This window comes from Nocardia sp. NPDC047038 (assembly GCF_040644075.1).
GTDB lineage: Bacteria > Actinomycetota > Actinomycetes > Mycobacteriales > Mycobacteriaceae > Nocardia > Nocardia sichangensis.
The window spans coordinates 1-57,671 of sequence record NZ_JBEYVQ010000027.1; the positions used below are offsets into that span (position 1 = coordinate 1).

The window sequence follows — 57,671 nt, forward strand, 5'->3', positions numbered from 1 at the left end:
AAAGCCGCCACCGCGATCGAGGTACTCCAGCACGCAGCGGCGTGGTTCGCCGACCACGGCGTCACCATCGAACGAGTGCTCTCCGACAACGGGTCGGCCTACCGGTCCCACGCCTGGCGCGAGGCATGCGACGAACTGCGCATCACCCACAAGCGGACCCGCCCCTACCGGCCCCAGACCAACGGCAAGATCGAACGCTTCCACCGCACCCTCGCCGACGGCTGGGCATACGCCCGCTTCTACCAATCAACCGAACACCGCAACCAAGCCCTGCCCGGCTGGCTCCACTTCTACAATCACCACCGATCCCACTCCGCCATCGGCGGCCGCTCACCGGTCACCCGACTGACCAACCTCCCCGGACATCACAGCTAGCCGATATCTCAGACCTCGGGGCATCGCCCTGATGACTGATCTGATGCTGCTGGAGGATGAGACTCAGCACGCAAATTGAATCACGCACGCCCACACGATGTCTCGCGATAGGAGATGTTGTGCACTGACCTCCCTGCCCGAACCGAAGCCCGAATGGTCCAGCGGTTGCCACGTCTGGAAAGGCAGGGGAAGTCAACCCACGCGGATCCGGTGCTGCCTCCTCCGGGGGCAGGAGGCAGCACCGGCAGGAACTCGTCGGTGGGGGTATCGGCCGGGAAGGCCCGGCGCAAGTGAGTTCCCGTCTTCTTCTGCGCAGCAGAATTGTTTCTGCCGAATTCCACGATACTCGCTTCCGATCGCGATTTGTCAATGCCGTTAACACACCCACTGTGGGTGACTTTTCATGCTGCGCTATAAGCAGATAGCGAAATGTGCCCAGCCTGGGCGCATTGCCTGGAAGCGGCACGCGGGTAGGCCGCCGAACGTCTGGAGATGCTGCCCAAAGCTATGGTTAGCAGCGTAACCCGTCGTTCAGCGGTTCAGTGGTTGATGCTGTTGGTGCGCACGTCGCCCCACTGGTTGTGTTCCAGAATCTTTTGTCGTTGCGGTTATCGCCTCGGCGACTTACAGTACGAATGCGCCCCTTGGATGGGGGTTTCCCGGTATCTCGCTGGTGGCGGAACCGGATGTGGCGTCGTTTTCCGTGTGTCGGCAGTGGCCGGCGCGTGAGCGGCTTTCGGAATCGCGTGTATTGCAGCGTGCATGTATTGGTCGTATTCGATCATCGGCTGTGTCTTCGTTGCGGGTGATCTTGCCCGCCCATCCGGGGCAGCACGCTCGCTGTGGTGCTCGCCCGCACTCATCGAACGAGGGGTATCGAAGAATGGACACACCCACGCGACGGCATCTCGCCCGAGCGGTGGCGCTGAGCGCACTGCCGGTGGCCATGGCGGTCGCAGTCGCCGGAGTTGGCGCTGCTGATCCGGGGCAGGGCCGGGCGCCGGTGAATCAGCAGAGTCAGCTCACTGTCGACGCGGGCGTCACTGCGCCGCCTGCGGAGGCAAGGTTTTCCACCGGAGTCGAGGCAGTGCCTATCCCGGCGCCGATGCCTGATCCGGTGCCCGACATCACCCACCAGTTCCTCGACGTGATCACCTCGCTGACGGAGGAACTGGTGGGCGCCCTCGCCGAGGCGCTGCCGCGGCCTCTGTGGCTGGGATCCGGACGATGAGGCTTCCCGTCCGGGCAGCAAACGGGCGATGCCCTCTGGCATCAGCGAGAAAGTCGCGGCGAGAGATCGCTGCGGACGTGACGTTCACCCCCTTCTCGCCGCAGACAGCGGGATCCGATCACGGGTTCATGCCAGCGCGTTCGGTGCCTTTCGAGTCGGGTTTGAGGATCTGAGGACGATATGACTGTTCGACGTCAGCCGATGCTGGCTTTCGCGGCGACAGCAGTGGCCGCCGCGCTGGCTGCGGGGCCTGCGTATGCCGCGCAGCCTGGGCTGGAATCACCGGGCCAAGGACAGCCCGGGTTGAGCACGACACCTCCGGCACCTGCGCCTGCGCCGCCGGAGGACACACCCACTGTGGTGGATCTCCTGCCCAAGCCTGCGCGACCGCGCCCGAGCCAGCAGACGCAACCGGTGGTCACGACCCGTCCGTCGGCGGCAGCACCGGCACCCGAGCCCGAAGCGGATTCTGGTGAGGCAGAAGCTCAGGAGGCGCAGCAAGCACCCGAGCCTGAGCCGGTCGCGCCTGGTGTGCAGCCGCGCACGCTGCGGTTCGGCACGGAGATGGTGGCGGTGCCGGAGTGGGTGCCGCCGGAAGCTCAAGCGGTCGCACAGGATCTTGCTGATACCGCCGAGTGGTGGATCGCGGCGGGTTTCGACGCGGCGGGGCTGCCGGTCGATCAGTCCGATCGGCGTGCGGCCGCGACCATGGTCGGTGGTGTCGCTGGTTGGAGTGTCGGGGCCAACGCGGGCGGGTTCGTCGGCGGTTTGGCTGGCTGTGCCGCGGGCATGGCGGTCGGTGGCGTCGCTGGTGGTGTGATCGGTGGTGCTGTATCCGGCGGTGCCTTGGCTCCGTTCGGAGCGTTCGCTGGCGGCTTGGCCGGGTGCATGGCCGGCGCGGCGATCGTGGGCATCCCCGCCACGGTCGCCGGAGGAGTCGTCGGCGCCAGCGTCGGCGCAGCAGCAGCCGCGGCCCTCGGGTCCGACACCCACCTCGACCCCGCCGAGCCGCGCTCGGACGAGACCACCGACACTCCTGCCGCACAGCAAAATCCGGACACGACGACCGTCGACGAGGACGTCGATGCTTCCGCCGGGACTGACGAGGACTGCTCGTGATCACGCCGCTGCGGCGGCTGCTGGCGGCAGCCGCGATCACCGCGACAACGACGGCGGCCGCCGTGGCGGCAGCCGCGCCGGGCACGTGGGCACAACCAGCCACCGGCCGAAACTGCCCAGCGCTGTTGGTGATCGGGATTCAGGGGGAGGGCCAGGCCGCAGCCGACGCCGCCCCCGACACCGACTCCGGAGTGCTGGGTCAGGTGTTTCGTCCGATGCTGTCGGCTGCCGCGCCGGGGTCGGTGCAGCGAGTCTACGTGCCCTGGCACGACCCCACCGCCCCCGCAGCCGCGGGCACTACAGGCGGTGGCGGGTTCGCAGCCAGTGTGGACGCCGGGGTCGCGGCGGTGTCGCAGGCTGCCTCTGAGTTCGCGTCGCGATGCCCGAGCGGGCAGGTTGCGGTGGCGGGCGCGGCGCAGGGCGCGCAAGTCGCCTCGCAGTTCGCGCAATCCGTAGCGCGCGGAGCGGGCGCTGTCGCCGCCGAGCGTGTGGCCGGGGTGGCGCTGTTCGGTGATCCGAGCCGCAACCCCTCGGCGGCGTTGTTTCCCGGTCAGCCGGGCAAAACGGTGCCCGATCCGGCGCCGGGCACCAGCGGCGGCGCGGTGGCCCGGCTTCAGGCGTTGCCGCAGCAGCCGTTGACCGGCGGCGGTATCGGGCCGCAACGCGGCGCGGTGGCCGACTTCGGGCCTTTGGCCGGGCGGGTGGCAAGTTTCTGCGTCGCAGGCGATTTGGCGTGTGACACCCCGGCGCAGGCCCCGATCTTGCGAGTGGTGTCCAACATCGTCGCCGCCGCCGATCAGTCCGGCGGTGACCCGCTGCGCGCGCTGGCGTCGGTCACGCAAGCGTTGGCGTTCACCGCCATCAAGACCGTGACCAGCGTGGTGAACAACGACGTGCAGGGCACGTCGTTGGCGTCGCTGTCACTGTCCTCGCGCACGTCGCTGTCGGCGCGCATGGCCGAGGCGTCGGATCCGCGCACCCCCTTGGAGATCAACGACGTGTTCAAGGCGCTGCTGAAAGTGGGCACGATCGCGTTGAATTCGGTGATCACGGTGGCCAAGGCGGTCATCACGCCGGGCAACATCGCCGAGATCGCGGCTGCGGGGCTGGCGAACCCTGTGGCAGGGTTGGCTGTTCTGGGGCAGAAACTGTTGGGTGCTCTGCCGCAGCTGGTGCCGCCGACGACGGTGTCTCGGCTGGTCAACCAGGCGTTCGAGGCGGTGGTCGCCAACGTCACCGACAACACCGGCCTGGTGGACACCACCACCGGGGTGAAATACAGCGACGCGATCAGCAGCCGCGGCGCCTACACCGCCCACCCCGTCGCCGCCGACGGCGCGGCACCCGTGCAGTTCACCGCCGACTGGTTTGGCGCCCTCGCCAGGGATCTCACCGCCCGCCCGACACCTACCACTATGCCCTCGACAACTACCGCACCGCCGAGCAGCGGCTGGTCGATCGGTGGCGCACCTTCGACGACCGCGCCGACGACCAGCAGCCGGCCGGGTGGGGGCGGGCTGTTCGACTCCTGGCCATCCTCGACCAGACCCACACCGTGATGACTGATCAGGCCGGTGGCGTACGGGCGCACAGGAGAGGAGGACCGTTGTCCGATCCGCGCGGTGAATTCGCCGTCCCTGGCTTGTCCTCACCGCTGCCACCGAGCTGGCCGGAGTCCGACGAGCTTGACATGCTCCCACCCGAGGCGCTCTTGTCACCGGACGTCACCGAGGTGGACTACACCACCTGGCTGCCCCACCCCGCACCCACCACCTCGACCGCGGAGGCCTCCAAGCCGCCTGAGCCGATTACGCGGACGACTACTGACCGCACCCGGCCGCAGTCGCGGCGCCGGTTGGTGGTCGCGCTGCTGTCGATCTGCGGTCCGGGCGTGATCATCGGTCTCGGGATCTGGGGGTGGCCCGCCGACACCGCACCGCAATCCCACTCACCGCTCACCGGTGCGGCGTCCCCGCCCACGGCTGCGCCACCGGCTTCCCCAGTCGCGCCGGGGGCGTGGTGCGTGCAGCGTGCCGACGCTGATCGGGTCAGCGGCAATGGTGCGGGATCGACCGCGTCGGGGCCGGAAGTGATTCTGGCGCTGGAGTACTCGTACTACGCCCGCCGTGACGCCACGGTCGTGCGGACACTGCTGGCGCCTGAGGGCCGGTTCGGCAGCGACGCGGAGATCCAAGCCGGCATCGACGCCGTGCCGACCGGAACCACCCACTGCGTGGACATCACCCCGGCCGGGCCGGACCGGTGGTCGGTCACCGTGACCGAACGCTGGCCCAACGACTCCCGCACCGTGCACCGGCAAACGATCTCGACCACCACCCGCGATACCCGCACGCTGGTGGTGGCGGTGGAACCGGCATGAGGTCGGCCGCCAAGGACATCACCACCCCCACCAGCGACCGCGCCCGCACCCCCCTCGACCGGGCGCGTGCGAAAGCGTCTGCCCGCGCGGTGGTGGCGCCGCCGCCCGCCCAGCGGGCTCCGGTGTGGGATCGCCCGGTGCCGGTGGGCCGCGGTGCGATACCTGGCGGCAGACCGCCGCTGGTGTGGCTGCTGGGCGCCCACGGCGGCGCCGGAGTCACCACGCTGGAGCGGTTGTTGGCTCCCGCGGCGGACTGTCACCGCCGCTGGCCCGCCCCTATCGGCCGGGAGTCGCCGTATGTGCTGGTCGTGGCCCGCGCCACCGTCATCGGGTTGGCGGCCGCGGACGCGCTGCTGCGCCAGCATCACGCCGGGCTGGCAGGAGACAGCACCGTGGTAGGGCTGGTCACCGTCGCCGCGCGACCCGGCCGCCTTCCCGCGGCGATCCGCCGCGACCGCGACCTCTACAGCGGGCTGGTCGAGCACCTCTGGCATGTCGACTGGCACGAAACCTGGACGCTGACAGGACACGACGCACTCCCGGTCTGGACCCCCGGACAACCGACCCCGCAGCACAGCCGCGACGACGACTTGTCCACCCCGCCAGCGGATGTGCGCGCGCTCGGGGCCGCGGTCACCGAGACCGTTGCCGCATTGCATCACGCGACCATCACCGACATCGGAGAGTCACCATGAGCTGGATCCTGTCCACCGCCGAACACACCACCGTGCTCGCCCAACTCAACAACTTCACCCCCGACGCGCCGCCGGGCACGGAACGACTGACGACGCTGGTGCGGTGGCTGATGTGGTTCGTGCTGCTGTCGGGGGTGAGCGCGATCATCTTCGCCGGTGGCCGCTTCGCGTGGGAGAAGTGGCATGGCGGCATGCTCGAGTCCCCGAAAATGGTCGTCGGCGCATTGATCGGCGGCGTCGTCGCCACCAGCGCCGGTTCAATCATGAGCGCCATCATCGGCATATAGGGGTCGGGACGCTTGATGATCGAAACCTTCATGGCCTACAAGCAGTTGCCGCCGGAGATCACCGACCAACTACGGCAGATATTCCAGTGGCTGCTGTGGGGTGTGGAAGTCGGACTGATCATGCGGCTGGCCTGGGTCGGCGGCCGCGCCGGCTGGGAGTACTTCCGCCCACCTCCCGGGCCTCCCGCGGCACCGGCGGATGTGATGCGGGTGCTGCTGTCGTGGGTGTTCGCCACCGTCGCCTGGCCCATCGCCGGATCCCTACTCATGGACTACGCCTTCTAACCGGCAGTTCCCGCGAAAGAGACTGCATATGAACCAATTTCGACGACAACCCGCCGCTTTCGCCGTCGTGACAGCAGTCCTGGCCACGGCGCTTGCCGCAGTGGCTGGTTGCGGCAATGTTGATCCTCCAACGCCGTCCCCGGCGCCTGCCGCCGCGGATCTGACCGCTGTCCCAGCGGACGTGCGATGGGTGGACTATCAGGGTGTGCGGCTGCCGGTCGGCGCCGACGGGCCCCGGCAGGTGAGCGCGGAGGCCGCGACGGGATTCGCACCCAGTCCACAGGGCGCGGCGCTAGCAGCGATCGTCCACACTGTGCGGATGTCGCTGGCCCCCGATGCGCACTGGGCCAGTATCGCTGCCCACGAGATCGCCGCAGGCGCAGGCAAAGACGCCTGGGCCAGCTCGAGGGTGCTGCTGTCGATCCAGGGCCGCGCCGATCCCGCCACCGCGCCCCGCGTGCGCGGCCACACCATCACCGACTACAACCGCGCGATCGCCCACGTACAGATCTACACGTCGTTCCCGGACAATTCGGTCGCGGTGAACACCGCGACGGTGGTGTGGGTGGCCGAGGACTGGCGACTACAGCTGCCCGACCCCTCGGCCACCGACGCGGTGGTGCGCGAGGCCGCCACGGTGGACGCCCAGGTGAGACTGGAAGCCCCGCAATGACCACCGAGCGACGACACACCACACCAGAGGTACGGCAGGTCAGCGGGTGGACTGTGGCGTCGGTGGCGCTGCTGGCGCTGATTCTGATCGCCGCCGCGATCGCCTTCGCCGCCCACCGCACCCATACCTCCACCACGGGCCGGGGTCCCGTGGCCGCTACGACCAGTGCGCCGCCGGCGACGGGGGAGGGCTTCGATGTGCCGACGGTCGATGCGTTCGGCCGTCGCGTGGACATCCCCCGCAACCCGGCCGGGCAGCTGCGCGCGCAGACCGGGCCCGCCCGCCAGCCCAGCGACCCGGACTGGCTGACCGCGCCGCCATCTGGTTTGGCCGAGCCCGGCGGGTGGCAACGTGTGCACGGCGCGGTCGTGCCGTTCTCCACCTCCGACGGCCCCACCCACGTGCGGGATGGGATCGCCGCCGGCTACGCCCACACACCCCAAGGCGCGGCCGTGGCCGCGGCTGCGAGCATCAACCAGGTCGCCGCCCGCCCCGGAGACCGGACCCTGGTCGCCGCCCGCATGGTGCTGACCGCCGCCGACCAGGCAGCGTTCGACGCCGGGATTCGCCGCCGGGAAACTACCTGTGCAGCAACCGGAGTCGGTGACCCGCGCGTTGGTGGCGCCTGACGCGTACCGCATCGACAGCTACGCCGCCACCGATCTGGCGGTACTGCGACTGGCCGCCCGCACCCCGACGGAGCCCACCGGCACACGTTCGTGGGTGACGGTGACAGTGGGCATGGTCTGGCACGACGGGGACTGGCGCCTGCGCGGCAACGGCCAACAGCTACCCACCACCACAACCACCGACCTGACGGGGTGGACACGATGGTCCTGACCGCCCGCCGCCGCCTCGCCCTCACCGTCGCCGCGGTGATCGCCGTGCTGATCAGCACCGCGGCCGCGGCCGCGGCGCAGCCGGTCACGCCGTCACCGACGCCCGCACCGGTCCCGGCCGAATCCGGCACCTCGACCACCTACGGGTTCGACCACACCTGCAACGAGATACACGACGCGCTGTCGTCGATCCCCGGGCTGGGCGCGTGGACCGGGGATGTGGCCTCGGCAGTGTGTAAGGCGGGCAACGCCGCCTCTCACCCGGGCAGCGCGATCGAGGCGACGAAATCCAAGTTGTGGGATTCCACGTTCGGTCAGGTGACCGAGATCCTGCTCGACGGGCTGGGTGACGCGCTCACCTTGAGCACGGCGTGGGCACGGTTGCCCAACGACCGCATCCTCGACGACCCCGCCGCGGGCGGGGAGACACTGTGGCAGCGGGTGGATTCCTATACCCGGCAGGTGCAGACGTGGCTGCTGGCGTTCTCGATTCTCATCTCGGCGTTGCGGATCGGGATCGCCCGCCAGCACATGGCCGCCGAGCACGCCGAGGAAGCCTTCCGCACCTTGGTGCGTTCGACCGCGACGACCTGGATCGCCGGTTTCGCGATCTTGGCCGGTGCACGGATGAGTGATGCGTTCTCGATGTGGATCATCAACGACTCCACCGGCGGCAACGCCCGCGGCGCGGCGGAGCTGCTGGTGCGCACCGACCGCTTCGGCGTGTACGGGCCGGGACTGGTGTTCATCGTCGCCCTGGTCGGGATCCTCGGCGCGGTGGCGATGGTCGCGTTGACCATCATCCGCCAAGCCCTGCTCGTGGTCGCCGTCGGCATCTACCCGCTGACCGCGGCGGCGTCGGGGATGAGCGGCGGGCGCGCGTCCTTCCAGCGCCTGGGTGCGTGGATCGTGGCGTTCCTGCTGTTCAAACCGGTCGCGTCGCTGGTGTACATGATCGCCTACCTCACCGCGGACACCACCAACACCAGCCTCGACCAGCGGCCGCCCGCGGGTTCGGCGGATTCGGCGCACCGCGCGCTGGTCGGCATGGTGTTGCTGTGCAGCGTGGCGTTCGTTCTCCCCGCGCTGGTCCGGTTGGTCGCCCCCGCTATGAGCGTGATCGGCTCCGGCGGCAGCGGCGCGGCAGCCACCGGCGCCGCAGTCGGCGCGGGCATCATCGCCGCCACCGGCGGCAAAGCGCTGCTGGCCCGCGGCGCGGCGTCCGGAGGTGCGGGCTCCGCCGGATTCGTCTCCAACACCGGCGGTGGCGGGCCGAGCGCCAGTGGGCATTCCGGCCCCGCCCGCCCGACCGGCGGTAGTGGCGGTGGAGGTGGTGGGTCGCCGAAGCCGCTGCCGGGCCCGGGCGGTTCTCGAGGACCTGCGAAACCGTCTGCGGTGCAGGCTAATCCCTCAGGTTCAGGGGGCCTGGTGCGGCGTGCGGTGCACCCGTCGACGGTCGCGACTGGCGCGGGCCAGGCAGTCGACCGCGTCAGCGACGACGTCACCGGCGGGGCGGCCCCGTCCGCGTCCGGGGTGGCGCGCTATCGCGGGCCGGATCTGGGGCCTCATGACATTCCCCGCTGAACCCGGTAGGCCGCAGCGGGTTTTGTTCAGGAAGGAGTCGCGGTGAGCGTGGAGTATGTCGAGCGTACCTACAGTGCGGGCTCACGTCCGCGCACCGAGGGCTTGTTCGGGCTGTCGTGGGTGGCGATGATCACCGCCGGTGCGGTGATCATCGCGGTCGTGCTCACCCAAGCGGTCTTCGGGCTGCTGGCCGCGGGGATCGTCGCTGCCACGGGGACGGTGGTGACCGCGCCGCTGGTGATCCAGATCGGCGGCCGCACCGGGTACGCGCGGGCGCTGCTGCTGTGGCAGTGGTGGCGCGGGGCCCGCCGTGGCGAGCACGTCTACCGGTCCGGGTCGTTCTCGGCGATGCCCGGCGGCGCGACTCGGCTACCCGGCCTGCTGGCGCCCTCACGCATGTATGAGGGCCAGGCCGTCGACGGCCACCGCTTCGGCATGATCCACCTGCCACGCTTCGACGAATACACCGTGGTCTTGCGGGCGTGGCCGCAAGGCGGCGAAGCCGTCGACCAGGACCTGGTGGATCAATGGGTCGCCGCCTGGGGAGCGTTCCTGGCGTCAGTCGGTTCGGCGCCGGATGTGAAAGCGATCGTGCCGGTGATCGACACCATCCCCGAAACCGGCAACCGGCTGATGGGGGAGGTCTCCGCGCTCACCCACCGCGACGCGCCGGCGCTGGCGTCGAACGTGATGTGGGAGTTGGCCTCCCAGCTGGCCAGCCAACGCGTCCAACTGGAACCACGCATCGCGATCACCTTCGAAGCCACCACCCCCGAACGCCGCAAAGTCCCCGCCGAACAAGCCCTCGAGATCGGGCGCCGCTTGCCGGGCATCCTTGTCGCCCTCGCCGAAGCGGGAGTGCGGGCCGAGCCGATGACCGCCGCTCAGATCACTGCGTTCGTGCGCCGCGCCTACGACCCGGCCTCTCAAGCCGACCTGGAAGCCGCCGCGACCGAACCCGACGGTCACGGTGTCACCTGGGACATGGCCGGCCCGCAAGACGAACAGCAACGCTATGACCGGCTCCAGCACGCTGGTGCGGTCAGCATCACCTGGGAGATGACCGAAGCACCCCGCGGCGTGGTGACCGAGCGGGTATTGCAACGGCTGCTGGAACCCAACCCCGACCTGCCCCGCAAACGCGTCGCCATCGTCTACCGGCCACATTCGGCGGCCGAAGCCACCCGCCTGGTCGACGACGACTACCGCAATGCCCGCGTCGCCGAACAGAACACCCGCGGCGGGCTGGTCTCCGCGTCCGCGAGCATCCGCGTCGCCGGAGCCGAACAAGCCCGACAAGAACAAGCCCGCGGCCACGGGTTGACCCGCTATGGCATCCTCATCACCCTCACCGCGCCCCGCGGCGAAGACATCCCCCGCATCGAAGCACTCGTGCGCGACCTGTCCACCCAAGCCCGCTTGAGCATCCGCCGCTGCAACACCTACCACTCCGCAGCCTTCGCCGCCTCCCTCGGCGTCGGTGTCATCCTGCCCGAGCACGCCACCATCCCCGAAGCACTCGAAGGGTAAACCGATGGCGAAAACCACTGCACCGCAGACCGAAACGCCGCAGCACGTCCCTGGCGCGTCGGCGTCCGGGCGGCGCGGGCTGCGGGTGTTGACCGACGAGCAACGCGCCGCGCTGCAGGCGCGGCAGCGGCGCGGGGGAGTGCGCGGGGCGTGGGCGGGTGTGCTGCTGTCGCGCGATGACCACCGCCGCCGCAACCTCGGCGTACTCGAACGTTCGACGCTGGTTGAGGATTTCGACCGTCCCGTGCTGCGGTTGACCGACACCGGGTACGCCGGACCGACCGGCGGACGGGTATCGGCGGTCGGGCGGCCCGCGGAGTGGCGCGGCACCACCGCCCAGGTCGTCGGACTGTGGCCATGGTCGGTCGGGGCGGGTGCGCCGCTGGTCGGCACCCCGCTGGGCCCGCATCTGCGCACAGGCGCACCGGTGTGCTTCGACCCGATGAACTGGTTTCTGCGCGGCGGATTCATCACCGCACCCAGCCTGTTCGTGCTCGGCCTGAACGGATTCGGCAAATCGTCGCTGGTGCGGCGCATCGTGCTCGGCGGCATCGCCCAAGGCATCACCCCGCTGGTGCTGGCGGATGTGAAACCCGACTACCGGGCGCTGCTGGAACTGGTCGGCGGCCAAGTCATCGACCTCGGCTACGGCTACGGCCAACTCAACCCCCTCGATGTCGGGGTCATGGGAAAAGTCCTCGCCCGCCTCGAAGCCGCCGAAATGTTCGAACGCGCCCAAACTCTGGCCCAAGAACTACGGGCCCGGCAGATCGCGTTGATCTGCGCGCTGGTGGAACTCGTGCGCGGGCGCCGCGTCGCCGATTTCGAAGAAACCGTCATCGCCACCGCCCTCACCAGCCTCTACCGGCCCGTCAGCGAAGGCGGACGCGGATTCACCGCCACCCGTCAGCCGATCCTCGACGACCTGCTGGAGGTGATCGTCGCCGGGGGCCCGGACCTGCAACTGGACGCGGCCGCCGACAGCGAACAGCGCTATCAGGCCGCGGTGGTTCCGCTGCGGCAATCGCTGCGGGCGCTGACCCGCGGACCGTTCGGGCAAGTGTTCAACGGCCCCACCACCGTCGGCATCGACCTCGACTCCACCGCAGTATGCATCGACGTCTCCCACATCCCCACCGGCGACCGCAAACTCAAAGCCGCGGTCATGCTGGCCTGCTGGGGCGCGGGATTCAGCGCCGTGGAGGCACTGAACATGCTCGCCGACGCCGGATTGGCACCACAACGCTACTTCCAAGTCGTCATGGACGAACTATGGCAGGTACTCAGCCTCGGCGACTTCATGGTCGAACGCGTCGACGAACTCACCCGCCTGCAACGCCAGATCGCCACCGCCCTGATCATGATCAGCCACACCATCAAAGACCTCCAAGCCCTCGGCAGCGACGCCGCCATCTCCCGTGCGCTCGGGTTCCTCGAACGCGCACGCGCGAAGATCTTCGGCGCCCTGCCCGGCGAGGAAGTCAACCGGCTCTCGACGTTCATCCCCTTCACCGCCGCCGAACGCGCGATGGTCACCAACTGGTCAGCGCCACAAGCGTTGACCGGCGAAGCCATCCGCCCCGGCACGCCACGCCCCACCCCACCCGGCACCGGCAAGTTCCTGCTCAAAGTCGGCGAAGGCCGCCAACCCGGCATCCCGTTCCTCGTCGAACTCACCGACACCGAACGCGCCACCGGCATCCACGACACCAACACCCGCTTCGCAGGATTCGACAGCAACGGAGGCGCCGAATGAAAAGTAGCGCAGGCAATTTCGAGAGGATGACGCTCGTGGTCAGCATACAGACCCGATTTGCAGTGGCTATAGAATTCGACGCCGCCGCTGGCGGCGCCCAGGCGGCTGAACGAGGACCGATTCGCAAAACCCACAGGTCGCATATGGGTCGACGCGAAAACCTACACATGACCGCAGTTGTGTCACCCAGCCCCGTGCACCAGTTCGACAGCACGGAACCCTCGGCACGGGACCAGGGCAGAAGTCATGAATGACGGCAGTGGCATGGACAGGTTATCGGGATGGCAGGCACGGTTGCTGCGCCGCATAGAGGACCTCAGAGCGGAATGCGGGCGAGTTCGGCGCGAGATTCCACACACCCCTTGGCCGCAACGACCAGATCCATCATTCGACCAATTGCGTTTACGGCAATCTGAGCTGGAACGCGACCTCGACGGCTTGAAAGTCCGCGCCAGAGCTTCCGGGATTCCCGAAACAGAGATCGAGAAAGCCGAGCACTCCGCCCAATGGCGCGGATTTCGAGACGACAACCGGCCAGCAGGTTCGATACAGACGGGAGGCGAAAGCCCAGCACGCACCCAGATGATGGACGCGATCGCGGACGATGTTTGGACAGTCGAACATATGGCAGCAGTTGCGGGATTCCGCGAATGGCAACCCGGCAACGATGTATCGAAACGCCTGGCAACAGTGGAATCACGGCAACACGAACGCAAAATGGTTGCACTGCTGCACCGGGTTGAGGCTACCGCATCGCTGGCGGAGCTGACCGATGACGAGCGAACTACGCTGTGGAATCGCGACGAAGCCGGCTGGATTCGATTGTTTCAGCACACCGTATACGCCTACAACAGCGAACAGCTAGAGCGCAGGTGGCAAGAGAATTGCCCTCCCCACTCCGGCACTCAGATCGCTGACATCATCCGCCGCGTGGCAGCCGAGCGACATGATCCTGCCGATTCTGGCCTGGCTCCACCGACACCGCGCGAGCTCATCGATCGCGCCGTCGCAGCACTGGAAGCGGACTATCTCGCCTGGGGCGTGGACTACGACGAATACCTGTTCTACATCTCGATGTTCGGTCCGGACTCCGTCATCAATGAACACACCCCGCAGCCCGCGACGGATCCAACTGATCAACACCGCGGTGTCAAAAAGCAGACGGCCGGTCCCAGCGACGACCTGCACGCCGATGCCCAGACGGGAATCGATGCACACCAGCTGCAGGCGCAGCGTGACGTGCGGACGCCCGCCGAAACCGTCGACCCCGGATCGAGCGAGGACCTCGCAGGCGACCTGATCCAGGCAGCTGGCCTCGACAGTGGCGGTCCATCATGTGCGAGCACCGCGATAACTTGCGGCACAGCCGATTCCGGGCATCCTACCCAGACATCGGACTTGGGCGTCGATCTGTGAATCCGCCAGTGAACGCATACGAAAACAGATGCCCGCCGCCGGTTCCTTGGCCGTCCGGACAGCGGATAACGACCGCAAGGGAACGCCTGGGCCGGCATGTCCGCGACGGGCCGGAGCTGACGATGAACCACCGGCACCCTGGCACTACCTCGCCCCGGGCCCGCGGGAGTCTCGACGAGGCGTGGTGGCAGCACGCCGATCCGAGGGTTGAAAGCCTCGACCGATCAGGGCGCCAGCACCCTTCGTCACCGACTTGCGGCTGGGGCGAACCCGCTGTTGGCGCTGCTGTGCTCATCCGACCACGGTTGCCGACGCGATCACCGCAGCCTTGCCCGCACAGGAACGGCAGACGTCGAAACCGCGCGGCAGCAGCATGTCCCGCCCGGGCAGTCACCGGCGGTAGCACCCGAGGGTGAGCGGCAATTGTGAGCCGAACGCCACGGATGGCTCGACCCGCCACCGCCACTGCACCGCGTCTGCACTTGCCGCCCACCGCCGAGCATTCCGTAACGCGAAGAAAGCGACACATGCCTTGAACGAGTCGTCACCAGAGCTCGATTCCTTGCCCAGTTGGAAGTTGCGGCTGCTCGGCCGCATTCAGGACATCTCCGCCGAGCACACGCATACTCTCTCGGCGGGCTACCCCACCTTCGATTCCCGCGGCGGCCTCGAGTCGGTACCGATCCGCATCTGGCGAGACCGGCTGCGTTCCCTGGCCTCCGATCGCGCCGAGATCGAGTTCCACGCCGCCGCAGTCGGTCTGCCCGCATCCGCGATCGACCAGGCACGGCAGGCTGGGCAACGCGGCCTGCGCTGGGATGACAGCACGCCCACCACCGGCAGCGTGCCCAGAGGCAAGGACCGGGTACATGCCTACATGGTCGACGGTGTCGCCACCGATGTGTGGCAGCTCGAGCACATGGCCGCGATCGCCGCCGAACAACGGTTCGGCAGAGCACCGGATCGAGCTTCCCACGGTCGCGAACTCGACGAAGTCGACCAGTTCGGCCGCAACATGGCCGCATTGTGGAACCGGGCCAACATGGTCGCCCACGCGATCGGTCTGTCCGCACAGGAACGTACACAGATATGGGGTCGCGACACCGCAGGCTGGCGGCGGCTGGCCGGACTGGTCGCCGCCTACGACGATGGTGAACTGCACGAGCGCTGGCGCGCCTACGCATGGCGCGGCGTCGAGCACGAAATCCTCCGTGACCTCGGCAGACTCCCCACCTACCAGCTGCCCGGTACCGAGCCGGGTGAAGCGCCACCGCTCCCGCACCTACTGATCGAACGCGCCACCAACGCGGTCGCCGCCCTCAGAAGCAGTGAAGCCGCTCAACCCGAGCCTCTGATCGACGCCGCATTTCTGCCGCATACCGCCCCAATAGTGGACACGGAGAACTCCGCAGATCCCCACGCGGCCCCCGGCGGCATGACCGGGATGTCCCCAGGACAGGACCTCGGGCCGTGACAGTTCCGCCACGCCCACGCGCCTCGCATCACCCGACGACCATCGTGCTGGCAGCCACCTGCGCGACGAACATCAGCACCATCAAGCGGTCGTTGAGCCTCGCCGCAATGGATGTGCCCGCTGCCGTAGGCGCGTTGGCTGCCCATCGCGTCTTCCGCGCGATCAGTACACGGAGTGGGCCATGAGGCTGGCCAGCATCATCGCGGTGGCGGGGCTGGTGTGGGTGTCGGCGATTCTGATGGTGCTGTTACTGATGCTCGACTCCGACGGCGACGGAAATCATTGCACCGCAATGCATCCTGGTGCTGCAGGCTTATTGCCGCCGGGGACACGGGTGGCGCCGATGAAGTCGGGCACCTACCAGATCACCTCCGGGTTCGGATACCGCGAGGGCGGGGAGTTCCATCGCGGGATCGATTTCGCTGCCGCCGCGGGCACACCGATCTACGCCGCCGCCGACGGTATCGTCACCCGCTCCGGTCCTGCCGACGGGTTCGGCACCTGGATCGTCATCGACCACAACATCGACGGCCGAATCATCTCCACCGTCTACGGGCATATGTTCGACTCCGACCTGCGAGTACGCACTGGTGACCAGGTCGCCGCCGGTCAGCAGATCGCCCTGGTCGGCTACAACGGGCAAGTCGTACCCAGCGGTCCCGGCGGCGCGCACCTGCACTTCGAAACCTGGCCCGGTGGCCGCTTCACCGGCGGTCAGGCCACCGACCCCCAAACATGGCTCGACGGCGCCGCCGAACCCGGCAGCACCCCGACTGTCCCGGCACCGGCTCCCGCGCCCGGCACGCCGCCGGGCGCGGACCGCGCCGCCGCCGCGGCGGGGCCGGAGTTGCCGCCGTTGCCCGCGAGCGTGGAAGCCCACTTGCAGGTCGACGCGGTTCGGGTTGCTCGCGCGGTCGCGGTGACGTTTCCGCAGATCACCACGATCGGCGGATGGCGCGAATCCGATCCCTACCCCGACCATCCCTCCGGGCGGGCGATCGACGTGATGATTCCCGACTACGCCACCGGTGAGGGAAAAGCGTTGGGTGACAGCATCGCCGACTACATTATGGCGCACGCCGCAGACTTCCACGTCGACTACATCATCTGGCGGCAGGTGTACCGGTCGCCGGACGGCACGTCGAATCTGATGGACGACCGCGGCGGCGACACGGCCAACCACTTCGACCACGTACACATCAGCGTGACAGGCGGCGGGTACCCCGACGGCTCAGCCATCACCGGCCCCACACAATCCCCCGGCCGCGCCGCAAGCGCCGGGTGTGAAGCCGCAGCGACCACCAGCGACGGGCAGCTCGCGCCTGGTTCGGTGCCGCCGGAATTCGAGCCCTGGTATCGCCGCGCCGGTGGATTGTGCCCGCAGATCAGCGCGGCGCTGCTGGCCGCTCAAGGCAAAGCCGAAAGCGGCTTCCAACCCCGCGCCGTCTCCGGAGCCGGAGCCCAAGGCCCCGCGCAGTTCATGCCCGGCACCTGGGCCACCTACGGCGCCGACGACGACGGCAACGGCCAAGCCTCCCCGTTCGACATCGGTGACGCGATCATGGCCCAAGGCCGCTACATGTGCGCGATCGCCGCCACCGTCGACACCTGGATCGACGAAGGCAAAGTCCACGCCCCCCACGGACGCACCGAACTGTACCTAGCCGCCTACAACGCCGGGGAAGGCGCGGTCCTGGCATCCGGCGGATTCCCCACCGGCGCAGCGGACTACCTCACCCAGACCCGCCCGTACGTCGACAAGATCCTGGCCACCACCCCCGAGTTCAGCACCACGCTGAGCTGACGACACCGACAGGAGAACCCACTGATGACCAGTGCAATGATCACCGACCTGCGACTACCGCGTCTTCTCGCCGCGCGACCCGACCCCGCCACGACACTGACACGGGCGCGGTTCGCGGTGAACCTACTGCGCTGGCGCGCGACACTCTCAGCGCTGTTGCGCGACTACGACCGGGTCAAAGCCGATCAACACCTCACCGACAGGACCCGGGAGCTGGCGTTGGCGCGCCTGCTGGACTCCATCAACGCCGTTGTCGTTCAGGAGCCGCTACACACCGACCAGCTCCACCTGCCCAGCCGCGAACCACCCGCCGTCGTCGACACCGCCCAGCACTACCTCGAAGCGCTGATCCTGGCAGCCAACCGCACGCGTGCCCGCGGCCGCCTGCTCGTCGAAGACTCGGTGCGCCGCTGGTTGTCGCAACCAACCTCCATCGAGGCGATCGCCGCCCTCGACGGCGACCGGCACGCACAACTGCTCTACACCCTCGACACCGGGCCCGCCTCGTTCCGCGAGGCCGTCACCATGCTGGCATCGGCCTGGTTGTTCGACCGCGTCGATGCCCCCTCACTCCGATGACACCGCGCCGGAGGATGCTGAGTGTGCTGTGTTGTGTCGCGGCTGCGGTCCTGGCCACGCTAGTGCTGACTGGCCCGAACCGTAGTGACCCCAGTGCAACCACGGCGGCGGGGGACGCCGACCACAGCATTCACGGCCCCGCCCCCGATACTGCCGGTGCAGCTGAGGCGGCACAACAGGCTCTGACGGCGCTGTTCACCTGGCAGCCGGTCATCGATGCCACCACCGGGTCGGCGTTGTCACGGGCACGGCCCTGGCTGACCGGCGAATTTGCCCGCAGCTCGCAAGGTCCACCGGGGGCGGGAGTGCGTGAACTACCGCAGTGGGCGGCGTGGCGGCGATCCGGCGACATCGTCACCGCCCGCGCCGCCGCACAGGCCATCACCGGCTGCGACCGCCACCACTGTGCCGTGACCGCGGTCGTCACCCAAATCGTGCTGCACCGCGACGGAACCTCGACTCCCTATCAGGTTCTACACGTCCACGCAGCCACCGAGCACACCGCCGACGGATGGAAGCTCAGCGACTTCCGCATCCAGCAGTAGCTGCCCAGACCGCCCCCAGGGCATCGATCAAGAGCAGGAGCGCACACCAGCGTTGAACGACAACACCTTTCGATCAGACACTCCACCCGAGGCGGACAGTCGATCACTCGACCACGACGCGAGACTCGGCGTCGGGATCCGCCACTCGATGTCCGCAACCCATAGCCCGGACCTGGCGCCTCCAGCGCTGGGAACCTACCTGCGTCAGGTCCGCGAATCCATCCGTCGACCCGGCGCCAGCAAACACCTCTCCAGAGAGAAGGCCGCGACCCGAGTCGGTCTGAGCGCCGCTTACCTTCAGCAGGTCGAAAACGGCGTCCGGGTCCCCACACAGCAAGCGCTGCAACTACTCGCATCGGGCTACTCGCTGACCGCAGCGCAGATCCGCCACATCCGTGAACTGCGCGAGCCTGCCGTGCCGCTCGTCGGGGTGGAGACGCTGCGGGCGCGTGTGGCGCAGACACCTGCTCTTGTCGAACGTCTCGACGACCTCGACCGAGTCGATATGCTCGCCGGCTACTTCTCCCCGCTGTGGCATGTGCTCGCGATCAACAAGACCCTCGACAAGGCATTACCCGGCCTGGAAGAAGCCGGGAACCTTGCGCTGTGGTACTTCACTGCGACCGCGCGCGAGGTGCTGGTCGACTGGGACGAGGAGGCCACGCAGATGGTGCGCTGGCTCAAACCCATTCTCGGCCAACACCGCAGCGCACCCGCGACCCGCCAGCTGCTGACCCGCTTACAAGCCGACGAGCAGTTCTACACGCGCTGGAACGACAGCACCGATATCGCCTACCGTCGCGACGCCGATCGGCCGCTGGTCCTGCGCACCGCGCAAGGCGAGCACCTCGCCGTGAACGTCGAAACCAGCACCGTCACCGACACCCACGGATACATTCGCCTGTTCCTCGGCGTCCGCAAACCACCCGCCGAAGACACTGCGAGAACCCGGTGACAACGTCGGATGGCTGCCTTCATCCGCCCCCTTCACCCCGTCTGGTCCCGCACCCCGGCCCGCGGCTGGAGGATGGGGAGGAAGGTAGGCTCGCCGAAATGATCTTGAGGGTGGGGATTGTGTTGTCGGCGCTTGTGTTGGCGACGACGTTGCTGAGCGGATGTGGGAGCGACATCGCCGGTGCCGCGCTGCCTCAAATCGCTGACAATGGTCCATCGAGTTACCGGCGCGCGTTGAGTGCCCAGGAGCAGTCGCGTCTGGCGGTGTCCGACCGCGTCCGGGAACTCGACGCTTGTGGTTTCGTCAATCAGGCAGCGATCGCGACCCTCGGTGCGCCCGTCTACTTCGGGCAGGGCCAGGATTTCGACAGTTGTATTCTGCGGTTCACACCGAGTATCGGCCCCAGCAGGATCTATGCGGTCGAGATCAACACCGGTCAGCGGGACACCGAGACGCCTCCGACGATGATCGACGGGGTGCCGGTGCGTCTTCGCCCGGCTGATGGCTGCATGGCCACGGTGCCTTACCCGGTGCGGGATTTCATGTTCTGGCTCAAGGGACGAGATAACTCCAACACCTGCTCGGAGGCAGCCGCTTTCGTGCGGGCCGCACTGCCGATGCTGAAGAGCAAGCCGCTTCGCGCGGGTTCGCAGCGTGTACTCGACACCCCTTTGGCCCGGCTCGACCCCTGCGCCGCCCTGTCGGTCATCGGCAAGAACAAGCCGCGGCTGCAGGTCGATACCGGGCTGCGTCCGTACTACTGCAAATTCGCCCTCGATAGCAGCGACGAGACGACCAGCCAGAACATCGCATACACGCAGAAGACTCTCGAGATGCTCGAGTGGGCCCGCAAGGACGGGAAGGTCTACGGCGTGGGGTCTGGGCAGATGCAGATCAACCGTGGATCGCAGAACAGCCCTACCGGGTACTGTTCAGCGGACTTCTACCCCAATGTCGGTTCCTCGCATATCCGCAACTTCACCGGCGATGCCGACAGCCACGGCCCCGAGCATTGGGTGGACGTTGTCGACATGTCCACCCTGGCAGGATGCGCTGCGCTGCAGCGAACCGCGGAAGCGATCCTCGAGTTCTACGGTAAGTAGAACCTGGCGGGCTTGTCCCGCGGCGAGGTGGCCGTCTGCCCATGCGGACTTCCGCAGCTCCGTACGGCACCCCCGCCGCGACCTCTGATCATCATCCGCGCCGCCTGCTCACTGATTTCGCGCGGGAGTCAGTTCTGGTATGCCTTGACTGCGGCGACGGCGAGGTTGCGGGTTTCGGTGCAGCTGGGGCCGTTGACCTTGACTGCTTCGATGCGGTCTTCGGGTGTGCCGTCCCATCCTCGGGTCGGGAACGGCTGGGCGACCCCGACGTAGGCGTGGATGGTGCAGTGGCCGCCGCTGATGTTTTCCTCCACCGAGTCCACGCCGGCGAGCAGCAATTTGCGTGCGTTCGAGGGGACGTAGGTGGCTTGGGATTTCGCGACGTTGAACACGGCGATGGCGAATCTGTTGCTGTCGTTGGGGGTGTAGTCGCCCAGCCATGCGTCGCATTCGTAGGGTGAGAACGCGCGCAGGTAGAACTTCTGCTTCGCGTCGAACGCCGTGTCCAAGGCCGCGCAGGGGTCTTTCGCGGCGCCTGTGGTTTTCGGTATCCGGGTGGAGTTCGCGCGTAAGGCGTTGCGCTCGAGCAGCGGGGCTGAGGCGGTGACGATGGCCCGGAGCGGTGTGCACGGGTCGGTGCCGGGGCGTGCGGTGGCGGAATAGTGGAACGCGCGGCGCTCGTTGTATTGCAGTGCGATGAAGCACGTGTCGTCCGAGCGCAGCGTCGAGGCCCGCCGATTCCCGACCTGGAATGGGGTGCCGCTGAAGCCTGGCAGGACCGATAAGGACACGCCGACGGTGGTGACGCCCTGGGTGAGGGTGGCCCGGTCGATTCGGACCACACATTCGTCCAGGTCCTGCCCGACACCGAAGTACAACGCGCGCCCGAGCGCGTTGACGGACGGCTCGTCGAGCATGCCGCACGGGTCCAGCAGTCGTGCGGTGTCGCGTTCGGCGAGGTCGTCGAGCGAAGAGCCGCCAGTGAGGTTACTGCGGTAGCGCATCCCGAGTGGGGTGGCAGCGCCGTCGACGGTCGTGCTACAGCCGCACACGGCGAGCACGGCCAGCACAAGACTCGCCAGGGCGAGCGTTGGTCTCCTCATCCGTTGGCACCGAACAGGGTCAACGCCGCGGGTGCCACGGCATCGGTGACGCGGCAGGGTGCCTGCAGCGACACCATCGGCTGCCAGCGCGCGGCGTTCTTCGTCGCCGCGGTGGCCGGAGCGCCCGGGCGGTAGGTGTCGACCACCGCGCCCGCGGCGAACCACACCGAGCAATGCGGCTCGCCGACCGCGGTGTTGCGGTCGATCAGCACCGGTTTGCCGCTGACCTGCGCGGCGGCGAATGTGGAGGACGGCTTCATCGCGGTGTCGGCGGAGTTCAGTAGGAAGGTGACGCTGACCATGTCGGTGAGGTACTCGCTGCCCCCGGGCTTGCGCAGCTGGAAGCGGCACTCATACGGTTCGGCTTCGGCGTCGAGCTTGGCCACGGCCAGGCCCGCGGGCAGATGCTGCATCAATTCGCAGGGACTGCGACGGGTCAACGGCACATCGATCTGGGTGTTGTCGCGGCGCGGGAGCTTGTTGTCCCGGAACGCGGTGACGATGTTGGTGACGGTTTCCTCGACCAGTTGGCAGCCCAGCGTGTCCGGGGTGAATCCAGCCGAGCTGACTGTCGCATAGGCAACGGTCGGCACTTCCACGATGTCGGGCACGGCCGCGCCGCGCGCAGCGCGGACCGCGGGGAACCGCATCGGCACCTTGTAGGCGCAGTTGCCGTGAGAGTTGCGGACACCGTCGACGGTGACCGTTTCACCCGCGATCTGCTTGTTGACCTCGTCGTTTGTCGGCGGGTAGCTGGCCATGTCGATCGTCACCTGCGACAAGACCTGCTTGCGGTTGAACTGCAACAACCCGACCTCGCAGGTACTGATCCTCGCATCCGGGCCCAGCGTAGAGATCTGCCCGTAACCAGCGGATATCTTGTCCTGATCGAAGAAACCGCACGGATCCACCGACCGGATCTGCTCGGCGAGGTCGAGCTTCTGCCGATCCCCCGCCGGCACACTCACCCCGAATGTCGGGGAGGCACCCGCCGTCTTCGAATCCGAATCCGGGGTTCCCGCGACCTGCTGCGAACAACCTGACACGACCAGCGCCAACACTACTGGCGCACACCACCACGCGAGTTTCATCCCGCCCCTCTTTCTCCACCCGAGCCACGACCGCGCCGGGCATGCGAACACAACCATCCAGACCACAAGGGCCACAGGGGCTGACGTGCGGCCGCACACCCCGGACGGTAAGCCACTGTTGCCGGTGTATTCCGTATAGGGCGAACGCGCGCACCACCTCCCCGCGCTCGCCATCCTGTCACAGCCGACCCGTCCGGCCCGGTACCGGCGCGACAGCTGATCGGGACGGTGATCGCGACCACGAGCGGACCGAGAGCTGCTGCGGCAGGTCAGCGACCTCGCCCGACCCGCAGGTCATCGCCGATATCGCGGGCGTCTGCGCCCGCAGGCTGTGGTTGCCTGTGGCCGCGTCGAATTCAAGTGAGGCAAACGAGCATTAATGCAAAGTGCATCGTTTGACCGCTGGTGGCGCAAGGGTCGATCGTTGTGTCATAGAGGAGCGCCCACCCGCAATTGCACATCCCTTGCGGGGTTCGCATCGGGAACACATTCGCCACTTCGGTCCCCTGCGGGTGTGTTCCCGATAGTCGCGCATCGAATTCGATGAGGAGACGCTGTGGTGATCGTTGATCTGTCGCCGAGCACGCACGGATGGATACCGCCATTCTGGTGTTCCTCGCGCCAGCGCGACGTGCGGTGGTCGCGTTGAGCGAGCCGGTCGATGAGGTCAGCCGCTCCTTCGGCGTCGGAATCATGAACGGACTCAACCTCGCCCGCCTCGCCAGCGACATCGTGCGGGGGTTGAATGCCGAGGACCGCTCCCGGCTGGAAAGCGAATTGCGGATCCGGCAAAGTAGTGAACTGCATGCAGTGCGGATGGGCAATATCACTGCGGAAGAGGCCCGCAATCAGCAGCGTCACCAGATTTCGATGCTGCAGCGGCAACGTGAGATCGACATCGCGGACGAGGATGTCACACGCCGCAACCTCGACAGCGTCCACCGAAACGCCCGTGAGGAACGCGAAACCGCCGCCAGGGTCGGCAGCGCCTACCTGCAGAACCAGATACGTGTCGCCGAGTTGCGTCTGAAAAGCCGCGATAGTACTGCCGAGAACGCTCGCCGCGAGAGAGCGACGAACGCCCAGGTCGACGCCTCCAAAGCGCGAGAGAACACCGCGCGCACCGAAGAGCAGATCAAACGAGAAGACCAGAGCAGACGCTCCGACCGGGAAAGCAAGGCGGAGAAGCGAGAAGAGCAGCTCCACGCCAACAGGCTCGCCGCTCATAACAAGCGCGAAGCCCGAGCGGACGAACTGCACGATCTGGAGAAGGCGGCTATCCGGCAGCAGATGGAGCTGCGCGAGCGCACCGCCGGACTCACCCAGACATTGACCGGCAACCAGCAGGGTTTCGACAAGGCGATGGCTGCGGCGGGCCGGTTCGCTGCCGCGAAGAGCACCGCCGACCCCACTGCCGGCGACGCGTTCAGTGAACGGTTTCGCGACGACACCGGTCTGGATCCCAGCCAGTTCGATGCCGCCCTCCACGACCTCGGTGATCTCGGCGCCGATCCGGTCGAGACGTTGGCGAAGCTGCTGGAGAACGCGCAGAACCCCGACGCGGACCCGGCCACGCTCCTCGCGGCCCGGTACGTAACGAACCTACTGACCACCGAGACCGATCCCGGTCTGGACGAGGGAGCTCCAATCGGCGAAGCGGTCGCAGCGGCGAACGCAGCCGCGCAACCGGCAGCAGACGCGCAACTCGACACTGACCCCGCCGACAGGACCAGCGCAACAGAGCAGGTTGCCGCCAGCGAGGTGGGGCCATGACCCGCCACCGCCGCACCGACGCAGCGCAAGCGGCCACGACACCGGCGACACACGACTGCCGACCGCACCGCAGCCTCACCGCGGCGACCGTGCTGTCGATCCCAGCTCCGCCCCACCACCGGCCGGGCGTGATCGCCACGGCCCTACTACAGGAGGGTGCGCGATGAATCACCCCATCGACGAGCCCGGGCACCCGAGACCGGTCGGCCCGCCGGCAGTAGGCCCGTATCAGCGACTGGGATGTCTGCTTGTCGCTGTCGCGCTGCACCGCGCGGCGACCGCGCGAGCCGGGCAGCGCTACCCGGACTACAGCCAGGCGCAACGCGGCCACGACCTCGCCGCGCCGCCGGAGGATCTTGCCGCCGCGTTGACCGATGCCGTGGTGTGGAGCGAGGAATCCGCCGTGGCCCGCCAGCAGCTGGCGCGGCTGGTGCAGCACTTCCGCCGCGCCTATGGGCTGGTGATCGACCCTGTGGCGGCGACGGTCGCCGTCGACCCCGGCTTCGACGCCCTCGACACTCAGCAGCGCGCGGAAACCGCTGCACGCGACCGGCAGTCCCGGTTCGCACGGCGGGCAGCGGCCGCGCTGATCGCCGCGTCCGGGTTGACCTCGCACGAGCAGGCACGCGCGGTGGGGGCGGTGTCCGATCCTCGCAGCGGCACGGTCCGCGGTTGGCTGGATGCCGCGCTCGCCACGGCAGGAGTCGGGCGGCTCGACCGGCAGCGGGTGGTGTTCGTGCTGGCCTACCTTTCCGACACCACAGCAGAGTTGGATCTGCTCACCGAAGCACCGGTGCTGGTCGACGCCCGTGCGGAGTTGACCGGGATGCTGCGGCGGGAGATGGAAGAAACCCGCGATCCACACCGCGGTGTGTTCTTCGGCCCAGGGGAGTACGTGACCGGCCCCTGGTTCGAGGCGGCGGTGCTGTCGATGCCGGAGCCGGACCGAGAGTTCGCCCGCCAGCTGCGCGTGGCGGTGCGCGAGGGCAGCCGGATGCCGCAGCTGCCGTGGCCGCGTCAAGCCCACCGCGCGGAACTGGAACAACTGGTGTGGGACTACATTGCCGCCACACGGGATGTCCACCAGGCCGCCGAGCGGCTCGCGGTCGACCCGGACGCCTTCACCGGCCGCGTCCTCAACCAGGTCCATAACCTTTTGCACGACGTCGGCGCCACCCGCAGCACGATCGGCGAGCAGATCGATCGCGGCGAAGGACTGCTCGGGATCGAACGCCTCCGAGTACGGGAGGTCCTCGACGGGTTCGCGATCGGCCCGGCGCACATGCCGGGATTGCTGTTCGTCAGCGAGCGGCACAAGCAAGCACAAGATCTGTCCGAACGTTCCAGTGCGGTAACCATTCTCGCTCAGAGGGCCGCGTCGGTGATCGACGAAGCCCTCAACCGAGCGGGGATCGTGGTGTTGGAGATGGATCCCGCCGCAGAAGTCGCCGGCGCGATCAGCGACATCATCAGCTCGTCGGTGCAAGACCACATCTACGACCTCGCGAGCGGACGCGACGTCTATGACGACGACAGACGCGGACGAGTCAGCTTCACCCGTGCAGTGGACACCCTCGACCAGGCCCTGGCGGACGCCGGGGTCGCGGCACAGCAGCGTCGGGAACTGCGCGCCACGCTCGATCAGCTCGCCACCGCCGCGCACCAGTTGAGCGCTCCGCTTCTCGCGCGCCATCACGCCTGGCACGAGCGTGTCGCCGAGCTGACCTCCTCACCCGGCATCGACTCGGCGTTGCTGCAGACGGCCGACCCGCTGGCCCGCGCACTGTTCGTGCAGACAGCGCCACCGCAGCAAACGGCACCCGGCACACAGACCGCCATCGACGCTGTTCTTCCGCCCGCTATCAAGCGCACCACCACTGTGACCCCCGCAGACGGTCAGCCCACCACAGCCACTGCGGTCGAAAGGGGCGCCGCACCCCAACTGTGACGCGGCAACCCCGCGCACCCAGCGCGGTCAGGCCGCCAACACGCCACACCGGGCGCTGATCGGTCGACAGCGCTCGCGTCCAGGCACGCCTGCATCCCAGCCACCACACCGCCCAGCCCGACATCGCCGATCACGCGTCCGGAAGGAGACACCCCGATGAGCATGCGGCAGCCGCGAAACGCCGATCAGCGCTCGCACTGCGGCCGCGACGACCACCGACCGCAGGCAACGAAGGTCGCCGCCACGACGCCGCGGCACACGGTCCGGCGGCCCCGCCCGGCCTGCGTTGCCGACGCCGACTCCGGGATGGACGCCGCGACAGCCTCCGACTGCGGCGGCGTGATCGTGGGTGGGGAGCGTGCATGCCGAGGCAGGCGATGAGCCGCGCGTCTGCGGCGGTGCGCGCCGGAGACCTGCCTGCCGAGCAGGCAGCGGTGCTGCGCACGATCCAGGAGTCGGCCGCGCACACCGCGCGCCTGCGCACACGCATGCTCAGCGCAGACCCCGACGTCGCGACCGCCACCGCAATGCTCGGCGACATCGAAAAATCCACTCACCAGCGCACGCGCGCCGAAGCCAGTGCCAACGCCCTCGGCATACCCGCGCAATGGATCAAACGCGCCCGCGAGTTGGGGCAAGACGGCCACGAGTGGAGTGAGGATCAACTGTTCGCCCGGCCGGTCCGGCCCAGAGGTCGCAGCCCCACCAGCCGCCTGACCGAGCACACCCGTCAGTTGACCGAGATGGCCGCGATCGCCGCCGCGCGCACGCATCGCCTCACCATCGAAGGCATCGAATGGGAGCCAGCCCCCGCCGCGGTACGCCAGTTCCGCACGAATATGCACACCGTGTGGGCATGTGCCGCGCGCGCTGCGGACGCGATGCGCATCCGGGGGCGCGAACCGGGCCGTCCGTGGGAGATCAGCGACGCGGAATGGCGTCAGCTTGTCGGTCGCCACGCGAACGCGCCTCTGGCGAGCATCGAGCAGGAATGGCGCCGATACGCCGAGCCGCAGATCGCCGCGAAAGCACAGAACTCGCTGACGGAGTTGCGGCGCATCTTGAACAGCGTCGCCCCGCCCGCCTCGGCGGTGGACTGGGAGGAGCCGCCGCGACCGGATGCGCTGATCGTGCGTGCGCAGGAGGCGTTGCATGCGGTGCTGCGTGAGCGCCTTTTCCAGCAGCCCACGCGCACGCGCCCAGCTCGTGGCGCCCTCTCACCGATCGGGTCTGCGATTACCGACATCATGTCGGCGACAGGCAACCGCGCTTGGTACGCCGCACCCCACCTCAACACCGCGGCTGCCCCGGCAGCCGCGCCCCAGCGCGACCTCGGAGTCGACCGCTGAACCACCGACCGCCAGCAAGCCATTGAAGGAATCGAGGAACCCATGTGCATCCGAACACCGGCCCAGCCGCCCCAGCTCGACCGCGAGCACACCGACGACCGGGCACACCCGCCCATCCCAGCGGTGAGCATCGCGCATCCGCGATCTGTCCACCCCCGCCAGGCGTCGGCGGCTACGCGCGTCCGCGGTACCGCAGCCGCCGGTAGGCGTCGCGCGGTATTCGATGACACCGCAGCACAACGTATTCCGGCGACCGGGTGTGCGGCGGCAGCGACGAGTGCGCGCGCGGTCACGGCATCGTCGTCGATACGAGAGGTCGGCGAGCGGTGACCGGCGCATCGACCCACGGTTCGATCGGCAGCGATCGTTTCGCCCAGTACGGGCTCATCCCGACAGACCTGCAGCAAGCACCCATCGAGCACGACTTCTCCGCCGACGCCGCGCGTGACAACCGGCACACCAAACATCTACGGGGACTACAGAATCTGGCCGTCGAGGCGAGCCGGGAACAACACCCTGCCGGGCAGACCCCAACTGCGCAGGCTTGGCTGGCGGCCACCCCGCGCTCCGCGGCGCTGGAGACCGCGCTGCGCGCCGCCACCCGCGATGCGACCGCCGACGGCGTGCCTACCGAGAAGATTGAACGCGCTGTCGATCTCGGCCGCACCGGCGTGTACTGGCATCAGCAACCCTCCGACCCCACGTTGGGCCGTCTCGAACAGATGAACGCCGCACTCGCCGCAGCCGAGATGGACGCGGCGGCGCTGCGCGCACTCCTCGACCAAGTACCTCGATTCGTCCTCGAGGCGTGGAGTCGAAAGGTCGCCCACGACCTGACATCGACGCAGTCGGCCAGCGCCACTGCCGCGCAACCCTCCCTGGCCAGCAGCATCACCACCGACACCACAGTCGAACACAGCGCAGGCAACACACCCAGCACGATCGGCTCCGCCATCACCGACACGATGCCCGACACAAGCGGCGCGCCGACGTGGACGAATGAGACGTCGCTGGCGCCAGCAAGCACCGACCGCGGCATCAGCAGCCAGGGAGCAGAGCTGTGAACCGCCCGACATCGCACCCGTACGCGTGTGCGGCTGTCGCGGGTCGGCATGGGCGGGGAAGGAAGCAACGATGAGCCCGGCCCGCGAATCCCGCCGCCGCACCACCGCGGGCATCGGCGAGGAACTCAGCGCACTGCTTGTGCTGTTGGCAGTCCTCGCGGTCGCTGTCCTGCTGTGGGTCGCGTTGAGCCTGGGCAGCGCCGCCGCGGGGTTGCCTATCCAATGGAACCCGACCGCGGCACTGCTCGAGGTAGCGGTCGGCGACCGAGCCTGGCCATGGCAGTCCACCGCGATCGCCGTCGCGATCGCCATCCTCGCCGCGGCCGCCCTCACGCCCTGGCTACGGCGGCGGCACACAGGTGATCGCTTGGAAATCGATGCCGCCGCGCGCACGATGCAGCGCCCCGGGCAATTGAGCATCGGCACGCTGCGCGCGAACAGCGAAGCCGCACAGCGGCTGCTGAAAGACGCACCCGAGCACGTGCGGGCACGCCCGGGCCCGCCGCTGGGGTTCACCGTCGCCGGAGATCTCGCTCTACACGTCCCGGCGGAGATGTGTGTGTTCATCGAGGCCGGTGCACGCACCGGCAAAACCATGGCCTGGGCCATCCCCGCCATGATGTCGGCGTGGGGGCCGGTGCTGGCGACCTCCAACCGGCCCGACCTCTACCGCCACACCGTCCTCGGTCGCCGCAAGCAGGGTCGCGAGTGGCTGCTGGATCCGCAAGGGGTCACCGGCACGGTGCAGGTCGGGTTCTGGGTGAACCTGCTGCGGCAGGTCACGACGCTGGCCGCGGCCCGCAAGCTGGCATCGTTCTTCGTCTCGGCATCCAAAGAGAAAGACGCCCGCGTCGACAGCTACTTCGACGGCGGCGCGCAAGACCTGCTGGCGTGCTACCTGCTGGCCGCCGCCTGCGCCGGAGGCGACCTGCTGCATGTCGCCGAATGGCTCGGCCACGACCAGGACACCACTCCGGCACTGATCTTGAAGAAGATGCGCAAACGGCGTCCCGCGCAACGGATCCTGGAGTATCAAGCGCTGTACTCCCGCCAGCGTGACGGGCTGTTCGACATGGCCCGCAGATTCCTCAACGTGCTGTCGGATGAGGTTTATGCGCAGATGGTCTGCCCACCGATCCGGCGCACCATCACCGCCCACGAACGCAGCGAACACGACATCGACATCGAACTGGGCATCGACCTCCACAGTCCCCGCCACGATCTGCCCGAGTTCGACCCGCGGGAGTTCGTCACCAGCAACGACACCCTCTACGCGTTGAGCATCGAAGGCCCCGACTCCGCGGCGCCGTTGACCGCCGCGCTGGTCGGGCAAGTGCTCGAATCGGCGTTCACCGCCGCGCGGGCCCGCCCCGACGGACGGCTGGCGGTGCCGCTGCTGGCGGTGCTCGACGAAGCCGCCAACTGCTGCCCCATCTCACTGCTACCCAGCTACTACACCTACGCCGGCGGGCACGGCGTCATCCTCATGACCTTCCTGCAAGTCCTCGAACAAGGCAAAGACCTGTGGGGTGAAAACGGGTTGAAAACCATCCGAGCCCAAGCGATCGAGGTCTACGGCGGCGGCATCAGCGACACCGAATTCCTCCAGCAACTATCCACCGTCACCGACGAGCACGACGTCGCCGACCGCTCCCACAGCGTCGGACCCGGCGGCGCCAACCGCACCCTGACCTGGCGCGCCGAACCCATCCTCAACGTCGCCGCCCTGGCAGCGCTACCCAAACAGCGGGCCTTGGTGCGGCTACCCGGCCACCGCCCGATCCTGGTGCGCAAACCCTGGTGGCAGGCCAGCGAACACGCCGCCCTGATCACCGCCTCCCTCGCCCAGTTCGACAAAACACCCAAACACACAGTGCATCTCGACCCGGACACCGACAACGAAGACGAAGACGAGGAGGAGCTGTGACCGGCAAGAAACGCAACGCCACCGCCAACCCCTCACCACCGCCACCGCAACGGTTTGCGGATTTCGTGACCTTCGCCGAATCCTGGCTGCTGCCGTTACAGAGCGTGCGGCTGGCCGAAGCCAACCGCGAAGGCACCTACACCTGGTGCACCAAATGGTGGGCCCACCGCGCGGTCGCCGTGCGCATCGCACACCTGCACACCGCGTTCGAAACCTTCCGCGCCCGCGAAGACGCCGCAGCGGTCAGCTCGTACCTGCTCGGGCATGTCGACCGCCACTTCCAGATCATCTTCGACGCCGCCAACGGCCCCCTGCACCGCTGCACCCGCACCAAACACGTCGCGGTGCCCTCGCTGCCGTTCGACCCCGTCCCCCCGGAATGGTTCGGTCCCGCCGTCGCCGCACACCCGCCCCCGACCGGCGACGGGGCAGAAGACCAGCCGCCGCCGCTGCGGTTTCCCACCTTCGTGGAGTTCACCGAGCAATGGTTGCTGCCGGTGATCTCGGTGCGACTGATCGGGCAGGGCCGCGAAGGCATGTGCACCTGGTGCCGTCAGTGGTGGCGGCACCGCACGGTCGCCGTCCGATTCGCCGCCCTGCACGCGATCTTCGAAGCCGCGCGCCGCAGCGAAGACCGCAGCCAGATGAGCAGCCTGTTCGTCGGCCACATCGACCCTCACATGCGGCTCATCCTCGACGCCGCCAACGGGCCACTGCACCGCTGCACACCCGAGCATCACACCGACAGCCCCGGCCTGCCGTTCGCCGACGTACCACGTGACTGGTTCGCTCCGGCCGGTGCCGGCCTCGCTGTCGAGGACGCTGGATTTGGACCAGATTTTCGCTCCCTCAGCGACTTTCGCACAACGTGACCGGGACCACCGCAGCGCGACCAGCCCTAACCCGAGAGTCGAGGCCGAAAACCAGACTGTTTCTTCCGGAATGGGATCTGACAACCTCACCGGTCTGAGCCGCTCAAGGTCTGAATGGCCTTTAGAGAGGTGGGCAGATACCTCCCTGCCGAAATGCCGGAACGCGCATTCCGACGCTGTGTCCTGTTACGGCAACCCGACTTGAGGTGAGCCGCTCGGCGCGGGGTGGGGTTCCGGACTGGTAAGGACCCGCATTCAAGTGGTCTGGGTTCTGTTCCCCCGGGATCACTTCGTTGAGTCGCGGCGGTTTCTCTGGTGGAGTAGGTCGTCCAGCTTCCGCCGGCCTCGTTCCAGACCCGTGCTGAAATGCATTGGTTGCCCGCCCCGGCGGCCGGGAGACAGCCATTGGTTGTTCCGGACAAGCCGGTTCCGGTATCACCAGGGGTAACAGGCCGCCATCCGCGGCAACCCGCAACTTTGTTGGATTTTCCGCCAGTCCGGGACCCCGTTACCAACCGTCGAGTGACCGGAACCCCATAATGGGGCGTTGAGCTCGGAAGTTGCGATTGACCTGTCAGAAGGCGAGCGTGAGGTACTAAGCCGCGGCCTAAACGAATGGGGCGGTCCAGCTCGCTGCACCGAGAAGTTGGCGGTCGCGATGGGCTTTCAAAGCGTGGCTGACCTGTTCGAGCAGAAGCGGCGATTGTATTCAGCGCTGGCCTCGAACGAGCCGTTGAGCGCCCAGGATTGGCGACGAACTCTGGTGGCGACCGAGATCGTTTTCGCCAGCGACACCTTCGGATCCGGCATCGACTGGGAAACCACCACAGGGCTGTCCGACGAGGAGACCATCCGTGTCCTGCGTCGGCTGCAGCGCAAGATCCTTCGCGCGCTGCACCCATGATGGCTAACCAGCAGTCGACGAGTTCCTGACCGCTCCAACTCCTCGGGGGTTCCGGACTCGCAGGTGCCGGTTTTGAGGTAGTCGGTATTCCGGTCCGGTGGGCGGTAGCGGGTCAGCGGCTGTGGTCGCCGGGTGCGTAGTGGTTCCAGGTGCCGCCGGCGTGCTCGCGGTGGCGGTGAGCGGTGGTGTAGTGGATGCCGAGGGCGTCGGCGACGACCGGTGCCGGTGCTTGCAGGACGAGTTGCCGCAGGGCGGAGATCCGGCCGGTGATGGTGGGGACGCCGGTCTTTGCGGACTGCTGGCCGAGGGTTTCGGGTCGGAGCGGTTGGCCGGCGCGGCGACCTGGAAACAGTCAGGGGGAGTTCGGGTTCGTCGCGGTGCGCATGTTCGTGCGCTGGTCGATCAGGTCGAGGACCAGGTCGGCGAACGGCTCGGGAACTGGTGTCGGTGGTTCCCCGCATCGGATCGAGACACTGTCGCCGCTGGTGACGACATCGTCGATGGTGAGTCGGACGATTCTGCTGAGTGGCTGCCCGCAGAGCAGCAGCAACGTGAACGCGACTCGCAACCGGAGGTCGATCGCGTTGTCGGTGAGGAGTTTCCGCAGGATCTGCAAGCGCCGGTGCTGGGTGAGCGGCTGCCCGGGCCGCGCCGGTGTAGCCGGGATGTCCAGCCGCGCTATCCGTCCGGAAGACCTCGCCCAGTCGAAGAAGGACTTGCAGCTGACGCGCCTGTGACCCAGATGGGTGGCGTGCCAGCGGTCGAGTGTGGCTTGGTCGCAGCGACGCAAGGTCAGGTCTGCTTCGGTGAGCCAGGCCAGGAACTCGGTCGCCCGCATGATCTGGGCGCCGGCGTTGCGGCGGCTGCCCGGTGTCAGTAGTCCGCTTTCGGCCAGGGCCCGCAGCCGGGGCTGAACCTTCCAGGTGGCGGACTCTTTCACGATCCGGCGATGGTGGTAGTCGCCGATCGCGGCGAGGTGACCAGGCAGCCAGCGCTCGAAAACCGGCCCGCGCTCAGGCGAACCGCCGCGCAGTGATGCGGGCAGGTCCTACGCTGTCTTGTCCGAGGATCAGTTGGGTTCGTCAGTTGGGGGGAGCCATTGTCCGACACTGCGTTGTTGCTGATCGACCTGCAGAATAGCTATCTCGTCCAAGACGTCCGCGATGCGCTGGGCTGGCCGCCGATCTGGCGGTTGGACCAAGTGGTAACCGAGTGCCGTGAACTGGCCGAATCTGCCCGCTCGATGAGCGTCCCGGTGGTGTATTCCCGTCAACTTCCCAGGCCGGCGGGGTCGTTGGCGCTGAATCCTCGCTCCGCCCGGCATCGACGCTTGCGCGCCCCGCTGTTGCCGCGCCTGACGGCCGAGGATCGGCTCTGGCGATCACAGATCATCGATGCCGTGGCACCGCAGCCCAATGACCTGGTACTCGACAAAACCCGGCACAGCTTCTTCGCATACACCGAACTCGATCCGATCCTGCGCAGTATGGGCGTCCGTCGGCTGATCGTCGCCGGGCTGCAGACCAATGTGTGTGTCGAAGCGACCGTTCGGGCAGGTTTGGAACGCAATTTCGAGGTTGCCGTCGCCGAGGACGCGGTCAGCACCGATGGACCCGCCCTGCATGTCGCGGCGCTCAATGCGATGCGGGTGCTCTACGTCGAAGTTGCTCCCTGGCGCGAACTCATCGTTCCCGGCGCGGCATGGGATCTGGCGTACCGGACACCGAACTACGGTCGCGATCCCGCCTACTGGTCTGACCCGAACATGCCCATGCCCCGGTAGCCGCCAACTCGCATTCGGCATCCATGAGCCACCGCGCATCCGGGGCACGGCCGGCGATGATGCCGCAGCGCCGCGACGCCGTTTCGGCATGGCGCAGCAAAACGAGTAGACCCCGACGTACCCGAGCGTGAGAATTCCGAGTACTGGATCGCAGATTGTCCGAGCCCGCACTCGCGCCCCATGGGAGGTGGACAGAGGGCATGTCAGAGACGACGCGCGATCAGTGACGCTGCCTACAGTCTCGAGCCGTGGACGTGCGAGTTTTCCAGGTGTGGCATAGTGGGACACGAGACCGGGCTCATCGAAGTGATCTGCGCGGCTCATCTACAGAAAAGAATTAGTACAGCATGGCTCAAGGCAGCGTGAAGTGGTTCAACGGCGAAAAAGGCTTCGGCTTTATCGCTCAAGACGGAGGCGGTCCTGACGTCTTCGTGCATTACTCGGCCATTGGTGGCTCGGGTTTCAAGACCCTCGATGAGGGTCAGCGTGTGGAGTTCGAGATCGGGCAGGGCCAGAAGGGTCCGCAGGCTCAGGACGTCCGCGCTCTCTGACCCAGCGTGACTTGCAGGCTCCGCACCGTAATGGTGCGGAGCCTTTCTCGTTTCAGCCGCTCGGCTACCGGTGGTCGACACCGGCGGCGGGGACGGACCTGCTCTAACGCGCGCAGGCGGGCCTATCGCGCGGAGCGCGCGTTCGTGGCCCCGAGGGCGGCAGCGAACAGAGGCCAGGAGTTGTCCAGGCCCTGCTGCCAGTAACCCCAGGGGTGGGTGCCGACGCCGCGGAAGTCGAATGCCGCAGGGAGTATCCGACTCCTGCAATCTTTTTCGCAGGTCGTGCGTGCACTGGTTGGTCATGGCTTCGAGGACACCGCCACTGACGATCTGGCTGACCAGCTTGCCGCCGCGTTGCCGTCGATGCCCGGACCGTGGTGTGTGTCCAGTGCTCCTGGCGTGCCGGTGCCGGTGGAGACGTAGATGGTGGTGCGCGGAGTTGTCCGGCGTGGAGGTAGCGGTCGTTGGCGGCCCATTGGGGGTCGGTGGGCGGCCCCCACATGTTGAGGGTGTTACCGCGCCATCGTGTGTCAACGGCGGTGACCATGGCTTGGCCTTGCGGATCGCTGGTGCGCACACATCCGCTGTGGCAGCCGTTGGCCTTTGGCGTCTATGGCACGACGGCCGGGCTTCCGGCGATTGCGGGGCCGGTACTCGGAGGCGCGCTCATCGCTTCCCGACGGGGCGTGCAGAGGCGGGCTGGTGCGGGGTGGCACCTGCGGTCGATGTGGGTCGTCGGGAATCGACGCAGGGTGCGGTCGCCAGGGGGCGCCGCGGGTGCTCGTGCGGACCGGCCCATTGACCACCTGTTCATTTCACAACTCCAAACCGTCAGCCGGTGCGGGATGCTGCTGTTCGCCCGTGCGCTCGGGGGCGGTGATGTCTGTCGGTCGCGGCGCGCGTTCGGTCGAGCGGCGCTGGGCCTGTTCGCGGTCACGTTCGGTGTCGGAGAGGGATGCGCGGCGGCGTTGTTCGGCACGCAGCCGGTCGAGTTGCTGTTGCCAGTGTCGGTGGTCGGGAGAAGTAGTGGTCTCTTCGATCGGGGTGGTAGCCGGTGGTGAGAACTTTTCGGGGTGGGCGAGGATGTCGTCCCAGTGCTCGGGCGGGCCGGCGAGGAGTTCTGCGTCGCGGTGGGCGTCGTCTGCTGTGCGTCGTACGGCGGCGACTGCTTGGATCAGCTGCTGTTTGGTGCGTCGCAGCGCGTCGAGTACGGTCTCGAGGCGCATGGGGTCGCTGGTGGAGACGCGTTGCGTGCGTGCGGCGGCGATCTGGCGGCTGGTGCTGTGGAGGTGCTTGCTCAGATCCTCGACGGCGGCTGCGGCCGAACGCGCGTGGGTGATCGCGTCGGCGGCCGCGACTGCCTGGGTCCGGGCAGTGCCGGGGTCGGTGCTCGGTGCGGCGGCGGGAAGCGTATCGGCGGCGTTCATGCTGGCGGCCAGCGCGATGTGGCGGCGGGTCTGCTCGATGCGTTCGCTCAATTCCGCATCCGACAGGTCACCTACAGGGGCGGTGGCTTCGGCACGGGCGTGCGCGGCTTCGGTGTCGAGTCCGTGGTCGAGCACCCAGGTACGGATGCGGTGGCGGTGAGCGAGAGGGACGCGGCGCCAGTCGCGGCGCAGGAACGCCAACGCGTCCGGCGCGGGCCGGGTCGCGGCGACATGCGCGCACCGGGCCTCGATGTAGCGGTCGGGGTCGTGGGCAGGAATGCCGCGCACGCCCTGATCACGGCAATCACTGCACAGCCCGTCATCGCGTTCGGTGTCTCCGGTGACGGGATCGAAGGCCGGTCGGTCGAGGAGGGGCCGTTCGAATCCGCAGCTGACGCACGGCAGATCCCGCTGTGATTCCAGCAGCGCATTCAGGTGCGCATCCCGGCCAGGGTTTTCGTTGCGGTGGCGGGTGCGGCTGGGGTCGGTGTCGTCGTCGAATCGGTCATGGTCATCGCTTCGGTTCAGCATGGGCCGGCCGACAGGGCGGTCGCTGTCCACGATCCGAACCGATCTCACGGTCCGGCCTGATGTGCGGGGAAGGTGTTCGTCGTATCGGGTCCGGTCATCGGCGTCGGGCTGGATGATGTAGTCGATGTCGCGGTTGGTGTAGTTGAAGACGACATCGGATTCCCCCTGCTGCTGAGCGGCTGGAATGCGGCGGGCGGGGTCGATCCAGCGGCGCCTGTTGCGGCGGTACTGGGGTTGGCGGGTGCTGTTATCGCGGCGGAAGATTCCAGGGTCGGTGTCGGGGATGCAGGCGCGGATGAGGTCGGCGCGGTCGGGGAACTGCGTGGCGGCGTGTTCCAGGCGTGCGCGGGCGACGGGGAAGGCGTAGCGGCGCAGCGTTTCCTCCACCCGTTGCAGGGTGTCGCGGTCCAGCGCGCTGGCAGCCTCGGCGATCCGGGCGATGGCTTCAGCCGCGGAAGTGACCTGTCCGGCTTTGAACAGCTCGGCGACCGCGCGGATCTGCGCGGCAAGCGGCACACGCTCGAGCGGCGCGGCGGCCGGGGGAGGACTGTCCGGCGGATGCGCGGGGGTGGGATCGGTCGCTGGCTGGGGTGCGAGGTCGTCCATGGTCGACTCCGTGGGCGCGGACAGGGTTTCGGCGATGTGGTCGGGGACCGGGGGTATGTCGGGTTCTGTGGCGGGGTATTCGTCGAGGTCGGGAGGTTCCGCAGCGGGCGGGGCGGGGTAGGTGGGTACGGCGCGGGTGAGGGCGTCGATGCGCCAGGCCAGTGCGGTGGCGAACTGGTCGGCGCGTAGCCGGTCGTGGTGGTCGCTGCGGCCGCCGACGAGTAATTCGCTGGCGACTTCGAGTAGTTCGCGGGCGCTCCAGCCGGATTCGGCGGCGCGGTCGATGGCGGCGACGACTTTCGGCCATGCGGGGTCGGCTAGGACCCGGTGGGCGGCGCTGTCGCCGAGCACCGCGCGCAGTTCCGGTGTCCACGCCGGTGTCAGGGGCGTGTCGGGGTGGGGGGTGTCCAGGGCGCTGGGGCCGAGGGTGATGCGTGACCACAGCACAGCGGCGGGCATTTCGTCGGGCAGCGGGCGTGCCGCGGCGGCTTCTGCCAGTAGAGCGGGGACGTCGATGCCGGCGCGGTCGGCGGTGTCGAGCCGTTCGGCGAGGATCGGCCAGAACGGGTCGTCGGTGACGCCGACGGCGATGCGTTTGGCGACGGAGGACCACTTGTTGGTGGCGAGGTTGGCATCGCCGATCGCCTCGGCCGCGCGGGCGGTGAGCAGTTCGTGGTGGTGGCGTTCGGCGGCGACGAACCGGGACGGTCCGGCGGGGCGGCGGTCGAGATCATCGACATGCGCCGCGGCCCGCCACACCGCGAGATCGCCGAGTAGCCTGGGGTCGGTGCCGATGAGCGGACGTGCCCACAGCGGCGCACTGGCCGGGGTGAAGCCGGCAGCCGCGGCGCGGATATGTTCGGCTAGTTCGGTGATGATGCGGGCGCGGGCGGCGAGGAACCCGCCGACATCGGGGTCGGTGCGCAGCGGTTGCGGGATGCCGGGGACCCAGGGCAGCGGGCCGGGGGGTGCGGAGTGGGCGCCGGAGGTGTCCAACCGCCAATCCAGCACGGCGGCGACATCGTCGGCGGAGCCGAGTTCGCGGCCTTTGATCGCGGTGGCGAGTTCGGCGATGGCGTCGCGGCCGGCCAGCAGCAGCCGACCCAGATGCTGACGCAACACCAGGTAGCCGGGGCTGCGGGTCAAACCCGGCCACAACGCCTCGGCTTCGCGGTCGATGCGCGCCAACACCGACGGGCCGAGGACGTTGTCGATGGCGACGGCCAGGGCGTCGAGGTAGATGTCGGTGGCGCGCCCGAGCCGCCGCCACGGATCCAGCGTGTCGCGTAGTTCGGTGTGGGCGGAGGTGTCGGTGTCGGCGCGGCCGAGGATCCGCACGAGGATTTCCACGCCGGTGCGCGGCAGCACGGCTTCCTCGGTCCAGAAGGAGGGCTCGTCGCCGTCGACGGTGGTGGTGAGATATAGGTGGTTGCCCGCGCGGCCGCGGGTGACCGCCACATACAGCTGCGGGCGGGTCTCGTGGCCGGTCAGCGCGGTGTGGCAGGTGTCGGCGGTGATGCCTTGGGCGGAGCCGATCGTGGCGGCGTAACCCAGCCGCACGTGAGCGGCGACGTAGTCGCCCGGTAACCACACCCTCGCGCCGAGCTGGCGGTGCTCGAGTAACTGCACCGCGCTCAAGGACCCGTCCGCATGCACGGCGGTGACGATCCACCGGTAGCCGTTACGCACGTAGTCCTCGGCGCCGACGGTGATGCGGGGGTTGTTGAGTCCGGTGCGGATCGTGTCACCCACCGACGCATGCAAGGTGTCGGCCAGTTCCACCTGCGCGCCCGCCGCTTCGCCGGCGAGGCGGTGGGCGCGGGCGAGCCGGTTGAGGTCGGTGACGACCGCGTGGTTGGCGGCGAGCATGACGCTGTCGCGTCCGGCGGTGTGGTCGGCCAGCCACCCGGTGAACGCGGCGTCGGCGACGGCGGCGGGACTGCCGACATGGATGCGGCCGTGGTCGAGGTAGTAGGCCAAACCGGCCGGGTCGCCCTCACGCAGCAGCAGGCTGGCCTCGCCTTCGGCGTCGTCTGCGAAACGCACGATGTGGGTGAGGGTTTGGGTGCGCGAGCCGGCGGCGTGGATCATGTCCTGCACCGCGCCCCCGGCATCGATCGCGGGCAGCTGCTCGGTGTCACCGACCAACCGGACCGTGGCTTTGCGTGAGCGCAGGAACATCAACAACCGCAGCCGGGCGGCGTCGGCGATCTGCACGTGCTCATCGACGATGACCAGCGTGCGGTCATCGATATCCAGAACCCACTGCGGTAGCGGCGGCGGCAGCCGGTCGGGTTCGAACAGAAACCGTTCACGAGTCGGGGTGTGCCGTGCCAGGACGTGCAGCAGTTTGTCGACCGTCTCCACCCGCACCCGAATGTCGGCACCGAGGACGGCGGCCGCCCGCGCGGTCGGCGCCAGACCGAGCACGGTGCCGCCGTCAGCCAGCCACGCGTCTGCCAGGACCCGCATGGCGGTGGTCTTGCCAGACCCCGCGGGCGCGTTGGCCATCTGCACCCCCGCCCCAGAGGTCGCGAACGCACGGACCGTCGCCAACTGCCCCTCGTTCAACCGCCGTTGCCGATTGCCGGGATCCGCGTTGAACGCCGCGATCGCCGCATCCACCACCGCCGGAGGAACCGCGCGGCCATCGCGGGTTTGGGCCATTTCGATCAGATCCGCTTCCGCGGCGAGCACCTTCGGGGAGGTGTAGAGCTGGGCGTCGGCCGTGCGGTAGACGGAGCTGCCGTCCGCGCGAGAGAACAACACCGGCACCGCCGCGAGTTCGGGGTGGGCTGCCACGTCCGGGTCGCCGCGCGCTACCGACCGCGTCGGGGCGAGCGCTTGTTCCTCGACGGCGGCACCGACATTCGCCCACTGCGCGAAACCCACCAGGCCGCGTATCACCCGTTCGACTTCGGCGCGCACATGGGCGCGCCGCCACACCGACCGCTGCGCCGACACCGTCGCGATCACCCGGTCCGCGCAGCGGGCAATCCAGTCAGCGTCGATCTCCGGCCGCACCGGTGCACTCGGATGTAGCGCGGCCGCGATCATCGCCGCCAACGCCGCCTGCCCGCCGAGAACGCCCAGGGCTTGGCGCCGCCACGCCGCGCGTTGTTGAGCCAGCGACCGCGCCGCAGGCTTGGGTCCGCGGGTGTCGAGGATGGCGCGCTGCACCAGTTGATACATCTCCACCGGCAACGGTTCGCGTCCGTAGGTCGCTTGATGCGCGATCGTCAGCTCACCCAGCCGCGCGGTGATCGCGGCATCACGCTGTGACCAGTACTCGTTCAACGCCGGGTCCACCCCGACGATCTCCCGGATCGGGCGCTTGCCCGGATCCAGGCCCGCCCGCTCGGCGAACCGCAACCCCAGCAGCCGTTCCAGATGCATTTCCAAGCGCGTGTTGTAGATCTCCGAGGCGGTGACCGCAGCACGGTAGAACACCGCGCCATCCAGCGTCCGCCACTGCCCGTCTGCGGCCCGCGACTTGTTGGGGCACACCACATGGGTGTGCAGATCAGGGTCACCGGCACGCGATTCGCGGTGATCGAACACCGCGGCGATCAACCCGTCGACCTCGACCTGGCGCACCCCGTTGCGGCCGACCCGGGTGAAGGTGGCGTGCTGCTCGAGATAACGCATCGCGTCGGCGACCGCGAGGTGATGGGCCTGCTCGATCCGTTTCGACACATCGCGTGGCGCGACCGCCCACAGCGTCGATACCGACTTCACCGGCGAGAACGTCCAATCGAAACCCGCCACCGCCGTGGTGTGCTGACGAGAATTACGCGCCACCCACCCCGACAGCTCCCGGTCATCCAACGGGGGACGAGCGAAGCGCTCGATGAACATCTCCCGCGCCACAGCGGTGCGGATGGCGGCCCGCTCCTGGTCCGGGATCGGCGCATAACGAGGCTGTCCGCGCGCGGTGTTGTAGTCGTTGAACGCGACCGCGCACCGTTTGCGATACTCGCTGGCGCCGTTGTAGATCCGGAACGGCGCACCCAACTTCGACGCCTGCGACGCCGCCCGCTTCGCGTCTTTGCGTTTCGCGCCCCGGCGGATCTCCTCGGCGATCACGGCGGCTTCGATGGCGTCGGCCTGCGGATGGCGGCCCAGCCCGAGCAGTGCCTTCATCTGCGGCTCGGTCACCACATCCCCGGCCCGCACCGCCGAGCCGTCCACTGGCATGCCCCGGTAGTGGATCGCCAACGCGGCAAGCCCCGAACCGAACCATCGCCCCGGCGATTCACCGTGCGCGGAGTAATAGTCCGCCAGGCTCGAACGGCCCCGCTCGGTCGCGTCGTGCGCGGCGATATGCCGCAGGTAGTACTGGTAGCCGTCGCCAGCGCTGATCTTGGCGAGGGTGACGGTCACACCTCCATGACAGAACCCCCTATGCTCTGTCGGCCAGCCGTCTCGGTGATGCAAACCGCATTAATGCATTACAGCAATAGTCCGCCGTTATGAAAAAGTTATCCGGGATGCAAGAGGTATGACGGGCGAAAAGGAGAAAAGAAGGGGGGGAAGGCTGTCAGGGGATGGAAGGGAAAAGGGGCTTAAAAGATATTCATGGGAACAGTAGATGGGAGGAGGGCGTTCGTTGGATGCGCGATGCTCAGGCGCATTGGTCGGCAAGTGACGTGAGCGGATGACAGCGCGAAGCGGTCGAGTTCACCCCTGCCGTCCGCTCGCCGCGCGACCTGTCGGCACGCCGTGGCGATCCGCTGACCGAGCGGATCGCCACGGCGTGAGCGGCAGCGGCGTGCTCCACACGTGGAGCACGCCTGACTGCTTCCGGCGCAGAACGGCGATCGAGATGGTTTCTCAGGCCGCGGTCTTGGGCGGAGTGAGGAGATTCTGTTCGCCGAGCTTGGTGGCGATGAAGTCGAGGACCGCGCTGCGGTATCGTGCCCCGTCGAACTCGCCGAGGCGAGTCAAGGGTGCGGTGATGGTGTTGGGTCCCCAGCCGGGGATGTCCACAGTGACGTCCGCGGTTGCTGGCGGGAGGTACTCCGACAGGCCGATGGCGCGGATGGCGGCTTCCAAATCTCGGCAGTAGTCCAACTGTTCGACGCCCGCCTTGAGGATGGACCGGACCAAAGCGCGGCGTGAGGAGTCGACCTCGGTCGAACCGGCCTTCGGGTAGGGCGTGTCGATGCCGCCCCACTCTGCGAGCACCGCATCGACGTCGATCGCGCGGGACTCCCTCTCGACGGCCTCGGCGACGACGTCCCCACCGTAGACCAGGCCCATGTACTCCCTCACGGCCGAGTTGAGCTGCCGCTCGACCGTCTCGCCGACCTCATACCGGTTCGGGATCCCGTCGACCGCATACAGCTTGAACTCAGCCTGCTGCGGCAGCCTCTCCAGGAACCTCGACAGATCGACTGTGAACGGCAGCTCACGACTCGGCATGTACTCGCGCAGCCCCACCCCATCGAACAACCGCTGGACCCTGCTCTCGTTGCTCCCGTAGTGCCGCCACCGGAAGGTGCGGGCGACGATGATCTGCTTGTCGGTTTCGATGGTCGGGACGGTCTTTTCGATGGTCACTGATGGTTCACTTCCTGGCCTCAACGGCCACGGTTTCGGGAGGTGTGCCGGTCTGGCACACTCCGCAGGCCACAGACTCGGAAGCCTGTGGCCTGCGGGAAGTGTCAGAGCACTGGTGGGTTGTCCGCCCCATGCGGGACGGCGATGGGAATCGGCATGCCGAGCGGGGCTCCGCGGCCGGGATTCGGCCTCGCGATGGCGAGAGCGGCGTGTCGGCGGGAGGGGCCGACGTCGGCGCCACGGCTTCGAGGTCCGGGGCGAGATCCGCGTGCAGCGCTCGCCCCGGGACGCGTTCGTCAGCAGGGGGCTGGGATTTGCGTCCAGCCGCTGGAATCGCAGCGGTAGAAGCGGCCGTCGATGCCGACGCGGTCGTTCACCGACAGTGATCGAAGCCACCGATCCCGATACCGTTCCGCTCAAGGATCACGTCGTCGGGGGTGCCGGGGGTGATATCGGAGTCGTGGTAGCTGAAGACCCGCTGCACGCACAGGTGGGCGGGGAAGCCGAGAAGAGCGTTGAGGAAGTTGTGGTGGTAGATGCGGATCAGCGGCCCGGCGGGGCGGATGATGGCGGCGACCACATCGCGGGAAGCGCGAAAGATGTCGAGCAAGGTGGCGAGGGTGTGGTGGATGAGCGATTTCGGCGACATGCCTAACTCCGTGAGAGGTTGTGCGACAGACAGCCGGGCCGCCACGATGTGCTGTGGCGGCCCGGCTGGTGTGCGGTGAGGATCGTCAGGCGGCGCGACGTGATGCGCGTTTCGCGGGTTTCGCGATGCCGAGTTCGACTCGGCAGGAGGTGCAGTAGCCGTCGGGGTGGACACCGGTGTCGCGGACGCAGCCGGTGCAGCGGTCTCGTCGCAGCCCCTTACCGATCACCGGCCCGCGCTGGCGGCTGGGTTGGATGGTGAGTGGGCGTGCAGGCTGGGTGGCGTCCTGTCGCGGAGCCGTGGTGTCCGGGATCTCGGGGTGCGCCTGCATGAAGGCCTGGATCGCCTCGGCGGTGGCTTTGCCGCTGCGCCGCCACTGGTCGCGAAGAAGCGTCCGGGCCAGCATCGGGTATGCGTGGGCGAGGAACTCGCAATGAGCAGTGACCGTGTCGGTGTAGGTGAACCCTTCGGGCAGCGCCGGGATACCTGGGCGTCCGTCGGCGCGGCAGTACTCGCACAAGCCGTCGTCGCTGTGCTGCCGATCAGAACCGAGGCGGTCGAGGCTGGAACGCTCGATGAAGCACCACACGCACCGCCAGCCGGTGACCGGTGCCTTCGCGGCGTTGTCGTGATCGACTTCGAATCCGTCGCCGCGGTGTTCGGGGGCGTCGCGATAGTCGGTACTGATCCAGATCCCGGTCCGGATCGAGGCCCTGCGCGTCGAGTCCTCGTCGACAGACGGCAGGGGACGAGCGTCGTAGTGGCTGTCGCTCAGCTGCGCCAAGGTTTCCTGGACCAGTTCAGGGTGGATCCGGCCACATTCGGTTGTGTGCCCGTCGGAGGGCTCGGCGGGGTAACCGTCGCTGCGGACGGTGTCGGTGGCGCGTGTGTAGCGTGCGCTCTGACGTCGGTAGGCGTCGTTGATGACGTCGATGGTGTTCTCGGCACGGGCTGGGCCGGGCTTGGGGCGCTGGGGGCGCGGGTCATCGTGGATGGCGGAGTAGGCCAGCTGCTCGGTGACGTACTCGAGATACACGCGATCCCAGTGCTCGGCGACAACATCGGTTGGCAGAGCACGGCTGTGGCGGATTCGCCAGCCGGGGTCGGCGGTGAGCCGTTCGGCGCGCACCGCTGCCTCGGCTTCGGCGGCGATTCGGAACGGGCGCACGTAGTCGCGGGCAACGCGGATCGCGGCGTCGTCACGCGGGATCGGCCTTTCGAAGATGAGCTCGTTCTCGCGAGCGGTGTTCCGTGATCGGCGGGCACGCTCGAGGTTGGCTTGCCAATCGGAGAACAGGTTGCGCCGGAAGTACTCGGTCACGATGGGTGGTTCCACGGGCCGGTGAATGTGTGCGGCATGGACTGCGGCCCCGTGACTGGTGAGCGAATATTCGTCCGGGTACGTCGGGCGCTGGATGACCCCGTCGCGTTCGAGCTCGGACAAGCGCACGCTGAGGGCATCCGCGACCACCTTCGGCAGGACCCGGCGCAGGTCATACACCCGCCGGGGGCCGTGTGTGTCGAGTTCCCGCACGATCATGTGCCTGGCATGACGGCGAGCGCGGTCGGCGATCGCTTCGGGGGCATGGACTCGCCGGTCGGTCTCCGGCTTCGGCCGGGTACTCAACTGCGGGGCCCGGTAGGCAAAACGCAGTGACAGCCGCGGCAACTCCGCGACCTCCAGGCCGGTGTGGAAGATCGGTCCGAGGTCTTTGACGTAGAGGCCAGGATCAGTGGTGGGGATGCAGCTGCCGAGGCGCTGTTCGTGCTCGGGATGTGCCTTGCCATACAGCTCGAGCGCTTTGCGTGCCTCGTCGAACGGCACGCGGCTGAAGCTGCGCACCAGCATGTTCAGGATGTGGCGATCTTCCGGCAGCGCGAACGCCAGGGCGTGCGTCGCGTGTGCGAGTGCCGCTTCGCGGCGCTGGGGCAGCAGCCGGTCGATCTCGGCGAGAGCTGCCAGGAACAGATTCTCCTGGGGTGCGTCGAGCAGCAGGTTGCGGGACATGAGAGTGCTCACGTGATGTTGTCCTGTCTACGTGATCAGAGTGGAGATCACCCCGCCGGAAGAGGCAGCTTCCGAAGGGATGTTCGGCTGGTCGGGCGACCAGCCCGAGGGCGTGAAGCCAGGTGGGAGGACGACGCGCGGGAGGGAACGCGCGTCATCAGGGCGGCGGCGAATTTCCTGCGCTGATCCGCGAAACCGCCTCCTGCGGCCGCAACGACGCGCGTGGGGAAATTCGCTGACGACCGCGCGCGGGCCCGCACGCGCGGCGGCCTCCCAGCTGGTAGCCCTCGGATCGGGCTGGTCGCGCGACCAGACGGGCATCCCGCCTCACGCAACCCCCTCCCACCGCAGCCCGGCGCCAACCGCCGCCTCTCGCCGGACGACTGACCGTGCCAGCGCCTCGCCGACGCGAACACAGGTGGGGAATACCAGTGCTGCGGCGCATCCACGTGACGCGGGCTATCCACCGATGTCCCGGTGGCAGTTGCCCTCCACGTTGTCGCGGATTCACATGCCATCGAACGCGACCCACCTGCCCGTGTGAGCGGCGAGGAGGCGAGCGCATGCTCACCCGCACGACAGGAACGGCCGGAGCACGTCAGGTCAGCTTCGCCCTGATCGCGTAGTGGGCGATGGCCGCTGACCGCATCGCATGGGCAAAGGGCAGTGCTGTTGCGCTGGGGACGCCGAAGCGGCTCGTGATATGTGTGGCGACAAGGGTTCGCAGTCGCGAGAATTCCCTGGGCGGCAACTCGGCTACCAGGGTCGCTGCTCGTTGCGCGGTAGCGAAACTGGCGAAACGCACAGGCCGGTGTTCGAGTCCCTTATCGTGCACGTAAAGCAGACACCGGCCGTCGTCCTCGACACGGATAACGGCGAATACCCGCGTCTTGGGAGTCTCCGGGCGAAAACCGAGAGACCAGTGTGCCGGAAACCGAGCTTCGAATAGTTGAGGACCGGCTTGGGCGAACGGCAGCATAAGGCGTACCTTCCAAGGGAATCTACTGGTGGACAACAAGCGACGGCGACGGCATCCGAGGCAAGGACCCGGTGGGCCTCGACGAATTCGATCGATGTTCCGCTTTTTCCGGATGTCGGGGAGTGTCCGCCTGTCGATGACGACGTCTCCGGGAAGAAGAATAAAGTTGCGCCGCAACGCCGTAGACCGGCGTCGGGGTGGGTAGCGGAGGGTTTCAGGCGCACGCAGAGCTGGGCGAGGGCGAGGTAGCTGATGCCGGGTGGTGCGCGCAGGCGGCGTCACCGCGCAGGCGATGGTGTTCTCCCGCGACAACACGGCGCGGCTGAGGGGAAGATTGAGAAACAGCCGCTATGCAATGTGCCCGGCACGAGACCGGGCACATTGGGTCGAGCAGGAGCCTATCGACTCACCGCCGAGACGGTGCCCTGCCTGGCCTGCCGACGTCAACGCCTTCGACAGGACAGAAGAAGGCGGTGACGCCAGCCAGTGTATCGGCTTGCGCCCACAGCGGATGTGGTCAGTGCGACGGCAGCGGTGCGGCGTCGCTAGAACCCAGGGTCGCCCGCGCCATCATTGCTCCACGGATCGTCGCTGTGGGCACCGACACCGGCCAGTGCACTCGCGCGCTCGTTGTTGGCGTTCGAGCTGTGTGCGCCGAATCCGCCAGCACCGGAGTTGCTGCGAGATGTCTTGTTCACCTTCGCGGTGGCGTATCGCAGCGACGGACCGACCTCGTCAACTTCGAGCTCGACGACCGTGCGCTTCTCGCCCTCACGAGTCTCGTAGGAGCGCTGCTTGAGCCGCCCGCTGACGATAACCCTGGAACCGCGCACCAGCGACTCAGCGACATTCTCGGCGGCCTCACGCCATATACTGCAACGCAGGAACAGCGCCTCGCCGTCTTTCCATTCGTTGCTGTTGCGGTCGAATACCCGCGGTGTCGAGGCGACCGTGAAATTGGCGACGGCTTGACCGGTTGGTGTGAACCGGAGCTCGGGGTCAGCGGTCAGATTTCCGATGACAGTGATGACTGTATCGCCGGGCATCATCTACTCCTTCGCGTCGAAGTTGCTGTAGTCGAGGGGGCGCCGGAACGGCGCCGGGGCAAGGTGGCGGCGACACGACATCGCCCGATCCGGCCCCAGTTCTGGACGATGTCGCCGCGGTGGCGAGCCTGCGCCGCCGAGCGCGGTCACGCTCGACCGCGTTCGGGGTGGCGGAAGCGGCGTCAGAAAAGGTCGAGATCGGCGTGTGGGTCGGGTAAGGCTCGTCCGTCGGTGTCACGAGCTCGCACGGTCTGCGCGATCCGCTCGCTCCACCGAGTGCGGCGTTGCTCGAGGTGGGCTCCGTGGAAGGTTGCCGAGGAGACGTAACCCTCGACGATCGCGCGGAAATCGGCGCGCTGGCGGCCATCCTTGCCTGCCTGTGTGAGGGCTTTGTCGAGGTGGTCGAGCCCGCGGCGGTAGTCGGCTGCGAGTTCGTGGGCGTGTTCGTCGCCTTCTGCCAGGCGGGTGATGTATTCGTCGGCGGCGAGCACCGCGCGCGACTCTGCATCATTCGGCAGCAGGTAGTTGTCGCGGAAGGCGTAGTGGTCGTCGTCGAAGTCGTAGATTTTGATGCCCGCGCTTTCCAGCACGCCTCTCATCAACGGTGCAGCGCCCTCACTCACCTTCGTCGGGTCCTTGAAGCTGCGTTGCATGTCGCAGCTTTGCAGGTCGGATTCGGCCACGAAACGAAGTTCCGGCAGGCTGGTTTCACCGAGGTCGATGGCCTCGAGCAGGTGCTGCGCGTGGAATCGCTCGATCGTCAGCAATCCACCGGGGTGGTCGAGTTGCTGGAGGACCGCCGCGCGGTGAGCACGCAAGTCGTCGAGTTGGCGGCCAACGTGTCTCCGGAAATCAACGACCTCCGAGGCCGGTATCGCGAGTTGTTCGCTGAGGTGCTGCGCGCATTCCTGCAACTCCTTCACGGTGCTCGCGTAGGCACGCAGTGCCGAATCCAGGGCGTGCCTGCTCGCGGTGCCCGGCCACAGCGGTGGGAGATCCGTCGCGCCGTTGAGGATGGCGTCGCGCCTGGCGCGTGCCAGCTGTTGATCGGCCGGTGACAAGACCGCCAGTTCGCCCTCGAACAGCGCACCGGTCAACACCCGGTTACGGTCGTAGAAGGCGTCCCAGCGGGCGGGGTCGAGCGCATACTCCAGCTGTTCGCGCAGTCTGCCTCGCTGATCGGCGCCCGGATCGACGAGCACCGGCGCGTCGGTGAGCAGATCCAGACCAGTGGTCTGCCAGCACAGGTAGGCGAGAACGAAAAGCACCGTGACACAGTCGCGGTCGTGCATCCCTGCCACGCGAAGCTGGTGCCGCAGCAACGCGTGCTCCGGACGTGAGCGAGGGATCATGAGTATGTCCAGGGCCCGGGTCTTGGTGGTCTCCGGTATCTGGGCTCTGGTCAGGATGTGGCGCGCGGCGCTCAACGCGGCACGTTCTCGTCTCCACCGCAACGCGTTGTGACGCCAACCCTGTTCGACCCCGGCATCGAACCTCGAGTCCATGGCGATCACCCGGGCATCGAGATCGATGAGCAGCCCGTGCTCTCGCTTGTAGCGGTCGACCAGAACAGTCGCCGCCTGGCGAGCTGGCGCCGAATGCCGCCGCCACGCCACGAGCTTTCCCAAGGTCGCGGCGATGTCGTATTCCAGGTCCGGCCCTTGTGCGGCCTCGCCCAAGTCGTGGGCGGCATCCACCACATCCTCGAGGCTGAGTTTCGTCGCGGGCTGCTCGTCACCGGGTGACAACGCAGTCCACACAAGCAGACACGCCATCTGCTGGCGTTCTCCGGCCGGTCGCCACCCTTCGGCCACGACCGGCCAGCGGTGGTTGTCGGTGCGCGGGTCACCGGTCATTGCTCGGCGCGGCGTCGGGTTGTCCGCGGTGGAGCTGAGGGGTGAAAGCATGCAAATTCCCTTGATCGAACGGATGCTGTTGCGTTGTCCGATGGCTGGTCGACAACGGTCTGCCTGATTGCGCCATCAACTCGCCGGATCAGATGTCGGCGGATTGCGCCGAGCTCACCAGCGCGAGTGTTTCGAGGCTGAGGGTGTAGTGAGGGTGCCGACGAAATTTCAGACGCCCCCCACGAAGGCGGCCGCAGCTATGGCGATGTGGCGGGCGGGAACGACCGTTGCCGGTCAGGAGCAGGGCCAGCCACAGGCAGCGGTGAATCGGGACGGGACCGATAGGGACTCGATGCGGTGTGGGTCGGTTGTGAGGTCAGCGGCCGGAGCCGGTAGGCAGGAGGTCAGGCGCGGTGCGCGGTCAGCAGCGACGGCAGCGTTGCGGCCGGTTGCCGACAGTCCCGGAATCGGGTCGCGAGTTCAATGAGCGCGCCAGACGACCAATCCCCACAGCTGGCCAGCTGTTCCAGCAACAACGCCTCCCGCTGAGCGTGCCCGTCGACCGGTGCATCGGCGAAGTACACAGCACGGTGGACACCGACACCGCGCGCGTTGTAGGTCGTGATCTGAAGGTGGTCGTCACGACTATGGCCGAAGCCCTGGACATGGATGCGGGTGGCGGCGCGCTGATCGTTGATAAACCGCAGCGCGGCGTCGGATTCGCTGCCTTCGTGCCGATGCGCGCAGGTGCCCAACCCGCCGCCGGAGGTCAACGCCACGGCGAATCCCTCATCGGATTCGCGGCGCCAGAAACGAGCGCCCGGCACGATCCCGGTGTCATCGACCGCCAGCGAGGTGAGCACGGTGCCCGCGGTGCCGGTGAGCCACTGCTCGACGTAGACAATGGGCCGCTGTCGGCCCAGCAACCGCTCGACACGCTCCCACACCGGGCCCAGCGTGCCCACAGCAGCGTAGGCGGTGAATTCCTGCTGACGCGCCCGGTCGGCGATCGCGATCACCGCGCCTGCCCCACGTCGGGTTCGGCCACGCCGTCGGAGTGCGCGGCATCAGCTGTCGTGGAGATGATCTCGAACGGATCTTCGGGGATCAGCATCAGGTTTCGGCCGTCGTCCCAAGAGACGTCGATCTGACTGATAGCCCCGTATGTGGTGCGGATGACGGTTCCGGTCGCGCCGATCGACAGAGGGCAGGGCTCGTCGGGCATGATCCCGGTGATCCGCACGCGGTCACCAACATTGGGCCTGAGCATGATGGTCGTCTCCTTTGGTCGAGCTGTTTCATGTTCTGGTGGCCACCGATGAGAGGTCGGCTGCATAGCGGTACCGGCACCGCAATCCATGGCACAGGGCCGTCGCGGCAGCGCAGTGTTCCGCTGCCGCCGTCAGGGCGGCCAGACGGTCCATGGAGTGCGGATGGCCGGATGTTCCGGCGCGGTCGGCAACGATCACCAGAAGGCGTCGGCCCTGCCGTTTCATCTACCTCGCAGGCATGCGCTGCACCCGGCGGCGGTGCTCGTCGACTCTCGGTCAGCGGTCACGGAGTGGACGGGCATCGACGCCGGCAGCGCGAGGTCGCCTTCGAGGACGAGCAGGGCGGCGTAGACGGATTCGCTGATCTGCGCGCGGTCCGGGCGCAGGGGAGTGAAAGCCGCGTGTACACGCATGCAGGCAGGTGATCCCCGGTCGAGGTAGGCCGGAACGAGACACCAGCTGCGGTCGCGGTGAGCACCGTGGTTGACAGCGGCCAGCGCATACAGCGGGTACGGGCCCTCGGCGGCGAGTGCCGGGGTCAGCTCATCGAACAGCGGAACATGCACTCCCCGCCCCGGGGGCAGCGCAATGCTGCGCACGTGACCGACCAGCAGGACGTACTCGTTGCTGGGCGTCAGAGTCGCGCGGTAGCGGTCATAGACGTTCATGCAGAACCTCTCTGTTCCTCACCGCGACATGCTGCGGAGGCCGCGCGCCGGGCGGGCGCCAGGCTGGATCGCGAGTTCGGGGCCGACGGCCTGACTCACGGTTGCCGACCTCGCTGCGTGTCGCACTGCTGGTTGTACCGGTCGAAACGACCTCGGCGTGAGATGTGTTGGTGTGCCGTCCAGTGATGCGGGCGCCGCGTGTGCGCGCAGTGGCGGGGCGAATCACCGGTCCCGGCGCGCCGATGGGGGCAGGCGGCGGTTGGCCGGGACCGGTGACTCTATTCAGGTGGCTTGTGCCGAGGCGATGCTCCGCGCCCAGTGTTCGAGGGCGTGGAAGTCGGTGTCCCGCAATCCCACACGCGGATCGACATGATGCAGTAGCGCCTTGCCGTCGTGGTAGTAGCCCACGAAGTCTCGGTCGCGCTCGCTGAGTTCGTCATCGATCCACGCGAACGCCCGTCCGGCGGCATGGGAGATCAGATGCTGGGTCTTCCAGAACGTTCCCTCCGGCCCGGCGGCGTACATGGTGGGCCAGTGCACCACCGGCAATTCGGGCAGCCCGAGCTTCGGCGCGATCCACGTGTTCGCCTCCACGCCCCAAGCCGTCGCCCAGGTCAATTCGTAGAACTCGGCCAACCGCAGTAGCTGCTCTCCGTGGGCAGGATTGAGCCAGACCCGCAGAGGCCTGGATGTGCCGCCAGGGCCTGCTGCCGCGGTGGGCGAGCCAGCTGTCCGGTAGTACCGGAAAGTGGTGTAGCCCTGGGGGCGACGTTCGGGCTTGGCGTCGTATGGGTTCAGGGGGCCATCCACGTCGATGTACAACCGCGGTCGATTCATTCGCTGCTCCTTCCTGGCTGGCCAGGTCATGTCCTCGCCGCCGAGCTCAGATGTCTGTTCCGGCGCGCTGTCGTGCATCCGTGCCAGCCGTCATGACGCCGCTTCTCGAGATGCGACACACCTTTTCGAGGCAGGCCGAACAGGAAAGGGCGCGGTGATCGTCGCTCGTGTCGCGCGGAGCGTCAGCCGTGAGACGCTGTGGGAGGCCCTGGCCGCAGGTGAGTGGCGTAGCAGCGGTCGGCTACGTGCCTGTCATCGGCGAGGTAGATGATCGCGCGGCAGGATCTGCTCGGAGTCGCCGGACCTCCGGGTGACGCGCGCGATGGCGCCAAGCGGGAAGGCTGATCGCGAGATAGCCGCGCCATTCCGGCAGGGTGATCGTCCGCGCTAATCGTTAGTGTCGATGCCGCTTTCACAGCAAGGCAGCCGGGCCCCTGCCGGTCGGCGAGGTGTTACTCGGGTTGACTGCTGTCTTCGGCGATGACGGATATGCGGGGGAAATAGTGGAAGGTTGGCGCGTCCTCTTGCTCTTCCGGATCGTCGCAATCGTCCACGTAGCCGCCTTCGGTGAGGTGGCTTAGTTCGTGCCCGGAGGCCCGGGCCAACGCGATCATGAACCGGGTCACCGACTCTGCGCTATCGGCTGTCACCTCGATACCCGCGGCTTTGTCGTGATCGTCAGGCAGGATACTGAAGATACGAGCGCCCTCGGTCGCGGACTGTTCCATAGCGCGCCGGATATCGCTGCGGACGATCTTGAGAATCTCCGCTGCACTCGGTTCGGTGGTATCAACGGCCTCTGGACCAGTAGAGCGCTTTGTGAACATCGCGGTGGCATCCTTTCCCGGTGGTCGAAGGTCCACGCAACAGCGGACAACGACAGGTTCGTGCGGCCGTGGCCGATGTGAAGGCCGCGGTGTAGTCGCGGCGCATCCGGGTATTGAAGTCGGCTGATGGAGGGATGCTCGGATTCGCGGCGCCGCTACTGCGGCTGGCAGAAAGAGGGGGCGGCATGCGCGTGGATGTGCCAGAAACGGGTTCGGGCACACCCACGACTGCCGCACAGAGGTCGAAGACCCACCGCCACTACGGGCGGTTCCATGCCGGGACTGCGGGCATGCGCGCCGCCCGCCAGCAGGAAAGCTACCGCCGCGGCCCGGAGGGCCGTCCGGCGCGAAGACTGCTGGCTGCGCCGACCGAGGCAAGCAAAGTCCTCCTGCGCAGCGATATTCAGCGTCGTCGCCAACTTCGGCGTCCCGGCACCGGCGACGCGCAACGGCGCCGTCCGTGTCGGCGCGGAAAACTGCGGGCAGCCCGCGGCGAAATGCCGGACAGGGGCGCTTGGATCCGCTGTCCGCGTTCCCTTCGGTCACCGTGCACACCAGGCTCGGACACTCAGGGTTGGACTGCACCCCAGGGTGCGCGTCATGGCGCAGTCGAGATCTTGGTTTCGGTCCAGGTGAGGCGGCACCGCACCCGGAATGGTCTGCATGTCACCGGGTGCGACCTTGAACTGCGCAGCCGGCGGCGCCAGCCCGAGTAAGACAGCAACCAACGCTGACAACAACATGGACATGAACGCTCCTGTCTTGGTCGAGGTATCGAATGTCGGCAGTACTCGCAGCCCTGCCGCTGCTAGCAGCAGCGGAGGTCGCTGCTGCTGCGCATGTGTGGGGCAAGGCGGGGATCCCGGCCCGATTCGGTGTCGTGAAGATCATGTCGATGACGCGGCCGAGAGGGTTCGGCCACCGAGTCAACAGCTTCGGCGTGGCGTCGTAGGCTGTGTGCAGGGGACTGGCAAGGCAACGATCTGGTCAGTCAGGAGTTGACATGGATGGCACATCAACGCCGCGGCGTGGAGGGCGGCGGCGGTCTGTTGTGGTCGCTGAGGAACTTGAGAAGCGGCGCACTCGCCGGGTGGAGCGCCATGCTGCTGTGCGTGAACGGCAGGCGCGTATCGATGCCGCAGAGAAGCAGTACACAGAGGCGTGGGCAGGCAAAAAGGTTGCCGAGAACGAGCTCGCTGCCGAGATCGGTGTACTCCAACGGCGCATGGAGGAGGCTCGCTCTCGTACCGCGGCGCAGATCGCTGAGTATCGTCGCCATCAGACCCTCGCCGCGGCCGCGATCCGCCGCGAAGGCTGCAACCTGGAAGAGGTGGCCGATATCCTCGGCGTAAGCCAGAACGTGGCGCGACAACTACTCTCCGAAGCGCGTTCGCTTCAGCGCGCGGAGGCGGACGCAGTCGAGGACCGCTCGCCACGCTCGGACGAGGTGGCGGCTGAGCCCGTCTCCGCGGTAAATACGACAACGGCTCCAGGTCAAGAGCTGACCGCGAGCGAACCCGATGCAGCCGATCACGCATCCGAATTGGTGCATGAAGAACTCGATTCGACAGGCGCACCAGCCGCCCGGGTCAGCTTCGACAGTTCACCATGATCTGTCGACTCGGGCATCGCCCGAGCGTGGCATGCGCACGCTGCGCGCTGACGCCCGTACTTCCCGGCGTGCTCCTTCCGGCCCTTCATCGCATGCGATCTGAGCCGGAGGAGACATGAGAAAGGTCACGACGAGCGCCGAGGCCGGGGTGATTACGGACAGTAGACGGCCGCGATCGTGGTCCTGCGGTGGACGATGTCGACGGTGATCACGGGCATGCCGGAGCAGTAGCGGTGCAACGCCGAGACGGTGCCGCCGCGGGTGATGCGCGGATCCCGCACCGCGACAACAGCTTGGGCATCGCCGAGTAGTAGCTGATTGCGGGCACCGAAGAACCGACTGTCGGCGTGGTCGGCGACCAGCACCAACCGTGTCAACCGTTCACAGATGCTGGTGTGGTCGGCCTGCTGTGTCTCGGTCCATCGCTCGCTCTGAGTGGGAAACGGCTGGTAGCCCCACACATCGAGACCGGCGGCGAACGCAGCCTCCGCCCACCACGTATCCGCTCCCGTAGCCAAGCCTGTCGAGGCTGTATGGGTGCCGTGCTGGTCACGGAGTTTGATCGCGACTCGCTCCAGTTCGGCGCGGACCCAGGGGTGCGCCTCAGGAGATATGAGATGCTCGCGGTGCCCGGTGAGCGCCACGCGTGGCCATCGGTCGGCTGGGTCGCCGCGCAGTTCAGCGCGCACCTGCATCAGGGTGCGTCCGAGCATGTTCGTTCCAGCGGGCGTCACGAGACCTGGCCGCAGGCAGCGGCCCCAGTAGTCGTCGTTCCAGTCGTTGCCTTCGATGAGCAGTTGATCGCCGGTGGACACCAGCAGGTCGCGGAGTCGAGGATCGCGCGTGAACTTGCTTCGCAGGATCTCGGCCATCACCGTGGGTTTGATCTGGTCCCAGTCCGGCCGCAGCGGCAGCTGCCGACCGAGCTTCTTGGCGGCGCCGGGAGTCGCCGCTGCCTCGATCCGCTGCACCCACCTCGGTTCGGTGGTCTTCGCCGCCGCGAAAGCATGCTCAGCGGTGGGAAACCACACCTCGGTGTATTCGGCTGGATGGTCGCTGAAGTTCGACAGATACTCGTGTTCGCCGTGGAACCTGTCGATCACCATCGTCTGGCCGTCGGTAATCATGCCTGCACTGTCCTCTCGATATCCGACAATCTGATGCGTCCGCGTATTGAGTCAGCGCCGGGTCCGGAGAGCCATCCCGGGTGCAGCGCGGCTTCTATCGCAGCGGTCCTCGCAACCGGAAACCGGGAGTACTGCCGCAGAATTCATCCAGGCAGTACTCATGTGAGTGTCATCGCTGGGCGGCCGCGTCGCGCGCGGCCATCACCCCGCGGTGTGGCCGAGCACGATCTGCTCGTCATCGAGGACTGTTGGCACGCCCCGCCGCTTGGCTGGGCCTTGCCAGGATGTCGCATGTACGCGCAGGATAGCGACTAAAACTGATGCGGCGGCATGTCAGCATCGGTCTTCTGTCGTGGCTACCCGTGTGGTTCGACCTCGAGCACATATTCGAGGTTTCGATTCCGGCCTGTCCTGTGAGCACGAAATAACCACTCGATCAACACCGCAGAGCTGGACTATTCTGTGTCCCGATGGTCTGCGGCCAGTCGAAGAACTGCGCGCAGGCCACTGTCGGGCGGGGCTATCGAACGCTCACGCGACACTTCAGCGCCATTCGCACCGGTCAGGCCATTCTTTCCATGGCTTCGGCTACTGCTGGTCCGGGCCCTGACCAGCTTGGTTTTCCGCTGACGGCATGTGCTGCGCGCTGTCTTCGCGAATAGTCTCGTCGAAGTGTCCGTCGGCGATGTTCTCGGAAGTCAAACCTGCGGCGGCGATCGCGTCGCCCATCGGTCGACCGCTGTCATGGACCACCCCCGATGTCTGTAGCGGACCTGCCGGGTGATCTTCGAGCCAGGCCGGAGCGGTTAGGTCCAGCGCCGCCATTATCAGTTCGTTACCCCGATCCACGAGGTGTGGATCTTGCATTCGCCCGCCAGTGAGGCCGTAGATATTTCCCACCTCCAACAGCACTCGTCCCATTGTCACGGAGTCGAGGTCCGGCAAACTGCGGCGTAGTTCAGCAGCCAGGACTTGGCCGCGGCGTTGATCCCGCTCTGCCTCTTGCGGGTCCATCGACTGAAAGGCTTGGTAGATACCACGAAGGTTAGCTTTTTGAGCCGCGTCGAGTTGACCGTCCATGTGCCTGTTCCTCATCTGTCGGTTAGTTTTCACGCTACCTGTGAGATCGTGTGAATTCGGCACGTCGCCGGAACTCTGCCGCTGCGCCGAGGGCATGCCGCGGTTGCCTCGAGGGTGGGATCTGTCCGGGTGAAGTCTCGCCCACGATGTGTGTCCTTCGGGTCAGTGCAGTCGCCACCGGCGCCGTTGCCATCCGGTGGAGATGGTGAGGGTTGTTGTCACCGTTACTGCCTGGTGCTGTCTGCAGCTGGGATGCTGCGTCCTATTGGTTGAGCAGGTGGACGCGATCACCGGGCTCCAGCGCTGCGCTGCAGGACCAGCGATGGAGCTCGCGGGGTTTTCCGGCGGCACAGCGCTCGCTATGGGCTGTCATCGGCCACCGACTGTCGAGTGGCCCGTTTCCGGGCAGTCGACGGTGTCAACGACTCGTGGAGGCTGACCTCAGTCGAATCGCTGAGGGGTCAGTCTTCAGGAGTCACCGACAGGCGGTGTCGGCGGTCGCGGCTGGTCGGTGGTGAGGGCCGCAGCCAGCGTCGAGCGGCCTTCACCGGCGCCGCAGCTCGCGCCGCACCCACCCCGCTGGTAGCCGGATGGTGCTT

The 57,671-nt window shown here is 67.5% G+C and carries 48 protein-coding genes; 32 read left to right on the plus strand and 16 right to left on the minus strand.

From position 1 onward, the window contains the following. The 21 genes from ABZ824_RS37730 to ABZ824_RS37830 form a co-directional block, all read left to right on the plus strand. Positions 1 to 375: integrase core domain-containing protein (locus ABZ824_RS37730; protein ID WP_356969453.1), on the plus strand; the 375-nt coding region annotated here is incomplete at its 5' end. An 883-nt stretch (positions 376 to 1,258) separates the two neighbouring features. Continuing rightward, positions 1,259 to 1,606, plus strand: a complete 348-nt coding sequence (locus ABZ824_RS37735) for a hypothetical protein (RefSeq protein WP_356969455.1) — start codon at positions 1,259 to 1,261, stop codon at positions 1,604 to 1,606. 180 nt (positions 1,607 to 1,786) lie between these two features. Then, positions 1,787 to 2,725: a hypothetical protein gene (locus ABZ824_RS37740; protein ID WP_356969457.1), complete on the plus strand. Its 939-nt coding sequence runs from the start codon at positions 1,787 to 1,789 to the stop codon at positions 2,723 to 2,725. Then, the gene (locus ABZ824_RS37745) at positions 2,722 to 4,284 is read left to right on the plus strand and encodes a cutinase family protein (protein WP_356969459.1); all 1,563 of its coding nucleotides are present in this window, start codon (positions 2,722 to 2,724) and stop codon (positions 4,282 to 4,284) included. Before ABZ824_RS37740 ends, ABZ824_RS37745 begins: the two co-directional genes overlap by 4 nt. A gap of 47 nt (positions 4,285 to 4,331) precedes the next feature. After that, positions 4,332 to 5,105, plus strand: coding sequence for a hypothetical protein (locus tag ABZ824_RS37750; protein WP_356969461.1), 774 nt, complete (start codon positions 4,332 to 4,334; stop codon positions 5,103 to 5,105). Then, a complete protein-coding gene (locus ABZ824_RS37755; RefSeq protein ID WP_356969462.1) occupies positions 5,102 to 5,800 on the plus strand; it encodes a DUF6668 family protein in 699 nt (232 codons plus the stop codon). The genes ABZ824_RS37750 and ABZ824_RS37755 overlap by 4 nt, the downstream gene beginning before the upstream one ends. Next, positions 5,797 to 6,087 carry a hypothetical protein gene (locus tag ABZ824_RS37760; RefSeq protein WP_356969464.1) on the plus strand — a complete coding sequence of 97 codons (291 nt, stop codon included), beginning with the start codon at positions 5,797 to 5,799 and terminating at the stop codon, positions 6,085 to 6,087. The genes ABZ824_RS37755 and ABZ824_RS37760 overlap by 4 nt, the downstream gene beginning before the upstream one ends. Positions 6,088 to 6,102: 15 nt before the next feature. After that, on the plus strand, positions 6,103 to 6,372 hold the full coding sequence (locus ABZ824_RS37765) for a hypothetical protein (RefSeq protein ID WP_356969466.1): 270 nt from the start codon (positions 6,103 to 6,105) through the stop codon (positions 6,370 to 6,372). 190 nt (positions 6,373 to 6,562) lie between these two features. Then, positions 6,563 to 7,045, plus strand: coding sequence for a hypothetical protein (locus ABZ824_RS37770; RefSeq protein WP_356969468.1), 483 nt, complete (start codon positions 6,563 to 6,565; stop codon positions 7,043 to 7,045). After that, complete coding sequence (locus ABZ824_RS37775; protein WP_356969470.1) at positions 7,042 to 7,674, plus strand: hypothetical protein; 633 nt, start codon at positions 7,042 to 7,044, stop codon at positions 7,672 to 7,674. The genes ABZ824_RS37770 and ABZ824_RS37775 overlap by 4 nt, the downstream gene beginning before the upstream one ends. Next, positions 7,664 to 7,885: a hypothetical protein gene (locus ABZ824_RS37780; RefSeq protein ID WP_356969472.1), complete on the plus strand. Its 222-nt coding sequence runs from the start codon at positions 7,664 to 7,666 to the stop codon at positions 7,883 to 7,885. Before ABZ824_RS37775 ends, ABZ824_RS37780 begins: the two co-directional genes overlap by 11 nt. After that, positions 7,876 to 9,468: a hypothetical protein gene (locus tag ABZ824_RS37785; protein WP_356969474.1), complete on the plus strand. Its 1,593-nt coding sequence runs from the start codon at positions 7,876 to 7,878 to the stop codon at positions 9,466 to 9,468. Before ABZ824_RS37780 ends, ABZ824_RS37785 begins: the two co-directional genes overlap by 10 nt. Positions 9,469 to 9,510: 42 nt before the next feature. Further along, entirely contained in the window at positions 9,511 to 10,998 is a 1,488-nt protein-coding gene (locus tag ABZ824_RS37790) for an SCO6880 family protein (protein ID WP_356969476.1), read from the plus strand. 4 nt (positions 10,999 to 11,002) lie between these two features. Then, positions 11,003 to 12,754 (plus strand): hypothetical protein, encoded by a 1,752-nt coding sequence (locus ABZ824_RS37795; protein ID WP_356969478.1) that lies wholly within the window; start codon positions 11,003 to 11,005, stop codon positions 12,752 to 12,754. Between the two features lie 246 nt (positions 12,755 to 13,000). Next, complete coding sequence (locus ABZ824_RS37800) at positions 13,001 to 14,170, plus strand: hypothetical protein (RefSeq protein ID WP_356969480.1); 1,170 nt, start codon at positions 13,001 to 13,003, stop codon at positions 14,168 to 14,170. A gap of 562 nt (positions 14,171 to 14,732) precedes the next feature. Next, positions 14,733 to 15,644 carry a hypothetical protein gene (locus ABZ824_RS37805; RefSeq protein ID WP_356969481.1) on the plus strand — a complete coding sequence of 304 codons (912 nt, stop codon included), beginning with the start codon at positions 14,733 to 14,735 and terminating at the stop codon, positions 15,642 to 15,644. A gap of 181 nt (positions 15,645 to 15,825) precedes the next feature. Then, positions 15,826 to 17,448, plus strand: a complete 1,623-nt coding sequence (locus tag ABZ824_RS37810; protein ID WP_356969483.1) for a M23 family metallopeptidase — start codon at positions 15,826 to 15,828, stop codon at positions 17,446 to 17,448. 24 nt (positions 17,449 to 17,472) lie between these two features. Continuing rightward, positions 17,473 to 18,027 carry a hypothetical protein gene (locus tag ABZ824_RS37815; RefSeq protein WP_356969485.1) on the plus strand — a complete coding sequence of 185 codons (555 nt, stop codon included), beginning with the start codon at positions 17,473 to 17,475 and terminating at the stop codon, positions 18,025 to 18,027. A 305-nt stretch (positions 18,028 to 18,332) separates the two neighbouring features. Continuing rightward, positions 18,333 to 18,572, plus strand: coding sequence for a hypothetical protein (locus ABZ824_RS37820; RefSeq protein WP_356969487.1), 240 nt, complete (start codon positions 18,333 to 18,335; stop codon positions 18,570 to 18,572). Between the two features lie 148 nt (positions 18,573 to 18,720). Further along, complete coding sequence (locus ABZ824_RS37825) at positions 18,721 to 19,527, plus strand: helix-turn-helix domain-containing protein (protein WP_356969489.1); 807 nt, start codon at positions 18,721 to 18,723, stop codon at positions 19,525 to 19,527. A gap of 98 nt (positions 19,528 to 19,625) precedes the next feature. Continuing rightward, positions 19,626 to 20,630, plus strand: a complete 1,005-nt coding sequence (locus ABZ824_RS37830) for a hypothetical protein (RefSeq protein ID WP_356969491.1) — start codon at positions 19,626 to 19,628, stop codon at positions 20,628 to 20,630. A 128-nt stretch (positions 20,631 to 20,758) separates the two neighbouring features. Here ABZ824_RS37830 and ABZ824_RS37835 read toward each other — a convergent pair whose 3' ends face one another. Together ABZ824_RS37835 and ABZ824_RS37840 are read right to left on the minus strand one after the other, a co-directional pair. Further along, positions 20,759 to 21,733 carry a hypothetical protein gene (locus ABZ824_RS37835; protein ID WP_356969493.1) on the minus strand — a complete coding sequence of 325 codons (975 nt, stop codon included), beginning with the start codon at positions 21,731 to 21,733 and terminating at the stop codon, positions 20,759 to 20,761. Further along, complete coding sequence (locus tag ABZ824_RS37840; RefSeq protein ID WP_356969495.1) at positions 21,730 to 22,701, minus strand: hypothetical protein; 972 nt, start codon at positions 22,699 to 22,701, stop codon at positions 21,730 to 21,732. Before ABZ824_RS37840 ends, ABZ824_RS37835 begins: the two co-directional genes overlap by 4 nt. Before the next feature lie 714 nt (positions 22,702 to 23,415). Here ABZ824_RS37840 and ABZ824_RS37845 point away from each other — a divergent pair. The 8 genes from ABZ824_RS37845 (at position 23,416) to ABZ824_RS37880 (ending at position 32,661) form a co-directional block, all read left to right on the plus strand. Continuing rightward, complete coding sequence (locus ABZ824_RS37845; protein WP_356969497.1) at positions 23,416 to 24,597, plus strand: hypothetical protein; 1,182 nt, start codon at positions 23,416 to 23,418, stop codon at positions 24,595 to 24,597. Positions 24,598 to 24,760: 163 nt separating this feature from the next. Then, positions 24,761 to 26,545, plus strand: a complete 1,785-nt coding sequence (locus ABZ824_RS37850; RefSeq protein ID WP_356969499.1) for a hypothetical protein — start codon at positions 24,761 to 24,763, stop codon at positions 26,543 to 26,545. A 156-nt stretch (positions 26,546 to 26,701) separates the two neighbouring features. After that, entirely contained in the window at positions 26,702 to 26,926 is a 225-nt protein-coding gene (locus ABZ824_RS37855; RefSeq protein ID WP_356969501.1) for a hypothetical protein, read from the plus strand. Further along, a complete protein-coding gene (locus tag ABZ824_RS37860) occupies positions 26,908 to 27,894 on the plus strand; it encodes a hypothetical protein (protein ID WP_356969503.1) in 987 nt (328 codons plus the stop codon). Before ABZ824_RS37855 ends, ABZ824_RS37860 begins: the two co-directional genes overlap by 19 nt. 326 nt (positions 27,895 to 28,220) lie before the next feature. Beyond that, positions 28,221 to 28,958, plus strand: a complete 738-nt coding sequence (locus tag ABZ824_RS37865; protein WP_356969505.1) for a hypothetical protein — start codon at positions 28,221 to 28,223, stop codon at positions 28,956 to 28,958. A gap of 70 nt (positions 28,959 to 29,028) precedes the next feature. Continuing rightward, complete coding sequence (locus ABZ824_RS37870; protein ID WP_356969506.1) at positions 29,029 to 30,885, plus strand: TraM recognition domain-containing protein; 1,857 nt, start codon at positions 29,029 to 29,031, stop codon at positions 30,883 to 30,885. Continuing rightward, positions 30,882 to 31,757 carry a DUF4913 domain-containing protein gene (locus ABZ824_RS37875; RefSeq protein WP_356969508.1) on the plus strand — a complete coding sequence of 292 codons (876 nt, stop codon included), beginning with the start codon at positions 30,882 to 30,884 and terminating at the stop codon, positions 31,755 to 31,757. The genes ABZ824_RS37870 and ABZ824_RS37875 overlap by 4 nt, the downstream gene beginning before the upstream one ends. A 547-nt stretch (positions 31,758 to 32,304) precedes the next feature. Continuing rightward, complete coding sequence (locus tag ABZ824_RS37880; RefSeq protein ID WP_356969510.1) at positions 32,305 to 32,661, plus strand: hypothetical protein; 357 nt, start codon at positions 32,305 to 32,307, stop codon at positions 32,659 to 32,661. Between the two features lie 352 nt (positions 32,662 to 33,013). Here the strand turns inward: ABZ824_RS37880 and ABZ824_RS37885 are convergent, their stop codons facing one another. After that, positions 33,014 to 33,601, minus strand: a complete 588-nt coding sequence (locus tag ABZ824_RS37885; RefSeq protein WP_356969512.1) for a hypothetical protein — start codon at positions 33,599 to 33,601, stop codon at positions 33,014 to 33,016. A gap of 177 nt (positions 33,602 to 33,778) precedes the next feature. On the opposite strand from ABZ824_RS37885, the gene ABZ824_RS37890 reads away from it, so the two are divergent. Next, a complete protein-coding gene (locus ABZ824_RS37890; RefSeq protein WP_356969514.1) occupies positions 33,779 to 34,444 on the plus strand; it encodes an isochorismatase family cysteine hydrolase in 666 nt (221 codons plus the stop codon). A 347-nt stretch (positions 34,445 to 34,791) separates the two neighbouring features. Continuing rightward, complete coding sequence (locus ABZ824_RS37895; protein WP_356969516.1) at positions 34,792 to 34,995, plus strand: cold-shock protein; 204 nt, start codon at positions 34,792 to 34,794, stop codon at positions 34,993 to 34,995. A gap of 815 nt (positions 34,996 to 35,810) precedes the next feature. Here the strand turns inward: ABZ824_RS37895 and mobF are convergent. The 11 genes from mobF to ABZ824_RS37950 form a co-directional block, all read right to left on the minus strand. Next, the gene (gene mobF / locus ABZ824_RS37900; RefSeq protein WP_356969518.1) at positions 35,811 to 41,942 is read right to left on the minus strand and encodes a MobF family relaxase; all 6,132 of its coding nucleotides are present in this window, start codon (positions 41,940 to 41,942) and stop codon (positions 35,811 to 35,813) included. A gap of 450 nt (positions 41,943 to 42,392) precedes the next feature. Beyond that, positions 42,393 to 43,121 carry a hypothetical protein gene (locus ABZ824_RS37905; protein ID WP_356969520.1) on the minus strand — a complete coding sequence of 243 codons (729 nt, stop codon included), beginning with the start codon at positions 43,119 to 43,121 and terminating at the stop codon, positions 42,393 to 42,395. Between the two features lie 373 nt (positions 43,122 to 43,494). Beyond that, positions 43,495 to 43,770, minus strand: a complete 276-nt coding sequence (locus tag ABZ824_RS37910; protein WP_356969521.1) for a hypothetical protein — start codon at positions 43,768 to 43,770, stop codon at positions 43,495 to 43,497. Positions 43,771 to 43,855: 85 nt separating this feature from the next. After that, positions 43,856 to 45,790 carry a winged helix-turn-helix transcriptional regulator gene (locus ABZ824_RS37915; protein ID WP_356969523.1) on the minus strand — a complete coding sequence of 645 codons (1,935 nt, stop codon included), beginning with the start codon at positions 45,788 to 45,790 and terminating at the stop codon, positions 43,856 to 43,858. 1,512 nt (positions 45,791 to 47,302) lie between these two features. Then, the gene (locus tag ABZ824_RS37920; protein ID WP_356969561.1) at positions 47,303 to 47,803 is read right to left on the minus strand and encodes a single-stranded DNA-binding protein; all 501 of its coding nucleotides are present in this window, start codon (positions 47,801 to 47,803) and stop codon (positions 47,303 to 47,305) included. Between the two features lie 182 nt (positions 47,804 to 47,985). Continuing rightward, positions 47,986 to 49,710, minus strand: a complete 1,725-nt coding sequence (locus tag ABZ824_RS37925) for a hypothetical protein (protein WP_356969525.1) — start codon at positions 49,708 to 49,710, stop codon at positions 47,986 to 47,988. Positions 49,711 to 50,054: 344 nt separating this feature from the next. Then, positions 50,055 to 50,669: a hypothetical protein gene (locus tag ABZ824_RS37930; RefSeq protein WP_356969527.1), complete on the minus strand. Its 615-nt coding sequence runs from the start codon at positions 50,667 to 50,669 to the stop codon at positions 50,055 to 50,057. Further along, positions 50,666 to 50,893 carry a hypothetical protein gene (locus ABZ824_RS37935; protein WP_356969529.1) on the minus strand — a complete coding sequence of 76 codons (228 nt, stop codon included), beginning with the start codon at positions 50,891 to 50,893 and terminating at the stop codon, positions 50,666 to 50,668. Before ABZ824_RS37935 ends, ABZ824_RS37930 begins: the two co-directional genes overlap by 4 nt. A gap of 249 nt (positions 50,894 to 51,142) precedes the next feature. After that, a complete protein-coding gene (locus ABZ824_RS37940; protein WP_356969531.1) occupies positions 51,143 to 51,589 on the minus strand; it encodes a hypothetical protein in 447 nt (148 codons plus the stop codon). Positions 51,590 to 51,871: 282 nt separating this feature from the next. Next, positions 51,872 to 52,426 carry a hypothetical protein gene (locus ABZ824_RS37945; RefSeq protein ID WP_356969533.1) on the minus strand — a complete coding sequence of 185 codons (555 nt, stop codon included), beginning with the start codon at positions 52,424 to 52,426 and terminating at the stop codon, positions 51,872 to 51,874. Between the two features lie 452 nt (positions 52,427 to 52,878). Continuing rightward, positions 52,879 to 53,253 (minus strand): hypothetical protein, encoded by a 375-nt coding sequence (locus ABZ824_RS37950; RefSeq protein WP_356969535.1) that lies wholly within the window; start codon positions 53,251 to 53,253, stop codon positions 52,879 to 52,881. A gap of 1,108 nt (positions 53,254 to 54,361) precedes the next feature. Between ABZ824_RS37950 and ABZ824_RS37955 the strand changes: the two genes are divergently transcribed. Next, a complete protein-coding gene (locus ABZ824_RS37955; RefSeq protein ID WP_356969537.1) occupies positions 54,362 to 54,865 on the plus strand; it encodes a hypothetical protein in 504 nt (167 codons plus the stop codon). Between the two features lie 152 nt (positions 54,866 to 55,017). Here ABZ824_RS37955 and ABZ824_RS37960 read toward each other — a convergent pair whose 3' ends face one another. Next, entirely contained in the window at positions 55,018 to 55,992 is a 975-nt protein-coding gene (locus tag ABZ824_RS37960; RefSeq protein WP_356969539.1) for an NADAR family protein, read from the minus strand. Positions 55,993 to 56,580: 588 nt separating this feature from the next. Continuing rightward, entirely contained in the window at positions 56,581 to 57,072 is a 492-nt protein-coding gene (locus ABZ824_RS37965; RefSeq protein WP_356969541.1) for a hypothetical protein, read from the minus strand. Positions 57,073 to 57,671: the final 599 nt, after the last annotated feature.

Bases quoted from the DNA above. Each gene is read 5' to 3' on its own strand.
- ABZ824_RS37910 (WP_356969521.1), bottom strand. From the start codon at position 43,770: ATGTCGCCGAAATCGCTCATCCACCACACCCTCGCCACCTTGCTCGAC.
- ABZ824_RS37855 (WP_356969501.1), top strand. From the start codon at position 26,702: ATGAGCATGCGGCAGCCGCGAAACGCCGATCAGCGCTCGCACTGCGGC.
- ABZ824_RS37830 (WP_356969491.1), top strand. From the start codon at position 19,626: ATGATCTTGAGGGTGGGGATTGTGTTGTCGGCGCTTGTGTTGGCGACG.
- ABZ824_RS37785 (WP_356969474.1), top strand. From the start codon at position 7,876: ATGGTCCTGACCGCCCGCCGCCGCCTCGCCCTCACCGTCGCCGCGGTG.
- ABZ824_RS37800 (WP_356969480.1), top strand. From the start codon at position 13,001: ATGAATGACGGCAGTGGCATGGACAGGTTATCGGGATGGCAGGCACGG.
- ABZ824_RS37810 (WP_356969483.1), top strand. From the start codon at position 15,826: ATGAGGCTGGCCAGCATCATCGCGGTGGCGGGGCTGGTGTGGGTGTCG.
- ABZ824_RS37775 (WP_356969470.1), top strand. From the start codon at position 7,042: ATGACCACCGAGCGACGACACACCACACCAGAGGTACGGCAGGTCAGC.
- ABZ824_RS37850 (WP_356969499.1), top strand. From the start codon at position 24,761: ATGAATCACCCCATCGACGAGCCCGGGCACCCGAGACCGGTCGGCCCG.
- ABZ824_RS37815 (WP_356969485.1), top strand. From the start codon at position 17,473: ATGACCAGTGCAATGATCACCGACCTGCGACTACCGCGTCTTCTCGCC.
- ABZ824_RS37925 (WP_356969525.1), bottom strand. From the start codon at position 49,710: ATGCTTTCACCCCTCAGCTCCACCGCGGACAACCCGACGCCGCGCCGA.
- ABZ824_RS37940 (WP_356969531.1), bottom strand. From the start codon at position 51,589: ATGAACGTCTATGACCGCTACCGCGCGACTCTGACGCCCAGCAACGAG.
- ABZ824_RS37755 (WP_356969462.1), top strand. From the start codon at position 5,102: ATGAGGTCGGCCGCCAAGGACATCACCACCCCCACCAGCGACCGCGCC.
- ABZ824_RS37895 (WP_356969516.1), top strand. From the start codon at position 34,792: ATGGCTCAAGGCAGCGTGAAGTGGTTCAACGGCGAAAAAGGCTTCGGC.
- ABZ824_RS37760 (WP_356969464.1), top strand. From the start codon at position 5,797: ATGAGCTGGATCCTGTCCACCGCCGAACACACCACCGTGCTCGCCCAA.
- ABZ824_RS37870 (WP_356969506.1), top strand. From the start codon at position 29,029: ATGAGCCCGGCCCGCGAATCCCGCCGCCGCACCACCGCGGGCATCGGC.
- ABZ824_RS37845 (WP_356969497.1), top strand. From the start codon at position 23,416: ATGGATACCGCCATTCTGGTGTTCCTCGCGCCAGCGCGACGTGCGGTG.
- ABZ824_RS37950 (WP_356969535.1), bottom strand. From the start codon at position 53,253: ATGTTCACAAAGCGCTCTACTGGTCCAGAGGCCGTTGATACCACCGAA.
- ABZ824_RS37740 (WP_356969457.1), top strand. From the start codon at position 1,787: ATGACTGTTCGACGTCAGCCGATGCTGGCTTTCGCGGCGACAGCAGTG.
- ABZ824_RS37735 (WP_356969455.1), top strand. From the start codon at position 1,259: ATGGACACACCCACGCGACGGCATCTCGCCCGAGCGGTGGCGCTGAGC.
- ABZ824_RS37765 (WP_356969466.1), top strand. From the start codon at position 6,103: ATGATCGAAACCTTCATGGCCTACAAGCAGTTGCCGCCGGAGATCACC.
- ABZ824_RS37965 (WP_356969541.1), bottom strand. From the start codon at position 57,072: ATGGACGGTCAACTCGACGCGGCTCAAAAAGCTAACCTTCGTGGTATC.
- ABZ824_RS37920 (WP_356969561.1), bottom strand. From the start codon at position 47,803: ATGCCCGGCGATACAGTCATCACTGTCATCGGAAATCTGACCGCTGAC.
- ABZ824_RS37795 (WP_356969478.1), top strand. From the start codon at position 11,003: ATGGCGAAAACCACTGCACCGCAGACCGAAACGCCGCAGCACGTCCCT.
- ABZ824_RS37960 (WP_356969539.1), bottom strand. From the start codon at position 55,992: ATGATTACCGACGGCCAGACGATGGTGATCGACAGGTTCCACGGCGAA.
- ABZ824_RS37835 (WP_356969493.1), bottom strand. From the start codon at position 21,733: ATGAGGAGACCAACGCTCGCCCTGGCGAGTCTTGTGCTGGCCGTGCTC.
- ABZ824_RS37860 (WP_356969503.1), top strand. From the start codon at position 26,908: ATGCCGAGGCAGGCGATGAGCCGCGCGTCTGCGGCGGTGCGCGCCGGA.
- ABZ824_RS37945 (WP_356969533.1), bottom strand. From the start codon at position 52,426: ATGAATCGACCGCGGTTGTACATCGACGTGGATGGCCCCCTGAACCCA.
- ABZ824_RS37825 (WP_356969489.1), top strand. From the start codon at position 18,721: ATGTCCGCAACCCATAGCCCGGACCTGGCGCCTCCAGCGCTGGGAACC.